This window comes from Phaeovulum sp. W22_SRMD_FR3, from assembly GCF_052113705.1.
GTDB lineage: Bacteria > Pseudomonadota > Alphaproteobacteria > Rhodobacterales > Rhodobacteraceae > JBGQOG01.
The window spans coordinates 1-44,697 of sequence record NZ_JBGQOG010000027.1 but is presented as its reverse complement, the minus strand read 5'-3'; the positions used below and the strand labels follow the sequence as shown (position 1 = coordinate 44,697).

Genomic DNA, 44,697 nt, shown 5'->3' with positions numbered 1-44,697 from the left:
CCTCAGCCCGATGGAGTTCGAGGCCCGCGATATGCTAGCTTAACCTGCTGTCCACGAAACCGGCAGCAGCTCAGCTCGGCGCTCTGGGCGGCCAGGCCGACCATGATCCGGGCGAAGACCCCGTGTTCGTGGTTGCACTCAGACCAATGGCGTTTGCCACTTACCTCCAGCGCTTCCGACGGTTGTAGAGGGTCTTGGCCAGGCCATATTCCTTCGGCGCATCGCACCACCGCAACACATTGCGATTGATGAAGATTATGCCGCTCAGCACGCGACGATCATCGACGCGGGGCTCGCCCATCCTCAGGAAAACAGTCCCCCGGACTGTTTTCCGACCTTCGGATACTCGTGGGAAAGAACGGCTTGAGGCGCTCCATCTGCGCCTCGCTCAGCCAGTAAAGATTGCTCATCGATCAGATCTCCTTGCGGAGCCTGAATCACGCCAGAAGCCTGAAATCAATGGGTCTGGAGCCTAGATCAGCGGTGTCATGTGGCGATTTATTTCATCCAAACTTCGTCGGACGTTCCCTTGTGCATCGAAATTCTTATCGGCAAGGCATGCCGTGAGCGCGGCCTTTATGCCCGGCCATTCGATGTCGAGCAGTGAGAAAATCAACGTGTCGCGGTTGTGATCCTTCACCATCATATGTTGCCGCAAGTGCCCCTCCTGCCGGAACCCCAAACGCAGGGCAGCACGTTCTGACTTCACGTTCCGGCTATCGCAGCGCCACGCATACCGTCGAAGTTTCATCGTCTCGAACGCATGGCGCATCAACAGGAACAGGGATTCCGTTCCCCCTCGTGTCCGCTGCAAGGCGGGAAGAAAGAGGACATAGCCGGAGAATTGATCGGAAGCGCAGAGGCGAGCAAGGTGTTCCTGATGGGCCTGCCCGTTGGCGAATGGCCCATCTCTTAGAAATTGCCACAGTGCGTCTTTCTCCGCGCCATGCGAGGCAAGGTGGAATGCTTCGGCATGACGGCAAGGATCGAGTACGACCAGCTCGACGGATCGACCGGCGAGAGCATCCATCATTGCATGGCCTGCACTGCGAGGATGGCGAGCGGGATGGCGACCACGGCTAGCACCGTTTGAACCGAAATGATTGCCGCCATAGCAACGCGAGCCCCCGCTTGTATTCAGACCGGAAGTTCACTCGTGTCTTTGATTTTCTGCATGGGTATATCGGACTTGATATCCCTGATGCTCTTGATCCGCCCGAGTTGCTCGACCCGGAACCGCCGGTAGGCATCGAGGTCGGCGGCGACGATCTTCAGCAGGAAGTCGCAATCGCCCGACAGCATGTGACACTCGATGATCTCGGGCAGTTTCATGATGGCCTCGACGAAAGACGCGATTGTCTCCTCATCCGGCCCTTTTACCCAGACACGCGCGAACACGGTGAGGCCCATCCCAACTTTCGCCGCGTTGAGTTGCGCGGCGTAGCGCTCGATGACACCCGCTTCTTCGAGCAGGCGGACGCGACGCAGACAGGGCGATGGAGACAGGCCCACGCGCTCGGCCAGTTCGATGTTTTGAATCTTCGCCTCACGTTGCAGCGTGCGCAGTATGGCGCGATCTATCGAGTCCATTGCCTGTGGCATCTGATTGCGCTCATGTGATGGAAATCTTCCTCGGATGCCAGTATAGCATAAAATAAGCTCTGACAACGCAACCCATTCATTCTGTTCGTGGTGTATATGAATTGTCATCAATGCAAATGGCGCGGCGGCATCATCTGGATACCATCATTTGCCGCCCGCCCCCCGAGTTCAGAGGTCGACGAACATGACATTTCTATCTCAGCGCAGCGCGGTTGAGCCGTTTCGCGCCATGGACGTGATGGCCGAGGCATTCCGGCTTCGGCGTGAAGGGCGCTCGATCATCCATCTTGCCGTCGGCGAGCCGGGCGCTCCAACGCCGAAGCTCGCCCGTGCCGCAGCATCGGCTGCCCTTGAGCACGGCCGTATCGGCTATACCGAAGCCCTCGGCACTCCCGTCTTGCGTGCGCGCATTTCCCGATATTATGCCGACACCCATGGTCTGGATGTTCCTGCTGAACGGATTGTCGTCACCACCGGGTCCTCGGCTGCGTTCAACTTGGCCTTCCTGTCGTTGTTCGATGTGGGTGATCGGGTCGGACTGCCAACGCCCGGATATCCGGCCTATCGCAATATCCTGATAGCGCTCGGGCTTGAGGTGGTGGAGATTCCCACGACCGAGGACACCCGCTGGACCATCACCCCGGAGATGCTGGCGAAGGTGCAGGCTGACAAACCCCTCAAGGGATTAATCGTTGCCAGCCCGAACAACCCCAACGGCACTATGATCTCGCCCGAGGATCTGGGTGCGCTCGTGGGTGCCTGCGGCGATCTCGGCATCCGCCTCGTCATGGACGAAATCTATCACGGCCTCGTCTATGGCTTCCCGACGCAAAGCGCCCTGGCCTTCTCGGACGATGTGATCGTCATCAACAGCTTCTCGAAATACTATTGCATGACTGGCTGGCGCATTGGCTGGATGGTGGTTCCTGCCGCAATGACGCGCACGGTCGAATGTCTGGCGCAGAACATCGCGCTCAGCGTCAATGCCCTGTCCCAGATCGCCGCGACCGCCGCGCTCGATGCGACCGAAGAGCTGGAGGCGATCAAGCTCGGCTATGCCGCTAACCGCGACCTGCTGCTGAAGCGCCTGCCGGAAATCGGCCTTGGCAAGTCCCACCCTGCCGATGGCGCTTTCTACATCTATACCGATTTGAGCCATCTGACGGATGATAGCATGAGCTTCGCCTACAGGTTGCTCGCAGAGGCCGGCGTTTCTGTCGCACCCGGTGTGGATTTCGACAGCCTGCGCGGCAAAAACCATATACGCATCTCCTTCGCCGGAACGAAGGAGGACGTTTCGGAAGGCGTTGACCGGATCGCAGACTGGTTGAGCAAGGGCTGAACTCGGCGAAAGGATCAGATCATGTCAAAGCAGTCCAAAAGCAGCCGCATCACCGTCCCGCAAATCCGTGCCCGCAAGGGCGGGGAAAAGATCGTCTGCCTGACAGCCTATACAACGCCGGTTGCCGAACTGCTGGACCCGCATTGCGATCTGCTGCTCATCGGGGATTCGGTCGGCATGGTGCTGCACGGATTGCCTGGCCCTGTCGGCGTCACGCTGGACATGATGATCCTGCACGCTCAGGCCGTGATGCGCGGCAGCGAACATGCGCTGGTCGTGGTCGATCTGCCGTTTGGCAGCTATGAGCGCGGGCCGGATCAGGCATTCAAATCCGCCTCGAAGATTCTGCGCAAAACCGGATGTCCGGCCGTCAAGGTCGAAGCCTCGGAAGGTGTGGCGGAAAGCATCGCCTTTCTGGTGTCGCGCGGCATCCCGGTCATGGGCCATATCGGTTTGCGTCCGCAGGCGATGAACGTCGAGGGCGGGTTCAAGGCCAAGGGGCGCACGGCGGATGAGCGCGGGCGCATCCTTGCCGAAGCCCGCGCCGTCGATGCGGCCGGAGCTTTCGCCATACTGGTCGAAGGCGTGACGCCCGATCTGGCGGCCGAGATCACGGCTTCGGTCAGCGTGCCCACCATCGGGATCGGTGCGTCCAATGTTTGCGACGGTCAGATCCTCGTCACCGACGACATGCTGGGCCTGTTCTACTGGACCCCGAAATTCGTGCGCCGCTATGGCGACATGCGCGGCCTGATCGAGAAGGCCGTCACCCAATATGCAGATGATGTCCGCTCGGGCGCATTCCCCGACGAGCGCGAAACCTACAAGCTCGGGCCGAAGCCCGGCCCCTGAAAAGCCCGTCCTCTACCGACAGGCAGAAGGACGGCGACTGTCGATATTAGGAGATTTTGATGACGCGGATGGCTGAGCCTGCCGCAGATGGCCATCGCTGGCCGTCCGGCTTGTGGTTTCCGATCCTGGCAGGCGGTCTTATCATGGGCATGGCGCTTGGCGTTCGCCATGTGCAGGGCCTGTTCCTTTTGCCTGTCTCCATGGATCGCGGATGGTCGCGCGATACGTTCGCGCTGGCGATGGCGGTGCAGAACCTGACATGGGGGATCGCGCAACCCTTCGCCGGGATGGTCGCGGATCGGTTCGGCTCGACCAAGGTGATCATCGCCGGGCTTTTGCTCTATGCCATCGGTCTTCTTGGGATGATGCAGGCGACGACTGTGCCGCTCTTCGTGATGAGCGCGGGCATCTGCATCGGCATCGCGCAGGCGGGCACGACCTTTGGTGTGGTCTATGGGGCGATCAACCGCCTCATGCCCCCGCAGCGCCGAAGCTGGGCGCTCGGCCTTGCAAGCGCAATTGGCGGGCTGGGCCAGTTCGCTTTGGTGCCGATGACACAAAATCTGATCGGCACATGGGGATGGATGAACGCCCTTCTGATCCTTGCTGTCGTCATGCCCTTCCTGCTGCTGCTTGTGTTCCCGCTGCGGGACCGGGCGGCTAAGGCGCAGCCTGTTGGGGAATCTGTGTCGCCCATGCCGATGTCAGCCGCCATTGCGGAGGCGTTTTCGCATCGCGGGTTCTGGCTCCTGAACATCGGCTTCCTCGCCTGTGGTTTCCAGCTCACCTTCGCGGCGACCTACCTCCCGTCCTACCTGACTGACAACGGTATGAGCGCCTCGGATGGGGTCACAGCGCTGGCCCTGATCGCCCTGATGAACGTGATCGGCAGCTATCTCTTCGGCTTCTGGGGCGGAAGGATGAGCCGGAAGCACCTTCTTGCCGCCATCTACCTGGCTAGAAGCATCGCCATCGCATTGTTCATCACCGTGCCGCTGAGCCCCCCGAGTGTCTTTGTGTTCTCGGTCGTCCTCGGGTTCCTGTTCCTCGGCCCGGTGCCTCTGACCAATGGGCTGACCGCACAGATTTTCGGGGTGCGCTACATCGCTACCCTGTTCGGCTTCCTGTTCTTCAGCCATCAGCTTGGGTCGTTCTTCGGTGTTTGGGCCGGAGGCTATGTGTTCGAGGCCACAGGCTCTTATCAGGCAGGCTGGATCATCTCGATCCTGCTTGGCGTTCTCGCCGCCATTGTTCATCTGCCGATCAACGACCGCCCAATCGTTCGCGGTCCCCTGACAGCCGCCGCACCATGACCGGGCGTCCGAATAAACGAGAGGTCTGGCTACCGCTTATGGTCTTGCTCTCGCTCTGCCTGCCGGTTCTGCTGGTGTGGCGAGCGTCGGAACTGGAACTTGTATTGGCGATGTTGTCAGCGTTCTGCGGGTAGGTGTCCAACAGGCCGCCCCATCTGTTGGACCTGCACTTTGAGCTGCTGCCGCCTCACGAAAGGCCGGACATATTGCGGCGGGATGAGGCGGACCTCGTGGCCCAGTTTGCCAATCTCGCGGCCCCAGAAATGCGCGCCACCGCAGGCTTCCATTGCGACAACGCAGCTCGGCTGCCGGCTGAAGAAAGCCAGCACCTGATCCCGTCTCAGCTTCTTGCGCAAAACACCAAGCCCCGAAGCGTCAGCGCCATGCACCTGAAACACATTCTTCGCCAAGTCGAGCCCGACCGTGATTACCTCCGACATGACCGCCCTCCTTTGTGGATCGTCGCAGACCAACCTTGGCACATCGATGCCGTCGGGGGGCGGTTACATCATCAACGCCCCCTGCATGTCATCGACCAGGACATGGCGGATGAAACCCGCTCCACCCGGTCCCTGTCCAGCGGGGAGCGCTTCCTAATCTCGCTCTCCCTTGCCCTGGCCCTCTCCGGTCTTGGCGGCCGGGGCGCGCTGTCGGAGACGCTGTTCATCGACGAGGGCTTCGGCTCCCTGGATGCGGCCAGCTTGGACATGGCCATCGATGCGCTGGAGGCGCTGCAGGGGCAGGGCCGCACGATCGGGATCATCAGCCATGTAGGCGCGATGAAGGACCGGATCCCGAACCAGATCCGGGTTCGCCCGGCCGGTCCGGGACGCAGCGAGTGTAATGACCCGTTGAAACTCAGCTCATGCTACAAAGGAGAACGTGGCAATGGGCCGCAAGAGTGGCGCTGCGGTTGCGGTCAGGCCGAAATCAGCCCCCGCATCTTTTTCATGCCCGCTTGCAAGAACGGGTCGGAGTGGATGTAGAGGAACTGGCCGCCCTTGTCGGTCCAATGCGCGATATCGACTTCGCGGACCAAGGTGCCGGTGGCCAGACCCGCGGCGCGGACCTTGTCAAAGACATGTTCGATCGCTTCGACCACCTCGGCCGGGCGTGGCTCGCTCGCGGGTAGCGCCGGGGAATAGCCCATGTTCTGCGACAGATCCGACGGCCCGACGAAGAAGACATCGACGCCCTCGACCTTCAGCATCTCATCGAGATTGGCGATCGCCTCCGGGGTCTCGATCATGCAGATCACCAGCCGGTCCTCGTAGGAATGCGGCAATGCATAGCGCACGGCCTCGACGATGGCGGTGGTTTCCTCGGCGGTATTGACCATCGGCACCATCAGCCCGTCCGCCCCGGCATTCAGATAGCGGATCATCACCGGGCGTTCATGCGAATGCGGCCGCACGATCCCGGCGCCTCCGACCGAGCGGGCGGCCTGGGCATGACTGCGAATGTCGTCATGGCTCCACATGCCGTGTTCGCAATCGAGAAACACCGCATCGGCGCCCACTTCGATCATCCGCTGGGCCAGCCCCGAGGAGACGTGATGGGTGTTCAGCATGGTCAGCACTTCACCGGCCTTCAGCCGGGCGCGCAGCTTGTTTCCGATCATTTCGCGGCTCCTTTGAATGCGTCGGGCAGGTCCGGCAGGTCGGCCGGGGCACCTTGCCAGCGGGCGATTTCGAGATCGGTCGAAATATCGCGCTGGAAGGTCGGGCAGATGTGCAGCTCGGGCACGGTGGCACGGCCGGGCAGCGTGGCGCAGAGCATCACTGCCGCCGCCACATCCTCGGGCGCCAGCATCCGCGCGCGTTCTTCGGGCAGCGGCGGGCGGGCGCGGTTGTTGAGGATCGGCGTGTCCGCCTCTCCGGGCAGGATGCAGATCGAGCGCAGACCCAAGTGCCGATAGGTATTGTGCATGTAGCCCATGAAATTGCGCACCCCGGCCTTGGCCGCGCCATAGGCAGCACCGCCGAGAAGGTTGGGGTTCACTGCCGCCAGCGAGGAGACGGTGATGATCGTGCCCGCGCCGCGCGCCAGCATTGCCGGCAGAACCGCCTGCGAGAAGGTGAAGACGGCGGTCAGGTTGACGTTCACGGTCGAGAGGAACTCGGCCTCGGACAGCCAGCGCGCGTTCAGCACCTTGCTGGCGGAGCCCGCGTTGTTGATCAAGAGATCGACGCCGCCATAGCGCGCATCCAGTTCGGCCACCAGCGCGCGGATTGCGGCGCTGTCGGTGATGTCGAGCGGTGCGGTGATCGCGGTGCCGCCCGTGGTCTCGATCTCGGCCGCCAGCGCATCGAGCGGGCCTGCACGCCGCCCGCAAAGCACGACACGGGCCCCGGCCGCAGCCAGGGACAGGGCGATTTCGCGCCCCATCCCGGAACCCGCGCCGGTGATCACTGCTGTCTTGCCGGTGAGGATTGCGGCCATTCTATGCTTCCTTATGCTGATAGCCGTAGATGTCGGCCGCAGCGGCAGGCGTGACAAGCCCCAGACGCAGATCTTCGGCGATCAGATCGCGCGGACGCTCGGCTGCATTGCCCCAGCCGCCGCCGCCCGGGGTTTCCAGCGTCAGGCGATCGCCAGTGGCCAGGCTGATCTTGCCCTTCGGGAAATGCGGCGCGCCGTTCTTCAGGACCTTGCCGATCCGGCCGTCCTGCCCGCCGACCACGCCAAAGCACGGCACCTGGGTACGCTCCGAGGCCAGGTAGACCGACATCGGCGTGGCGCCCAGATTGCGCAGCACCGCGCGCTGCCCCAGACCGCCGCGGAATTTGCCGGCGCCGCCGCTGTCCGGGATCAGCTCCTTGCATTCGATCAGCACAGGCACCACCAGTTCGTACATCTCGATCGCGGTGACCTTGCAGTTCGAGGGGAAGCTGAGCGTATCAAGCCCGTCGCTGTCCGAACGGCCGCCTTGACCGCCGTGGAAGTTCTGTACCGAGCCGTATTGCGTGCCGTCGCCGCGCTGGCCGACACAGTTGGCGGCCCAGATCGGCGCGCCGCCGCTATCGCCGATCACCTCTTGCGGGGCGACGGTTTCCAGCGCCTTGAAGATCATCGAGGGGATGACATGGCCGATCAGGTTGCGCGAATTGCCCGCGGTCCAGGGTTCGGGATTGAGGATCGAGCCCAGCGGCGCCGAATCCGTGAAGGGCATGATGCAGCCTTCGTTGTTCGGCGTTTCGGGATCGAGCAGGCATTTCAGCGCATAGGCGGTATGGGCATAGCGGTAGTTGGTGCGGCAGTTGATCGAGTTCAGCACCTGATCCGAAGAGCCTGCGTAATCGACGTGGATATGGTCATCCTCCACGGTCACCGCGGCTTTCAGCACTACCGGCGGGAAATAGCCGTCCAGCGTCACTTCGCTGTTGTAGGTGCCGTTCGGCCAGTTGCGGATCGCAGCGCGGGTCTGGCGCTCGGACAGGCCATGGATCACGTCGGCGAGGCTGTCGACCTCATCCAGGTCGTATTCCTCGAGGAAACGCAGCAGCTCGCGCCCCATGACGTTGTTGGCGGCAACCATCGAGTCGAGGTCGCCCTGCACTTCGATCGGCAACCGCACTGAGGCCGCGATCATGTCGAGCACGTCCTGGTTCGGCACGCCCTTCTTATGGATCTTGACGATCGGGAAGCGGATGCCCTCTTCAAAGATGTCGCTGGCCTCGGAATGTAGGGGGCGGCCGCCGATATCGGGCAGGTGGGCGATGGAACCGGCATAGGCGATGATCTTGCCGTTCTTGTAGATCGGCGTGATCATCGTCACGTCGGGCAGGTGGCCGGTGCCGATCTCGGGGTCGTTGGTGGCCAGAACGTCGCCTTCATCCAGCATCTCGGGTTTGAATTTCGGCAAGAAGTGGTTCTGGGCCGCCGCGGGCAGCGACGAGATGAAGACCGGGATCGACCAGGTACATTGCGCCAGCGCCCGGCCGCGGCTGTCCAAGAGCACGGTCACATAGTCGTGGTTTTCCCGGACGATCGGCGAAAAGGCGGTGCGCCCCAGCACGTTGTCGGCTTGGTCGGCGATGAAGATCAGGCGGTTCCACATCACCTGAAGGGTAATCGGATCGGTCAGATCGGCTTTGAGTTTCCGCATCTTGCTTACTCCTGGATATCGATGATGAGGTTGCCTTTGGCATCGACATGCGCGGTGCCTTCCGGGCCCATCACGATGCTCGACTCGCGCTGTTCGATGATGGCGGGCCCGGAGATCGGTAGGTCGACGGGCAGCGCATAGTGATCATAGATCGGGGTCTCGACCGCAGCACCGAGGCTGTCGAAATAGACGCTGCGGTGGCCTTTCAGCGGCTGCGGGCCGACGACTTCGGCGACCGGGCGGCGGGCTTGCGCCTTCTGGCCGCTGGCACGCATCCGCCAAGTGATGATTTCGAGGCTCGAGTTTTCGACCTTACGGCCGAAGAGTTCGATGTAATGCGCGTAGAAGCGCGCCTCGAGTTCAGCCAGGAACTCGGCTTCGGGCAGGTCGAGGTCAGGCAGGGTGACGCTGATCTCATGGCCCTGACCGACATGGCGCATGTCGACGGTGTAGCGATAGTCGATGGTGTCGGCGGCAACGCCAGCAGCGGTGACAACTTCGGCACCTTGTTGCGCCAGATCAGCCAGCATCGGTTGGACGACGGCGGCATCCCAAGCGGCCAGGGTCATCGGCCGCGAGGCCGACACATCGACCGCGACCGGGGCGATCATCAGGCCCAGAGCTGAGGTCACGCCCGCGCCGGTCGGGCAGATGATCCGGGTGATGCCGAGCTTGCGGGCGATGCCATAGGCATGGACCGGACCGGCGCCGCCAAAAGCCACCATCGGCAGCTGCCGCGGATCGACGCCAAGGTCGGTCGCATGCATCGCGGCGGCTTTCGACATCGCTTCGTTCACCAGGTCATGGATGCCCCAGGCGCAGCGTTCGCGGCTGACGCCCAATTCTGCCGCCAGCTTGTCGATGGCGGCAATCGCCGCGTCTTTCGACACTTTAAACGAACCACCGACGAAGTTTTCGGTGCCCATATAGCCCAGAACGATGTCGGCATCGGTCACGGTCGGCTCGGTGCCGCCGCGCTGATAGGCCGCCGGACCCGGCAGCGCCCCGGCCGAGCGCGGGCCGACATTCAGCAGGCCGAGCGGGTTCTTGGCCGCGATCGAGCCGCCGCCTGCGCCGATCTCGATCATGTGGATCGACTGGATCTTCAGCGGGAAGCCCGAACCTTTTCGGAAGCGGTGGTAATGCGCCACTTCAAGCTCGGAACCGATGGTCGGCTCGCCATTCGGGATTAGGCATAGCTTGGCGGTGGTGCCGCCCATGTCGAAAGACAGCACGCTGGTTTCACCGGCGATGCGGCCGAATTCGGCGGCAGCCACCGCGCCCGCGGCGGGGCCGGATTCGATCAGCCGAACCGGCAGTTTCGCGGCGCGCGGGCTCGGCACCAGGCCTCCCGACGAGGTCATCCACAGCATGTCGCGATCAATGCCGCGTTCGGCAAAAGCGCGGCCCAGCTCGTCCACATGCTTTTCCATCAGCGGCCGGGTATAGGCATTGGCCACCGTGGTCGAGGCGCGGTCGAACTCGCGGACCTCGGGGCAGACATCCGACGAGATGGTGACAAAGACATCTGGCGCGGTTTCTGCGAGCACTGCGCGGACGCGGCGTTCGTGGTCGGGGTATTTATAGGCATGCAGCAGGCAGACGGCGACCGATTTGATGCCGCGGGCCACCAGTTCGCGGCCCAGTTCGCGGATCTTTTCTTCGTCAAGCTCGGTGATCACCACGCCTTCGGCGGTCAGGCGTTCGACCGCGCCGAAGGTCTCGGCCCGGCTGACCAGCGGTGCCGGATACTGGATCTTCAGATCATAAAGGTCATAGCGGCCTTCGTTGCGGATGCGCAGGATGTCCTGGAAGCCGTCGGTGGTGATCAGGCCGGTTTCGGCGCCGCGACGTTCGAGGACGGCATTGGTAACGACGGTGGTGGCGCCCAGAACCTGCAGGGTATCGCGGCTGACCGTGTCTTTGTAGCGGGCCAGCAGTTCGCTGACGCCCTGGATCACCGCATCGGCGGGGTTGAGCGGGGTGGAGAGCACCTTGTGCAGGTGCAGATCGCCTGCATCGTCAAGAAGCGCGAAGTCGGTGAAGGTACCGCCGGTATCGAAAGCAAGTTTCGCCATGGAAGGGATCCTAAGGTTCGTTGGCAAACGGAGGCCCTGCCGCGGAAAGTCCGCGGATGCATCCGTGAGGAAGAGAGAGGATGGGGGCTCGCGCCGATGATGCCCCCAGTCTAGCGGGGCGTGCCCGGCGCGGGCCAACAGGGGCTTTGTCTACGGCAATAGCGTTTCCGTATGGCCAGCGGTTTCGCTGCGCATCTTGCCGGTCAGGAACAGCTCGCCCAGTTCGTCATGCGAAATCTCGGCGGGTTTGCCGTCCCAGATCACTTCGCCGAGGCGTAGGATCACCGCGCGATCGGCGACCTCCATCGCCTTGCGGGTGTTTTGCTCGACCAGCAGGATGGTCAAGCCGGTATCGCGCAACCGCAGCAGCTCGTCGAAGACGATGCCGACCGCCGCGGGCGAAAGCCCGACCGAGGGTTCATCGACCAGCAGCATTTTCGGACGTTGCAGCACCGCCATTGCCACTTCGAGCAATTGCTGTTCGCCGCCCGACAAATTGCCCGCCAGCGTGCCGCGGCGCTTTTTCAGCGAGGGGAACAGCTCGTAGACATAATCGCGGTCGGTCTTCACCTTGTCATCGCGGATCGTGTAGGCCGCCATTTCAAGGTTTTCCTGCACCGTCATCAGCGGGAAGTTGCAGCGTCCCTGCGGCACATAGGAAATGCCGCTGCCTAGGATGCTGCGGGTCGAGGCGCCTCCGATGTCGCGGCCCTGCCAGGTGATCGCGCCGCCCTTGAAGGTGGTCATGCCAAAGATCGTCTTCAGCAAGGTGGATTTCCCGGCGCCGTTCGGTCCCATCAGGGCGACGAACTGGCCCTGCGGCACATCGAGCGTGACGCCGTTCAGAATGTCGAGCGTGGCATAGCCCGCGCGCAGGTCGCGAAGCGACAGGGTGATGTTGTCAGCCACCAAGATAGGCCTCCCGCACATGTTTGTTGGCGATCACCTCGGCCGGGGTGCCCTCGCAGAGCTTACGGCCCTGGTCGAGCACGATGGCGCGCGAGCACAGGCTCGTAACGACATCGATGTTGTGCTCGATGATTAGGAAGCTGACGCCCATTTCGCGGTTGGCGTAGCGGATCGTATCCACCACCCGCTCGATCAGCTTGGGGTTGATCCCCGCCATCGGCTCATCCAGCATGATCAGCCGCGGATCGGGCATCAGCATCGAAGCGAACTGGATCAGCTTTTGCTGGCCGCCCGAGAGATTGCCCGCCGCCATATGCGCGACATGGCCAAGGCCGGTCAGCTCGATCAGTTCGCGGGCGTGTTTGCGCAGACCCTCTACCCGGTTGCGGGTGCCGCGGCCGATGCCAAAGGTCGAGAGCACGTTCGGAAAGGTGAACATCTGCCCGGCGATCACCAGGTTTTCCTCGATGTTCAGCTTTTTGAACACCACGGTCTTCTGGAAGCTGCGGAGCATCCGGCCTTCGCGAGCGATGCGGTTCAGCGACCAGTTGGTGATGTCCAGACCTTCGAGCGTGACCGTGCCGCTGTCGGGGGTGGAAAGGCCAGTGGCGCAATCGAAGAAGGTCGACTTGCCCGAGCCGTTCGGGCCGATCAGGCCCAGGATCTCGCCGTGGTCGATGTGCAGATCTACCGCATCCACCGCTTTCACCGCGCCATAGCTCTTGGTCAGGCCGCGGATATCAAGAACGGAAACCTTGCCGCTCATGCGCTGCCCTCCTTTTTCTTCTGGCCACCGGCCCAGTCCCAGGCCTTTTGCAGATAGGGGGCAAAGCCCTGCGGGAAGCGGAAGACGAGGATCAGGAGGCAGAGCCCATAGGCAATCATCCGCAGTTCCGGCGCGACGCGCAGCCCTTCGGAAAGTGCCACGAACAGGATGGCGCCGAAGATCACGCCCGAGATCGAGCCCGCACCGCCGCCCAGCACGATGATCAGCATGGTGGTGGTATAGAGCGTCTGGAACATCAGCGGGCTGGCGACCGAGATGTAGTGCACATAGAGGCTGCCCCCGGCCCCGGCAAAACCGGCGGCTATGACAAAGGCGGCCAGACGGTATTTCCAGGTCGGCACGCCCAGCGATTCCGCCAGAATTTCATTTTCGCGGATCGCGATGAAATTGCGGCCAGCGGGCGAGCGCACGATCAGCCAGAAGATCCAGGTGGCGAGCGCGGCAAGGCCCAGAGCGAGGTAATAGGTCTCGACCGGGTTGTTCGCGGTCCAGCTGTAGCCGCCAAGGCTCAGCACGGGTTTCGCGACATTCGACAGGCCCATGTCGCCGCGGGTGACGCTGATCCAGTTCTTCGACACCGCCTGGCTGATGATAACGAAGCCCAGGGTACACATCACGAAAGAGGTTGTGCGCAGCCGCAGTGCCGGGATGCCGACCGGGATGGCGATGATCCCGGCGGCGACCGTGGCCACCACGATGTTGACCGGGAACGAGGTGCCCAGATGCAGCGACATCAGGGCCGAGACATAGGCGCCCAGCCCGAAGAAGGCAGCCTGGGCCAGTGACAGCATGCCGGTGTAACCGACAAGAAGGTTCAGCCCATGCGCGGGCAGCAGGAAGATCATGGCGATCACCAGCGCATGGACGGCATAGGTGCCCAGCACCATCGGTGCAGCGAGCGCCACCACCGCCAGGCCGATCGCGATCGGCAGCCGCAGCGCGCGCCCGGGGGCGGCAGCCGTGGCAGGGGAAAGGGGGGAATTCGTCATCAGGTGTCTCTCTGGGAATGGAGGGCGGCGCCGGGGAAGGAAGGGGACGGCGCCGCCGTCTGATGGGGGCCGGTCAGAACCGCGCCTTCGACGAGAAGAGCCCATGCGGACGCCACAGGAGCATCAGGATGAGGGTGATGAAGCCGACCGAGTCGCGGTATTGAAGGCCGAAGTAGCCCGCCACCACGGTCTCGGCGATGCCCAGGATCAGCGCCGCGACCAGCGTGCCGCGCACATTGCCCAGGCCGCCCATCACGATGATCGGCAGGGTCTTGAAGGTGATGATCTCACCCATGCCGCCATAGACCGAGACGTTGACCGGCGCGGTCAGCACGCCCGAAAAGGCGGCTAGGCCGGTGCCGAGGACAAAGGTCGACAGCACGACCTTTTTCACGTCGATCCCCACAACTTCGCAGGCTTCGATGTTTTGCGACACGGCGCGCATCGCCTTGCCGATCCGGCTGAAACCGACCAGCAATTCGAGCCCGAGGAAGACCAGCGCACAGACCAGGATGATCAGGAGCCGCTGCTGGGCAATGCCGATATCGCCGAAGAAAACCGGCTCGATATAGCCTGCCGAGAAGAACTTGTAGCTGCCGCCGAAGATCAGGATCACGCTGTTTTGCAGCACGAGCGAGACCCCGAGCGTGGCCACCACGCTCGCCTCGACCGGCACGCCGATCATCCGTTCCATGACCAGCTTGCCGATGCCATAGGCGATCAGCATGGTCACCGCCACCCCGACAAGGATGGCGGCAGGGTAAGGCAGGCCAAGCGCGCTGGTCGCATACCATCCCCCGAAGGTGCCGAGCATGTAATATTCGCCATGCGCGAAGTTGATCGCCCGCAGGACGCCAAAGATCATGGTCATGCCGACCGCGACAATGGCGTAGACCGCGCCGGTCGACACACCATTCAGGATCTGTTCAATCAGGATATACATCGCGTTACCGCCTTACCCTCAAGTTCTCAGTTCGCGGTGTAATCGACGACACCCGCGACCGAGCCGGTCACCACCGGAGCGCTGTCCTTGATTTCCAGCAGCAGCATCGGGCGGATCGCCTGGTGGTGATCGTCAAAGGTGATCTCGCCCATCGGGCCTTCGAATTTCACCTTTTCCAGCGCGGCCACCACGGCATCGCTGTCGGTGCTGTCGGCCTCGTCGATCGCCTGGGCCAGCAGATGCACGGTTTCCCAATGGCCATAGGCGTGGTTGTTCGGCTCTTCGCCGTCATAGGCGGCCTCATAGGTGCTCACGAAAGCTTTCGAGCCTTCGCTGTCATAGGCGGGCAGCCAAGCGGCGGCTTCGATGGCATTTTCCATCGCCTTCGGCGCGGCTTCGATGGTGGCCGCGGCCGAGAATTCACCGTTGCCGATCAGTGGCAGCTTGCCCGCAAGGCCGGTCTCGATCATCTGCCGCGCGACGATCGGGGTGGTATCGGCCAGACCATACATCAAGATCGCATCGGCACCCGAGGTGCGGATCTTGGTCAGCACGGCGCGGAAATCTACCTCGCCCTCTTTGTAATAATCTTCCGAGACCAGTTCGACGCCGAGATCGGCGATGTATTTCTTGGTGAAATCGATGGCGCCGCGGCCATAGTCGCTATCCACCGAGAGCACGGCGAATTTCTTCAGGCCCTTTTCGGTGGCATATTTCGCCACCGACAGCGCGCGAATCTCGTCGGTCGGGTAGTTGCGGAACGAATATTTGTAGCCGCCGACACCCGCCTTGTAGGTGATCTGCGGGTTCGAGGAGGCGGCATTGACCAGCACGACCTTGGCTTCTTCGACCAGCGGCTGCATCGCCAGCGTGACCGAGGAGCAGATGTCGCCGATGATGAAGTCGACCTTGTCCTGATTCAGCAGGCGTTGCGTCGCCGAGACGCCCTCGACCGGGGTGCAGACGCTGTCGGCGGGGATGATTTCGACTTTGCGGCCGTCAATACCGCCGGCATCATTGATTTCCTTGGCGGCCAGTTCGGCGCCGCGCTGTGCGAAGGTACCATAACGGGCATTGGCGCCGGAATTGGGCGAGACGAGGCCGATCTTGATCGGCGCTTCCTCGGCGAAAGCCGGGAGGGCGAGGGCGGCACAGATCGCCAGGACACTGGCGCGCGCCATGTGGCGATAAGCAAAAGTGGTATTCATTATTCTTCCCCGTTGTTCAGTGAAGGATTCGGCGGATATGCCGATGGCGCGATGGTCGTTGTCATCAGATTGCCACATGCCCACGGTGACGCAGGCACGCGGCTTTTCCCAAAACATAGCCCATCTAGGCGTATTCGATTTTCTTATGGCGGGCGCGTTGGTCTGTGATCGATCAGATGGCGCTCAGCCCGGCATGGGTCTGTTCCATCAGCTCGGCCACGACTTTCAGTAGCACTGCCTTCACTGCCAGGGCTGGTTCGCTCATTGGCGTGGGGTCGGGGGTGCAGAGCGAGACATTGGCCTGAATCGCCGGTTTCACCAGCTGATGGATCCGCGCGCCTTCCAGACCCGCGGTGCCACTGGCCACCGACATAGGCAGAATCGACGCCCCGATACCTGACCGCACCGCCGCCGCCAGCGCCGCCACGGATTCGATCTCGGCGACAACTTCCGGGGTGATCCGGGCGCGGCCAAAGGCCTCGTCGATCAGCTTGCGCAGGAAATGGCCGCGGCCGGGCAGGACCAACGGCACCTCGGCCAGGTGCCGCAACTCGACCGGGCCGGGGCCGAAGTGATCGGCGGGAAATGCCGGGCCGGTGACCAGAAACAGTTCCTCGGAGAACAGGGGTTGCAGATGGGTGCCCTTGATCGGCTGACTGGCATAGATCACCGCCATATCCATCCGGCCGCTCATCACCAACTCGCTGAGGATCTGGCCGAAGCTGTCGTTGATATGGATGGTAATGCCCGGATGCAGGCGGCGGACCTCCTGAATGATCGGCAGCGACAGCGTCGAGGTGGTAGAATAGGTGGCCAGACCGATCGAGACATGGCCGGCCAGCGCCTCGGAGGCGCGGCTCACGTCAAGTGTCACCTGCTCCAGATGCTTCAGCATGAATTGCGCATGGCGATAGAGTACCAGCCCGGCCTGCGTTGCCGAAACGCCGCTGTTCGAGCGGATCAGCAGTTGCTGGCCGAAGTGCTGTTCGAGCGCCGCGATCTGCTGGCTGAGCGCCGGTTGCGCGGTGTTCAATAGCCCCGCCGCGCGCGAGATGCTGCCCGCGTCGACGATTTTGACAAAGCTCTGCAGCTTGCGGAAATCAATGATCACTCTGGTTCCTCAATTCGGGCGGGACGCCGGGGGGCATCATAGCGCGCCATATCGAAAACCAATAGTCATCCAAAAGGCCGGGTGTGGGGCCACCGGCATCGCCGTAACCGGCCCGGGCCCAAATCGGCACGGGGCACGCAGATGAACCGCGCGCCCCGGCGGGCCAACTCAATGGGGAGGGGATCAGGCCAGCGCGCGGCAGGCGGCATCGATCCGGTCACAGGCAGCATCGATGATCTCGACAGAGGTGGCGGTCGAGATGCGGAAATAGGGCTCCAGCCCATAGGCCGCGCCATGCACCGCGGCAACGCCCGCTTCGTCGAGCAGGTAGAGAACGAAGTCGAGGTCGTTGGCGATCACCTTGCCAGCCGGGGTGGTCTTGCCGATGGCGCCGGCGCAGCTGGCGTAAAGGTAGAAGGCGCCCTCGGGCTGGCGGCAGGACAGGCCGGGGATCGCATTGATCCGGGCCACGGCGCGATCACGGCGGTGACGATAGGCGGCGACCTGCTCGGCCACGCTGCCCTGGTCGCCGGTCAGCGCCACCGCGGCGGCGGCCTGGCTCATCGAGGCAGGGCAAGAGGCCATCTGCGATTGCAACTTGTTGATCGCATTGATCAATGGCAGCGGGCCTACGCCATAGCCGATGCGCCAGCCGGTCATCGCATGGGATTTCGACACGCCATTGACCATCAGCGCGCGCTCGGCCAGTTTCGGGCAGGCAGAGACGATGCTGGTGGCGGCGAAATCTGCAAACCAGATCCGGTCATAGATTTCATCACAGAGCACCCAGACATGCGGGTGGCGCGCCAGAACCGCACCGAGCGCTTGCAGTTCCGGCGGGGTATAGGCGACGCCGGTCGGGTTCGACGGCGAGTTCATTATGAACCAGCGGGTGTTCGGCGTGATCGCTGCTTCCAGTTGTTCCGGGGTGATCTTGAAGTCCTGCGTCTCGGGGCAGGTCACGATCACCGGGGTGCCGCCATTGGCAACGACCATATCGGGGTAGGACACCCAATAGGGCGCGGGGATGATCACCTCGCCGCCGTTCTCGACTGAGGCCATCAGCGCCACGAACAGGATCTGCTTGGCGCCGCCGCCCACACAGATCTGGTCCAGCCCGCAGGTGATACCCAGTCGGCCGGAGAAATCGTGCTGGATCGCCTTGCGCAGCGCGACGGTGCCATTGACCGAGGTATATTTGGTGTCACCCGCCTGAATCGCCGCGATGGCGGCATCCTTGATCGAGGTCGGGGTGTCGAAATCGGGCTCGCCGATGGTCAGGTTCAGGATGTCGCGTCCGGCGGCCTGCAACTCGCGCACCTTTTGCGCCGCGGCGGTGGTGGGCGAGATCTTGATGTCTGAAACGCGCTTGGCGGGGTGGAACGGGGTCATCATGCCTCCACTGGATCAGGGCGCCGGTTGCGGCGCTTTGATCCAGATTAGGCCGGTCTCTCCCGGCTGCCTTGGGGCAAAGCCGGTCTGGGGGTATAAGATTTTCCGATAGCGGGGCCGATGAGCAGAGTTCGCGGCTTTGTTGCCGATATCGGTGACGATGCTTCACTGTAATGACAATGCTGATGAAATGGCGATCGGGGCGCTGCAGGCGACCAAATCCTCGGGCATGGATCTCGACAAGGTGGTGATCGCTGGCATCGATGGTGGTCGCGATGCGCTGGCGGCGATTCAGGTGTCAATCGGCAGGCAATCTTGGCTCTGACTCAATTTCTGTGGCGCGGTCATGCCGAATGCTGAAGGCGCGCCAGAAGAAGGTCGATACCTGCAGCGCCATACATCTGCCGTTTCAACATCTTCAGCCTGTTGATCTGGCCTTCTGTCTGGCCGTTGGACCAAGGCTCGCGCAGCGCCGCCGCAACCGCGTCCAGATCGGCGGAGAGTCCGCGCGCAAAGGCTGCCAGTCCGGACGTCTTTGCTTGATCCAACCAAGCTGCCAGCCCGCTCTCCTCGCCATTGCGGATCATGGAGGTAAAGGCGTCAAGGAGCCGACGGTCCTGCGCCAGTTGCGGCAAAGCATGTTCGATCTGCGCGACGCATATGCTGTCCGTCAACGAGAGGTGGTGCCGACCAGAGGTCATCATGCGGGCGATCTTGCGGCTCGGAGGACTTTTGCCTGAGCCGTGCGGGATGGCAGCCTCGGCTCGGCGCTGGCGCGTGGCCCATTCGCCGACCACGCGGAGACTTCCTTTGAATCCGTGCGCTCGCAGCCGGCGCCAGAGTTCGGCGCCATTGCGACATCCGTCCTGCCAATGCTGTTCGAGCAGCGGGAACCAAGGTGTCAGGCTGCTTTGGCGCAGCCGGAAAACGTCTTCCCGTTCGCCGCGCAGGACGCGCCGAACCAAGCCCCGGCTCAGACCAGTGACCCGGACGATCCGCTTGATGGGCACGCCTTCGGCCCCCATCCGCTGGATCAGCACGTTGGTTTTCTGACGCCGCTGAAAGCCTTCGAATTGCAGGCGTTCCGCTGCCGTCAGAGTGCCGGGATCCAGTTCAGCGCTGCAGACCGTTCTTCTTATGATGGGCATGGCTCGACGGACGGCGGCCAGAAACACATCGCTCGCGTTCTGCAGGAGATGCCAACGGTCGGCAACTTGGGTCGCATCAGGAAGCGCTTCGGAAATCGCCTGCCTGTATCCGCCGTTCCGGTCTCGCGCGACGACCTCGATCTGCGGATGCTGACGCAGCCAGGCAGCGACGGTCGCTGGCTCGCGATCCGGCAGCAGGTCGATGACGGCCCGCCGTTCGAGATCTCAGATCAGCGTTCCATAGCGCTGTCCCTTGCGCCAGGCCCAGTCATCGATCCCGATGGCGCGTGGTTCAGAGCCCATGGTCCGCGCACCTGACGCAGCCCCGCGGAGGAAGGTATCCTTGCTCACACCGAACCGCAGTCGGCGTCCAAGTGCCTGGGCTGGCCGACCGCCCATCGCGCGGCCGAGGTAGGCGACGAGGTCCTGAAATCGCCCGGTCCGACGACCATGACGGCACGCAAGGCAATCCGGGACTTTCTCGCTGAAAGTCGTGATGGAACAGTGCGACGCGACACAGCGGAACCGTCGCACCGATAAGCGCACCTGAACGGCGCGACCATGCGCTGGAAAATCCATCAGGTGCCGGACATAACGTCCATGCCGACGGGAGGACCGCTGCCCGCAGCCCGGACAAATTACTTCCGCCTCCATAATTTCTGCGTCAATCGCGAGGGTCGCGCCGTCCACGCTGTATCCGGTGGCGCGAAGCCCTTCAGGCAACAACTTGGTGTCGAAACGCCGTGTCATGATGATCATCCCCTTCAGCATCTGCGCCAAATGTAGGAGTGGAGCTGTCAAACATCACACAATGTGCGCCAGAGCCAAAATTGCACGCCTGTTCACACCTTTCTCCACCCATGTCCGCCACAATAGATGCGGTTTGGTCGGAAGGCAGTGCATCCCATTGGCTCAGTCAACGAGACAGCATTACCTCGCGCGCTTGCGTTGACCAAGTCCAGGCGATTGGCGATTTTCGTTTCAGCGCGCCGCCGAGGTGACGCCTCATGAAATAGGATGCCTCAGCGATCTCTCCACGCTCCAGCAGCGACAGGATCTCCAAATGCTCGCCGCATTGTTCCAGCAGTCGTTCTCGGTTGATCTTGGCGCGATATTCCATCAGCCGCCGCATTCGGTTGACCCGTTGCAGTGCGCTAAAGAAGAAGGGATTGTTGGACATCCGAATGAGTTCTTCGTGAAAATCGGAGCCGTTTGATAGCAGGCGTTCCTGCGGCATCGAGGCTACCCCCCCCTCGATCATCCGCTCTTGCGTGCGGCGCAATTCCGCGATGGCTGTTCGGTTAATCTCAAATGAGGGTTCAAGCATCGCCGCGGGTTCGATGGCCATGCGAAACCGATAGATTTCGTCAAAGGCTTCGGCGGTTTTCGCGACGGGCAGAAGATGCCAGCCGTATCCTTCGCGGCGCTCTGCCCATCCTTCGCGGGTGGCGCGAGCCAGTATCTCAAGCACGCCCGCTTTGGTCAGGCTATAGCGCTGTCTGAGCGCTTGCTCGGTGACGACATCCGGCAACCTGTCCGTTAGCCAATCCTCGGCGAAGTTTTGGTAAATGTCTCGCTCCTGTGTCGCTTGAGCGACCAATTCATCCACCGCCTCACTAGGGATCGTTTCCGCAACGAAGTAGCCCCGATTGGGATGATGAACCAGAAAACCCATCTGTTCCAACAAGATCAGCGCTTCGCGCACCGGCGTTCGCGACACATTATAGCGATTTGCAACCTGTTGAGTGCGGATATGTGCCCCCAAAGCAATGTCTCCCGCCACGATGTCCTGCGCCAGCCTGGTCGAAATTTTGCCGGAGAGCTCGTTCGAAAGCACCTTTTCGTCTCCTAGTTTAGCGGGTTCACATTGCGCGAGCCCCTTCAGGGTCGCCGTCGATGACCTTGTGGCGAGCCCGTTGGAAAATGCAAGTGGATTGTATGCGATGTTTATTATCGTTGAAAAATCCACGACCCGGACGAAAGATCGGCGATGGCGGCGTCGCGGGGTTCTTTGAGTAATCGTATGAAAATAGATACTTATGCGCAATACTCGGCGGCAGATCTGGATGGATGAGTAGCTGCTTAGTCATGGGCTCGAATTCATATTGGCTTTTGGTGTTTTTATATGCAATATGGTTTCGGGCGGATTCGCGCCCCTAAAACACTCTGGGAGGAGACACCGTGATCAAGAAAATCGCCCCAGTGGGCTTCGTGCTGGCCCTGATCGGTGGCGGCATCGCCGCGCCGGCCGTCGCAGCCGATTTCAAGCCCGAAAACCCGGAATGTATCGCGCCTTCTGCGCCTGGTGGCGGCTGGGATTTCATCTGTCGCACGACTGCGAAATATCTCTTTGATCTCAAAGAACTCGACGGGATGATGCAGGTCACCAACATGACCGGCGGTGGCGGCGGTGTGGCCTTTGCCTATATCACGGGCGAGCATAACGCAGATGACAACGTGATCGTCGCGGCGTCGAACTCGACCAGCGCGCGGATCGCGCAGGGTGAATTCCAGGGCGCCGCGCCGGATCAGGTGCATTGGCTGGCCACCTTCGGGACCGAATATGGCGCCATCGCGGTTGCCAAGGACTCGAAATACCAGACGCTGAATGAACTGATGGATGCGGTGCTGAATGACCCGCGCTCGGTTTCCTTCGCGGGTGGTTCGGCGATGGGCGGCTATGACCACCTCAAGCCGCTGATGCTGGGCAAGGCGGCGGGCGTCGAGGACGTCAAGGCCATGAAATACATCGCCTTCTCGGGCGGGGGTGAGGCGATGACCGGCCTGCTGTCGGGCTCGGTCGATGCGGTTTCGGGCGATTTCTCGGAAATCCGCGGCTTCATGGAATCGGGCGATGTACGGGTGCTGGCGGTCATGTCGCCGGAGCGTCTGCCGGATATCCCGGATGTGCCGACCGCCAAGGAACAGGGCTATGACGTGATCGGCGCCAACTGGCGCGGCCTTTACATGCCGAAAGATGCCTCGGATGACGCCAAGGCGTTCTGGTCGGATGCGATCAAGAAGATGACCGAGGATCCGGCGTTCCAGGATACGCTGAAGGCGGCCTCGATCGTCCCCTTCAACAATTTCGGCGCTGACATGGACAAGTTCATTGCCGAGAATATCGCCCAGATCACCGAGATCTCGCGCGAAATCGGCATCATCCAGTGATCGCCACGGGGGGCGGTGCGCTGCATCGCCTCCCGTTCCCGTTCTTTCACACATGAGGACGCTATGAGCGACCGCATCTTCGGCGGCGTCGGGCTTTTGCTTGCTGCCTTCTATATCTGGGCCGCCTCGATCATCCCGACCAGTTTCATGGACGACGCCATCGGCTCGCGGACTTTCCCCTATATCATCGGCACCGCGCTGGCGCTGTGTTCGCTGGTGTTCATCCTGCGCCCGGATGATGAACCGCATTGGCCGAACTTCGCCAATTTTGCCGAGATCCTTTTCGCGGCGGCAGTGATGTTCCTTTACGCCAAGTTACTGCCAGTTCTGGGTTTCATCATCGCCACCTTCGGTGCCACCACCTATCTGGGCTGGCGGCTCGGCTCGCGGCCACTGGGCGCGGTCATGACCGGCGTTGGCGCGTCGATCGGCATCTATGTCGTCTTCCACCTTGTTCTTGGTCTGTCGCTGGCCAAGGGCCCCTTCGGTTTTTGAGGCGCCATCATGGACACTCTTCATTCCCTTGCCGACGGATTTGCAGTCGCGATGACCTGGCAGAACCTGGCGCTGGCGCTGATCGGCAGTTTCCTTGGTACGCTGATGGGCGCGCTGCCGGGGCTCGGACCGGCCAATGGCGTGGCCATCCTGATCCCCATCGCCTTTTCGCTGGGTCTGGGGCCGACGCCCGCACTGATCCTGCTGACCTCGGTTTATTACGGTTGCATGTATGGCGGGCGGATCAGCTCGATCCTCCTGAACATTCCGGGCGATGAGCCGGCGATGATGACCTGTCTCGACGGCTATCCAATGGCCCAGCAGGGCAAGGCCGGGCAGGCGCTATCGATCTCGGGCATTGCCTCTTTCGTCGGCAGCTTCTTTGCAACCTGGGGCCTGGTGTTTCTGGCGCCGCAGCTGGTTAAGATCGCGCTCCTGTTCGGCCCAGCGGAATACTTCGCGCTGTTCACCTTGGCTTTCGCGACTCTGGGCGGGCTGTCCTCGACGAACCAGGCCAAGGCAGCCTTTGCCGCGGCCTTCGGCCTTGCCATCGCTATGATCGGCATTGACGAACAGACCGGCGTGCCGCGTTTCACGTTTGGCGAGATGCATCTTTATGACGGCATCGACTTTCTTGTAGCTATCGTTGGTTTGTTTGCGCTGTCGGAGGTGTTCGTCTTCCTTGAAGAGCATCGTGGCGGTGGAGCGAGTGGTACAAAAGTCACGCAGATCGGTCGGCTGTTGCCAGATTTCGGGTTGCTGCGCCGCTCGATCCCGACGATGGCCCGCTCGACTGTAATCGGCTTTTTGGCTGGTGTGCTGCCCGGGGCGGGGGCCTCGCTGGGTTCTTTCCTGTCCTATTCGGTCGAGAAAATGGTTAGCGATCCGAAAGGCGAGACCTTTGGCAAGGGTGACCCGCGTGGTGTGATCGCGCCGGAGGTCGGCAACAATGCAGCTGCCGGCGGGGCGTTGGTGCCGATGCTGTCCCTCGGTGTGCCTGGGTCCGGAACCACGGCGGTTCTATTGGCGGTGCTATTGTCGCTGAACATCACCCCAGGGCCGCTTCTGTTCACACGTAACCCGGAAGTGGTTTGGGGCTTGATTGCGGCGCTGTTCATCGGCAATGCCATGCTCTTGATCCTGAATATCCCGATGGTTGGACTGTTCTCGCGAGTGCTCATGATCCCGTCGCGGATTCTGATGCCGGTGGTGGCGATGATTTCCTTCGTCGGGATCTACGGCATTTCGCGTTCGAGCTTCGATCTGATGATGATGGTGGGCTTTGGCCTGCTCGGCTGGGTGCTGCGCAAACTGCAGGTGCCGTTGGTGCCGATCATCTTGGGCATCCTGCTCGGCAACGAGATGGAAGTGAACCTGCGCCGCGCCATGGCGATCTCGGATGGTGATTGGTCGATCCTGCTGGGTAGCCCGCTGGCGATCGTGCTCTGGATCATCGTCGTGGTTGGCTTTGTCCTGCCGATTATCCTCGGCCGTCGCCTGAAGTCGAAGATCTCTGCAAACCGTCCGGCTGCCGAAGTGGCCGAAGGCGACTGATCGTTCCCCGACCGGCAGGTCCGGTCGGGTCCCCCTTCCTCCCCCAATCTGACACGGAGAATACCATGCGTATCATGACGCTGCCCTGTGACGGCATCGGTCCCGAAATCATGGCCGCCACCCTCGAAGTGGTCGAGGCCGCGAACCAGAAATTCGATCTGGGCCTGACCTTCTACGAAGAGGAATCCGGCTTTACCTCGCTGAAAAAGCACGGCATCACCCTGCGCGAAGAGGTGCTGGACCGCGCCCGCACCGAATTCGACGGCGTGATCCTCGGCACCCAATCGCATATGGATTATCCGCCGGTGGCCGAAGGCGGCCGCAATGTCTCGGCCGGGTTCCGCATCGGACTTGACCTCTACGCCAATGTGCGCCCCGCCCGGTCCCGCGACTTTCTGCCGAACAAGGCACCGGGTATGGATCTGGTGATCATGCGCGAGGCGACCGAGGGCTTTTATCCCGACCGCAACATGTTCCGCGGCGTGGGCGAGATGATGCCCGACCGTGACATGGCGCTGTCGGTGCGCAAGATCACCCGCCACGGCTCGATGCGGATCTGCCGAGAGGCGTTCAAGCTTGCCATGCAGCGGACAAAGAAAGTGGTGGCGATCCATAAGGCCAACTCTTTCCTGATGACCGATGGCCTGTTCCTGGAATGCTTCCGCGAAGTCGCGAAGGACTTCCCTGAGGTCGAGGCCGACGACAAGATCGTTGACGCTTTCGCCGCGCTGCTGGTGCGTCAGCCCGAGAAATATGACGTGGTCGTCACCACCAATTTCTACGGCGACATCCTGTCCGACCTCGCTTCGGAACTCTCCGGCTCGCTGGGTCTGGCCGGGTCGATCAACGCCAATGCCGAAACCGGCCTGTGCTGCGCCCAGGCCCAGCACGGTTCGGCCCCCGATATCGCGGGCAAGAACGTGGCCAACCCGACCTCGCTGATCCTGTCGGCGGCGATGATGCTCAGCTGGCTGGGTGAACAGCGCGGTATCGACAAGCTGATGCAGGCTGGTGCCGCCATCGCGCAAGCGGTGGATGCGGTGCTGGACGATCCGGCCAAACGCACCCGCGACACCGGCGGCAGCGTGAACACCGATGCTTTTGGCCGTTTTGTCGCTGAAGCGGTTCGGGCTGCCTGATCGGTCGACAAGACTTGCGGGGGGTGGAACGCGCCGCCCCTCGCCTCCTTCCCTTGCTGCCAATTTGGGGTCTTTCATGACCGACAGCCCATCCATTGCGCCGCGCATCGCGCTGATCCATGCCACGCGGGTCGCGATCGAACCGATCGAGACCGCGCTGAAACGGAACTGGCCCGAGGCGCAGGTGATCTCGATCCTTGAGGAAAGCCTGTCGCTTGACCGGGCGTCCGGCGCGGCGTCGCTCGCCGAGCTGGATGGCCGGATCGGCCAGCTTTGCCGCTATGCCGAAGGCCTGTCGGTCGATGGCATCCTTTTCACCTGCTCCTCCTTTGGCGTGGGCATCGAAGCGGCGGCGGCGCAAAGCCCGGTGCCGGTCTTGAAGCCGAATGAGGCGATGTATGAGGCGGCACTGGCGGCGGGGCGTGACATCGTCTTGCTTTACACCTTCCCGCCCGCCGAGGCGGGGATGACCCGCGAATTCGAAGAAGAAGCCGCGCGCCGCGGCTCGACGGCCCGGTTGCGGGCCGAGTTCGTGCCCGACGCGCTGGCGGCTTTGCAGGCGGGTGATCTCGCGCGCCATGACGCGCTGATCGCCCTGGCGGCCGCCGCAGTCGTGGGGGCGGATGCGATTATGCTGGCGCAATTTTCCATGGCGTCGGCCGGGCCCGCCGCTGCCACCGCCACCGAAATTCCCCTTTTGACCAGCCCCGACGCCGCTGTCGCCAAGCTGAAGGCGTGCCTGCAGGGCTCCAGACTAACAGGTTCCCCATGCTGATTGGCGTAATTGCAGATGATTTCACCGGCGCGAGCGATATTGCCAATACGCTGGCGCGCGGCACCCTGCCCGAAGGCGGGCTGCGCACCGCGCAATTCTCCGGCGTGCCTTCCGGCCCGGCCCCGGCGGGCATCGAGGCGGGGGTGATCGCGCTGAAGTCGCGCTCGGCCCCGGTTGAGGAAGCGGTGGCGCAATCAGTCGCGGCGTTGCATTGGCTGAAAGCCCAGGGCTGCCAGCAGATCATCTTCAAATATTGCTCGACCTTCGATTCCACGCCTGCGGGCAATATCGGCCCGGTCGGCGAAGCGCTGGCCGCGGCGCTGGGGGCGACGGGGGTGGTGGCCTGCCCGGCCTTTCCGGCGGTGGGCCGGACCATCTACCAGGGCCATCTTTTCGTGCAGGACCGGCTGCTGAGCGAAAGCGGTATGCAGAACCATCCGCTGACGCCGATGACCGACCCGGATCTGCGGCGCTTCCTGGCGCGGCAATGTCTCGGGCCGGTGGGCCACGTGCCGCTGCCGGTGGTGGCGCGTGGCGCGGCGGCTGTTGCTGCCGCTTTGGCGGCCGCGGGCGGCGCGGGGCAGGTGCTGTGCATCGTTGATGCGGTCTCTGATGCTGATCTCTTGACCATTGGCGCCGCGCTCGACGGGGTACCCCTTGTCACTGGCGGTTCCGGTATCGCGCTGGGATTGCCGCGGAATTTCATCCGTGCCGGGGCCGCGCAGGGCGGAACCGGCGCCTTCACGCCCGCCGCGGGCGCGGCGGCGATCCTCGCGGGGTCCTGCTCCGGAGCGACGCGCGGCCAGATCGATCACTATGCCCGCACCCATCCGGTCTATGCGATCGATGTGCCGCAGGTGATGGCGGGCACCGTCACTGCCGAAACCCTGCTGGCCTTCATCGCGCGTCACCAGGAGACCGCGCCGCTTTGCTATTCCTCGGGGGCGCCCGAGGTCGTGCGGCAGATCCAGGACCGCTTTGGTCGCGAAACGGTGGCGGCGCGGCTCGATGCGCTGTTTGCCGATACCGCGCGGGCGCTTCTGGAGCGGGGCTATCGGCGCCTGGTGATCGCCGGGGGCGAAACCTCGGGCGCGGTGGCGCAGGCGGTCTGCGCGGCGCAGGGTGCCGAGGCGATGGCGCTTGGGCCCGAAATCGATCCGGGCGTGCCGGTGCTATCGGTCGGCTCTGCGGATGCGCCGGTGGCGATGGCGCTGAAATCGGGGAATTTTGGCGCGCCGGATTTCTTTGAAAAGGCGCTGCGCGTCATGGCAGGTGCGGCATGAGCGGCGCGATCTCTCCGGCCGAGGGCGCCGCCCGCGCCGAAATGGCGCGGCTCTGCCGGTCGCTGTTCGAACGCGGCTTTTCGGTCGGCACTGCCGGCAATGTCTCGGTGCGTCTTGAGGACGGCATCTTGATGAGCCCGACCAATGTCCGGCTGGGCGACCTGATCCCCGAGCGGATCTCGAAACTCGATTTCGAGGGGCGTCATGTCGCGGGCGACAAGCCGACCAAGGAAACCTTTCTGCATCAGGCGTTCTATGACACCCGGCCTGAGGCGGGGGCGGTGGTGCATCTGCATTCGACCTGGGCCACCGCGCTGTCCTGTCTGGCCGATACCGACCCCGAGGACTGCGTGCCGCCGCTGACCCCCTATGTGGTGATGCGCGTGGGCACGGTGAAACTGCTGCCCTATACCCGGCCCGGCGATCCTGCGACCGGCACGCTGATCCGCGCGTTGCAGGGCCGTTATGCCGCGGTGCTCTTGGCCAATCACGGGCCGGTGGTCAGCGGTCGCACGCTGTTCTCTGCTGTCGCGGCCGCCGAAGAGCTGGAGGAAACCGCGCGCTTGCTGGTTGCCCTGCGCGGCCATCCAACCCGTCTGCTCACCGAGGCTCAGGTCGCCGATCTGAAGGCCACCTTTGGCACGATATGAGGTCCATGATGAAAACTGCCGATTTATACGACGCGCATGGCGCGAAGCTGACCCTGGTTGATCTGCCCTGGCAGAAATTCGGCGCGAAACCGTTTTGTGCCGGGCCGGTGCAGACGGTGAAATGCTTCGAGGACAATACCCTGGTCCGGGCCGAGCTGGAAAAGCCCGGCGCGGGGCGGATCCTTGTGGTCGATGGCGGGGCATCAAGCCGCATGGCCCTGCTGGGCGATGTGCTGGCCGAGCTGTCGATCGCGAATGGCTGGGCCGGGATCGCGGTCAACGGGGCGATCCGGGACCGGGTCGAGATCGACGGCATGGCGCAATGTGTCTTTGCGCTTGGCACCACCCCGGTCAAGAGCGTGAAGCGCGATTGGGGGATCGTCGGCACCGAGGTCGCCTTTGGTGGCGTGCGTTTCGCGCCGGGGGGCTGGCTTTATGCCGATGCCGATGGGCTGCTCTACAGTCCGGTGCCGCTGGCATGAGCCGGGCACCCGCCTGGGTTCGGGCCTTGATCACGCTGGCGCTGGCGACAGCGGCGGGCGCGGTTCTGGCCGAGCTGCGGGTGCCGCTTGGTTGGCTGATCGGCGCGATGCTGGTCATGATCGGGGCTTCGGCCGCGCGGCTGCCGGCGATTCAGCCGGTGGTGCTGGTGCCCTGGATCAAGGCCTCGGTCGGGACCTTGCTGGGCGCCTCGATCACCCTGCCGGTGATCCTGTCGATCCCGGAATGGTGGGTCACGATCCTGGCGATGTTTGCGGTGATGGCGGTGGCGGGGGCGGTGAACTACCGGCTCTTGTGCCGGGCCTTCGGCTTCACGCCGGTCGATGCGGCGCTCTGTTCGGTGCCGGGTGGCATTGCCGAGATGATCTTGCTGGGCGAACGCGCGGGGGCCGATCAAAGCCGGGTCGCGGTGGTCCATGCCATCCGGATCGCGCTGTCGATCCTGATCATTCCGCCGCTGATCGCCCTGTTCTATGGCATTACCATCACCCGTGGCGGTGCGGCAGCGCCGGTGGCGATGTCGGGGCTGGACTGGGGCTATTTTGCGCTGTGCATCGTCGCGGGCGCGGCGGCAGACCGTTTCACCCGGATCCCGGCGCCGTTCATCGTGGTGCCCGCCGGCGTCTGTGCCGCGCTGCATCTGAGCGGGCTTACGCATTTCGCGGTGCCGGGCACGGTCAGCCAGATTATGCAGGTGGTGATCGGCCTGAATGTCGGCGCAAGGTTCCAGAACCTGTCGCTGGGGGCGCTGGTCCGGGTGTTTGGCGCCGCTTTGGCGGTGGTGGGCACCCAGATCGCACTGGCGCTACTGGCAGCACTTCTGCTGTCGCGTAGCACCGGGTTCGACCCGCTGGCGGTCACCCTGGCCTATGCACCCGGCGGTCTGGCGGAAATGTCGCTGATTGCCATCGCCATGCACCGCGACGTTGCCTTTGTCGGCCTGCATCACCTGTTGCGGGTTCTGTTTTCCCTGGGGCTCGCCCCCGCCCTTATCCATCGACTGCAAAGGAGCGCGTCATGACGCTCGATACTCCGCCGCTCTGGCGCCACACCGATCTGACCGCAGCCCTCGGGGACCGGCTGCCCCGGCTGCCGCATGTGCTGCGATTGCTGGCCGAAAACCATCTCCGGGAAACCGGAGCGGCCGGGCCGTTGGTCGCGGCGCTGGATGCCTGGCTTGCGGGGCGCAATACGGATTTCGAATTCGTCTTTCGCCCGAACCGGATCTTGATGCATGATACCACCTGCACCCCGGCGCTGGCCGATATTGCCGGGCTGCGCGATGCGCTGGCCGAGGCGGGGCAGGATCCGGCGCGCCTGACCCCGCAGCTGCCGGTCGAGGTTTCGGTCGACCATTCGCTGGCGGTGGACATCTACGCCCGCCCTGGCGCCGCCGAGGCCAACGCCCGAACCGAGATCGGCCGTAATGCTGAACGCTATGGCTTCATGAAATGGGCCTCGGCCAATATGGCCGGGGTGCATGTGAACCCGCCCGGCACCGGGATCATGCATACGATCAACCTTGAACAGTTGGCGACGGTGCTGGTGCTGAACCCGGATGGCAGCGCGCATCCCGATATGCTCTTGGGTACCGACAGTCACACGCCGATGATCAACGGTATCGGCGTCATGGGCTGGGGCATCGGCGGGCTCGAGGCGGAAAGCGTGATGTTCGGCCAGGCGGCCTCACTGGCGATGCCCGAGGTGGTCGGGGTGCGGCTGACCGGCGCGCTGCCCGCAGGAGCGACCGCGACGGACCTCGCGCTCGAGGTCACGCATCATCTGCGCGCGCTGGGGGTTACCGGCAGCTTTGTGGAGTTTTTCGGTTCCGGTGTGGCCACGCTCAGCGCCGATGCGCGCTCGGTCGTGGCCAACATGGCGCCGGAATATGGCGCCTCGACCGGGTTCTTCCCGGTGGATGCAGAGGTGGTGGCCTATCTGACCCGCACCGCCCGACCTGCGTCCCTGACGGCGGCGGTGGAGCCGGTATTCCGCGCGCTGGGGCTCTGGTTCGATCCTGCCGCGCATCCGCATTTTGACCGTGAAATCGCGATTGATCTCACGCGTCTTGGGCCCTGTCTTGCCGGGCCGCGGCGGCCGCAGGACCGGATTGCCCCGGCCGACGCGCGGGCCGGGGTCGAGGCGGCGATGGGCCGCGCGCTGACGCCTGACGCCCCGGCGGCGGTCCCGGATGGCGCCGTCGGCGTGGCGGCGATCACCAGCTGCACCAATACCTCGGATCCGCGGCTCCTGATCGCGGCGGGGCTTTTGGCGCGGAAGGCACGGGCCGCCGGGCTGAGTGCCGCGCCCTGGGTCAAGACCTCCTTGGCGCCGGGATCGCCGTCGGCGCGCGACTATCTTGCCCGGGCCGGTCTGGCCGAGGATCTGGCGGCGCTTGGCTTTGATATCGTCGGCTTTGGCTGCACCACCTGCATCGGCAATTCGGGGCCGCTGCCCGCGCCGGTCGAGGCCGCTCTGGCCGAGGGCAAGGCGATTGCCGCGGTGCTGTCGGGCAACCGCAATTTCCCCGGTCGGGTGCATCCGAAACTGGATCTGGGCTATCTTGCCTCGCCGCCGCTGGTCATCGCCTATGCGATCCGTGGCACGATCTGCGGTGATATCCTGACCGAACCTTTGGGGCAGCGGGCCGACGGGCTGCCGGTGCGGCTTGCCGATCTTTGGCCCAGCGAAGCCGAGATTTCCGAAGCGCTCGCGCAGGGCTTCCGCGCGGCGGATGTGCCCGCGGCTTTCGCCGAGGCGGCAAGCAATCCGGCCTGGGCGGCGATTGCTTGCCCCGAAACCCCGCGCTTCCCCTGGGATCCGGCCTCGCGCGACCTGCGGCGCCCGCGTTTCACCATGGTGCCGCAGGCATGCCGGCTCGGGCGCTATCAGGCGGTGCCGCTGATGGTGCTGGGCGATGACATGACCACCGACCATATCTCGCCTGCGGGCTGGATCGATCCGAACAGCGCGGCAGGCGCCTGGCTGATCGAACGCGGTGGCGATCCGGCGGATCTGAACGTCTACGCCTCGTATCGCGGCAATTGGGAGGTGATGCTGCGCGGCTTGTTCACCAACCGGCTGGCGCGGAACCATCTGGCGGCGGATCTGCCGCCCGCCTGGACCGAACTGGCCGATGGCCGCCGTCTGCCGGTCTTTGAGGCTGCGGCAGAGCTTGAGGTGGCGGGGGCGCCGGTGGTGCTGCTTGCGGGCGAACGCTACGGCATGGGATCGAGCCGGGACTGGGCGGCCAAGGGGGTGGCGCTGCTGGGCGCGCGGGCGGTGATCGCCAATTCCTTTGAACGGATCCACCGTACCAACCTGATCGGCATGGGGATCCTGCCGGTCGAGATCACCGGCGACTTCCGACCCGCCTCGGCCGGGATCGGCGCCGGCGATCGGGTCGAGATCGACGTCCAGGCCGCGCGCCTCGTGCCGCGTCAGGCCCTGACCTTGACCTTGGTTCGCGCCGATGGTCGCCGGGATGCCATCGCCGCCCGCGTCGCGGTCGAGACCCTGCAAGAGGTCGATCTGCTGCGTCAGGGCGGTGTGCTTTCTGCCATCCTCGCAAGGAGCAAGGGCCAGCGCTGAGCCCGGATGGCAGCCGGGGCACCCCTGATTGGGGCGCCCCGACCCTATTTTTCAGAGATGGCCGTTGACCTTGCCCGGCAAGACCAGACATATTCCGAAATGATGAAACATTTGGCCCGATAGCGGCTCAGCGGATACGATGTCTGTTCAACAGGAAATCTACAGCACCCTGATCGAGCGTTTGCGTGGCGGCGCGATCAGTACCGGGCAGCGGCTTCCCACCGAAAAGGAGCTTGCCGCGGAATTTGCGGTCAGCCGCTCCACCGTGCAGGCGGTGATGTCGCGGCTGGTGCATGAAGGCATGGTGCGCCGCTACGCCGGGCGTGGCACCTATGCCTGCCGGGTCGAGGAAGACATGCGGATCCGCGTCAATCTCGACATCCATAACATCCAATCATTTGAGAATGAGATGGCGGTGAAGGGCGACCGGGTCACCTACCGTCTGGTGTCGTTTTCCAAAGTGCCCGCGCCGCCGCGCGCGGCTGAAAAGCTGGGGCTGGCGATTGGCACCCCGGTTCTGGCCCTTTATCGGCTGCGCTTTGTCGAAGACGCCTGTATCGGCTCGGAAATTCGCTATTTTTCGCCCGATGTGGTGCTGAGTGTGCCGGTCAGCGACCTAGAGACGCAGGGCGCGCATGATCTGGTCGAACGCGGGCTGGGGATCGAGATTGGCCGGATCGAGGCGGTGTTGCGCGCGGTGGTGGCCAGCGAGCGGCAGGCCGGTGACCTTGGGGTCGAACCCGGCGCGCCGCTGCTGGTCCGCTCGCACACGCTTTACGACAGCGCAGAGCAGGTGATCCTGCATGGGGAATCGCATTATGTGGAGCCGTTCTCGTTCCGCTACACGGCGACCCTGCGCAATTCGGTCAAAAACTGAACAGGGCCGAGGGCGTGTCCTGCAGGATCGCCCGCAACTGCGCGGCGTCCCCGGCCCAGCGGCGCAGATCGGCCAGCCCGGCCCGGTCATCGATCGGTAGGAACGGCTCGATCTCGGTCACCGGCCTTTGCTTGCGCGCGGCGGATTTGCCGGTATGCGGCCAGTCGCTGCCCCAGATCACTCGCCCGGGGGCCGCCGCAAAAAGCCGCGGCGCGATGGGATCCAACGCGCGGCAATCCGCGGCATAATCGGTTGCGCGACAGGCGCCCGAGGCTTTCAGCACGATGTTGGGGAGTGCCAGCAGATCTTCGAGCGCGGCCAGATCTTCGGCCAAGGTCGGGGCGCTGGTCTTCAGCCCGGCGAAATGATCGAGGATCACCGGGCGGCCGAGATCGGCCAGGATCGGCCGCAGCGCGCAGAGTGACGCTAGCGGCAGGAACACCTCGATCAGCATATCGCTGCCCGCCAATATCCGCCCAAGCGCCCGCAGATAGGCCGCGCAGGCGGTCAGGTCGCCGACGCCATCGGTCTTGAGATTGGCACGCATCCCCACCACGCCCTGCGCCGCCAGGTCGCGGATGTCGTCAGCCGTGGCAGCGAACGGATCGATCACTGCAATCGCCCTTGCATCTGGCCCAAGTGCCGCCACCGCGGCAAGCGTCGCCGCATTGTCGGTGCCATAGGGGCTCGGCTGCACGATCACCAGTTTGGATGCGCCGATTCGGGCGCGATGCGCGGCCAGATCCGCCAGATCCGCCCGTCCGGGCGTGTAGCTGCGGTTGGGGATGAAGCCATGCGTTTCCGTAAGGAAAACATGAACATGGCTATCGATGAGTCCTGAATGACTAATCATTTTTTGCTTTCCACAAACATTATCGTTGCTTTGCGGCAAAGTTTGGCTTTATTAATTTACAAATGCAATAACGAGAGGTCGCCATGTTCTTCGCACCGCCCCCCGAACTGACGGCCGAAGTTTTTGCGGAAATCCCCGAGGAATTGCGCCCCGAGGCGGGCTCGGATTGGGCTGCGGTGCAGCATCCGGGCAAGAAGTTTCGGGCGTTTCTGGAGGGGCCGTCATTCGATCGGGACGGGAATCTCTATTGTGTAGACATTTGCCATGGCCGGATCCTGAAATGCGACCCGGCGGGGCAATTCTCGGTCGTCACTCAATATGACGGCGAGCCCAACGGGCTGAAGATTCACAAGGATGGCCGGATCTTCATCGCCGATCACGCGCATGGGATCATGGTGATGGATCCGGTGACCGGCAAGGTGGAGCCCTTCCTGACCCGGCCGGGGCTGGAACGGTTCCATGGCGTGAACGATCTGCATTTCGCCTCGAACGGCGATCTCTATTTCACTGATCAAGGCCAGAGCGGCCTGCACGCGCCCTACGGCCGGCTTTACCGGCTGTCGGCGGCGGGGCAGCTCAATTGCCTGATCGACAATATCCCCAGCCCGAACGGTCTTGTGCTGAACGAGACCGAAAGCCAGCTTTACCTCGCCGTGACGCGCATGAATGCGGTCTGGCGGGTCCGCTTCCTCCCCGGTGGCCAGACCGTCGCGAAGAGCGGCACCTTCATCCAGCTTTCGGGCGGGTTGGCGGGGCCGGACGGTCTGGCGCTGGGGGAGGGCGGCGAACTGGTCATCGGCCATATGGGATTGGGCACGGTCTGGGTGATGTCGCGACTGGGAGAGCCGATGTTCCGCATCCGCTCGCCGCGCGGCATCCTGACCGCCAACTGCGCCTTTGGCGGCCCCGAGGGGCGCGACCTTTATATCACCGAGGCGGAAACATCCTCGATTCTGCGGGTTCGGCTGCCGTTCCGAGGCGCCCGGATGTTCGCGCATCAGGACTGATCCCCCCGGTACATGCGGCAAGGAGGAGGACGCATGATCATCATTCAACGGCTCGACAGGATCCTGTCGGGCATCGAGACGGCGCTGATTGTCGGTCTGACGCTCAGCGCGCTGGGGCTCGCCTTCCTGCAGGTGGTGCTGCGCTATGTGTTCAACACCGGCCTGCATTGGCTCGAAGCGGCGCTGGTGATCGCCCTGGTCTGGGCGATGCTGATCGGCGCTGTGCGGGCGGTGCGTGACGGCATGCATCCGCGGGTCGAGCTGCTGGCGCAGATCCTGCCGGCGCGGCCGCGGGCCGTGCTGAATGTCCTGGCGCTGGCGGCGGCCTTTGGTCTGTCGATCTATGTGCTGAAAGACGCGGTATTCTACGCGGGCTTCCTGCGGATGGTGCAATCCATCCATCCAGAACTTGGCATTCCCGACATCTATCCGTTCCTGATCATCCCGATTGCCACCGGCCTGATGGCCCTGCGGCAAGCCCTGGTGGCCTGGGCGCTCTGGTCCGACCCGGCCGCGCTCGAACCTGACCGGGTCTTTGCCGAGCGCATGGATGGCCGCACGCATCACGAGAGGAGCCAGGCATGACCGCCGTTGCCCTGATTTCCGCCTTCTTCCTGCTGGTCCTGATCGGCGCACCGATTGCGGTGGCGTTGGGGGGCTCGGCGGTGCTGACCTCGATCTTCTTCTCGCCCATTGCCCAAGGCATCGTCGGGCAGAAAATCTTCGGCAATCTCAATCACTTCACCCTGATGGCGATTCCGTTCTTCTTTCTGGCCGCCGGGCTGATGGAGCGGGGCGGGCTGGTACAGCGGCTGGTCGGGTTGGCACAGGCCTGCGTCGGGCATCTGCGTGCCGGGCTCGGCATGACCACGGTGCTGACCTGCATCTTTTTCGCGGCGATCTCGGGGTCGAGCCCTGCCACCGTCGCCGCCGTCGGCAACATCCTCTACCCGTCGCTGCTGAAGGAAGGCTATTCGCCGCGCTACGCCATCGGCGCGCTGGCCACCTCGGGCTCGATCGGCATTCTGATCCCGCCGTCGATCCCGCTGCTGCTCTATGGCTTCGTGACCGAAACCTCGATCCCGGCGCTGTTCATGGCGGGCGTGGTGCCGGGGCTGGTCTATGGTGGGCTGTTGATGCTGACCGCGCGGTTTCTGGCCGGTCGCGAAGGGGTCGCGGTGCGGCCGCGGGTCAGCGCCGCCGAAATGGGCCGCGCGCTGAAAACCAGCCTGCCCGCGCTGTCGCTGCCGCTGTTCATCGTGGTCGGCATCTATGGCTTCCCGGATTTCACCTTCTTTGGCCATGCCGTGAAGGGCGGGGCGATCTTTACCCCGACCGAGGCCGCGGCGGTATCAGTGGTGCTGGCGATCCTGATCGGCGGGTTCATCTACCGCGAACTGAAGTTCCGCGATGTGATCCGTGTCACCGCCGAAACCGGCCCGCGGGTGGGCATGATCTTCTGGATCACCGCCAATGCGCTGCTCTTTGGCTACTTCCTGACCAAGGTCGGCGTGCCGGCGCAGATGGCGCAACTGGTGCTGCACCTGCAGCTGTCGCCCACTACCTTCCTGATCTCGGTCAACCTCTTGCTGGTCGTGGTTGGCTTTTTCCTGGAGGGCGTGCCGACGATCCTGATTTTTGCGCCGCTCCTGATGCCCGCCGCCCACAGTTTGGGCATCGATCCGGTGCATTTCGCCATCATCATGGTGGTGAACATCGAGCTGGGCCTGATCACGCCGCCGGTGGGGATCAACCTCTTCGTCGCCTCGTCGATCTCGGGTCTGCCGGTGATCGAGGTGTTCAAGGCAACCATTCCCTGGATGATCGCCACGGTGGTCACCCTGATGCTCGTCACCTTCGTGCCAGAGCTGTCGCTGACGCTGCCGGGCCTGATGCGCTGATCGGCCCGACTGCCCCGAAAAAAGTAAACAAGGAGGAGAACCATGATGATCAAGACATTGCGCGCGGCAGGGATGAGCCTTGCCCTGGCATTGGCGGCCCAAGCTGCCGCCGCTGCCGAAGTGACCGCGATCCTGTCCAACGACAACAATGAAAAGGGGCTGAAGGGTCAGACCTTCGAACATCTGATCACCGAGCTGAAAAGCCGCCTTGGTGACCGCATCGATGTCGAAATGCATCATTCCGGCACGCTTTTCGATCAGCAAAGCCAGGTGCAGGGCGTGCAGCTGGGCGCGGCCAGCCTGATCGCACCGACCGCCGGGGTCTATTCGTCGATCGCGCCGGAAGTGGCGGCGCTGGAACTGCCGTTCATGCTCGATACCCCCGCCAAGGTGATGGCGGCGGCCTCGGATCCGGTGGTGCGCGACGCGATCTTCCCGAAGCTTGCCGAAAAGAACATCGAGATCGTAGCGGTCTGGATGAACGGTCCGCGCGACCTCGGCTACAAGGGTGACAAGCCGGTGCTGCTGCCGACCGATGTTGCCGGAATGAAGGTGCGGGTGCAATCGGCGCCGATCTATGTTGAACCGTGGGAAGCGGTCGGGGCGAACCCGGTCGGGATCAACTGGTCCGAAGCGCCCACCGCCCTGCAACAGGGGGTGATCGATGCGGCCGAGGTGACGCCGAATTCGTGGCGCGGTTCCTCGACCTATCAATTCATTGACCAGCTGACGCTGACCGATCACCAGTATTCCTTCTATCTTGTCGGCGCCAACAAGCAGTGGTGGGATGGCATGCCCGAAGACCTGCGCGACGAGTTCAAGGCGGCCCTGCAGGCGGCAACAGACTGGAACGTTGCCGAGGCGGTGAAGATCAATCAGGGCGATCTGGAGTTTATGGCGTCCGAAGGCACCAAGCTTAACAAGCTCAGCCCCGAAGATCGGGCCGTCTGGGTCGAGGCGATGAAGCCGGTCTGGAAGGATCTTGGAACCGATCTGGTCGGTGATGCCGTCATGGTGCGGTTGCAAGAAATTTCCGCCAGCGAGTAAATCGCAATTGAACCGAATGATCGGGGGCGCTGCGGCGCCCCCTTTTGCCGTTTGGCGCCGATGAGACAGGAGGATGCGATGAAGATTGCGGTGTTGGATGACTGGGCGGGCGCGGCTCGCGAAGCTGCTGATTGGAGTAGCCTTTGCGCCGAGGTGACGGTATTTCGTGACCCGATCCCCGCAGCGGATCTCGTCACTGTGCTCGCGCCTTTTACCGTGCTCTGTGTGATGCGTGAGCGAATGCCGCTGTCGGCCGCGCTGCTTAATGCACTGCCCGCGCTGCGGCTGGTGGTGACAACCGGCGCGCGCAATCTGGCGATTGATCTTGCGGCGGCCGAGGCGCGGGGCATCGTGGTTTGCGGCACGCAATCGCGCAAGACGACGACCGCCGAGCTGACCCTGGCGTTGATCTTGGCGCAGAACCGGGCGCTTGGCGTCAATGCGGCGCATCTGGCGACGGGCGGGTTTCAGGCGGCACTTGGCCGCGACATGGCCGGGTTGCGGATCGGCTTGTTGGCCTCGGGCAGGTTGGGGGGCAGGTGGCGCGTCTGGCGCAGGCCTTTGGCGCCGAGGTCGCGGCCTGGTCGCCGAACTTGACCTCGGAACGCGCGGCAGAAATCGGGGTGCGCTGCGCGCCGAGCCTGACCGAGCTGGCGGCGGAAACGGACGTGCTGTCACTGCATATGGTGCTGTCGGACCGCAGCGTCGGTCTGATCGATGCGGCGGTCTTTTCCGCGTTGCCGCCGAATGCACTGTTCGTTAATACCTCGCGGGCCGGTTTGGTCGACCGCGCCGCGTTGTTTGACTGGCTCGCGCAGCATCCAGAGGCGCAGGCTGCGATTGACGTGTTCGAGGAGGAACCTATACCTGTGGCGGATCCTTGGCGGGCAGCGGCAGCTGAATTTGGTCCCCGGCTGCTGTTGACCCCGCATCTGGGCTATGTGAGCGCCACGACTTGGGCCCTGTTCTATCGGCAAACCGTCGAGGCGATCGCGGCCTGGCAGGCTGGGGCACCGATCCGGCGTCTGACACTTTGATCGGCGCAGCGCTTCAGGGGAGGGCGCCCGTAGTGGCGCCGCCCCGGGCATCAGGCTGGGGTCAGGGCGCAGCTGCGGTCCACCCCATGCGCCTCGAGAATATCGCCGGTGACGCCGCGTCGCGCCAGATCCGCCAGAAATGCCGCCAGCGCCGCAGAAGCCTCGGGGCGCCCTTGCGGCATCGCCATTGCCTGCCGGATTTCCATGAAAGCCGGCTCCAGCACGCGGGTCCCGGGGCGCAGGACCGCCTCTTTCTCCATCACGGCGCGGATCCCGGCGATGGCCGCGACCTGTCCCCGGTCCAGCGAGTCGAGTGCCGCGAAAATATCCGGATAAAGCACCAGATGGTCGGCGCCGGGCAGGCGTTGCAGGGTCAGCGTATAGGCGCTGCCGACCACGCTGCCTACCGGCAACCCGGCGGCGATCAGTTCCACCGCATCGCCCGCGGGACAATCGGCGCCCGCCAGATAGCTGCCCTCGATTTTCACATAGGGGTCGGTAAAGGCAATGGTACGCGCCCGTTCCGGGTCGACAGCCAGAAAGCAGACATCCCAGGCGTCTTCGGTGGCGCTGGCCGAGACATCGACCGCGCGCTCATAATGCTGAAATGCCAGCGGCAGGTCCAAATGGGCTGCAAGCGCTTGGGCGAGATCTACGCTGATTCCTTGCGCTCTGCCCTCCCTATCGCGGCTGACAAGGATTCGATTGCCGTGGTTCAGCGCGATGCGGAGCAGGCCATGCGGGGCAAAATGCTGTGCAAGTGGGGTCATTCGGGTTCACTCTAGCGTTGGGGCATTTTGTTCTTATATATCTAAAAGTTCAATTTGCAACAAGTTGCGCCCTCTTCGTCCGAGCACGCTCAATCTTGTGAACTCGCCCCGAATTCCTGAACTTTGAAGTTCAAACTTGACGGATTATTGGATATATCTTTACTCTTTTTTGTGTGTCGCCCGGGTCGGCGACCGGTGGACAGGACTGCACTTCAATTTTGAACCGGTTCTCGGCTATCGGAATGGCCGCAAGCATTCAGCTTGACATTTTGACTTTATAAACTCTAAAAACCAATATCTTTTAGGGGAGAATGACGTTGAACACTGAAACCCTGCGCGAGGTTCTCGTAAGGCGTTGCGTCGCCGAACCTGCGATTGTTCCCGTGGTTGAGGCCCTTTCGCAAGCTTGCCTGACTGTTGCTGACGCTTTGCGCCGCAGCGCCTTTCGTCGCCATATGTCACCATCGGGTAGTGCCAACGCCAATGGCGACTTGCAGAAGCCGCTGGACCTACTGGCTGACGCGATCTTCGAGAATCATCTCGAGGCCTTCCCGGGCATCGCCGCGCTGGTTTCCGAGGAACGCGACAAAGCGCATTGGCTAAAGCCCCCGCGAGGGGGAGACTTGGTGGTTTGCTTTGACCCGCTGGATGGGTCGTCCAACATCGAAGTAGGCATGGTCGTAGGCTCGATTTTTTCCATTTTCCGCCTGCCGGAAGGCATCGAGCCTGATACCCTTCCCGCCGCCCTCACCGGTATGAACCAGTTAATCGCTGGCTATGCCCTTTACGGCCCAGTGACCGAGTTGGTGCTAGGTATGACCGATTGGGTCGACGGCTTCTGCCTCGAACCCGATACCAGTCAGTTTCGTTGCACACACTCGGACCTGCGTATCGCTCACAAGGCGCGCGAAATCGCCGTAAACGCTTCCCGCCACAGCAATTGGCCTGCGCCCGTCGCGCGTTTCGTTTCCGACGCCTTCACTGCGGTTGAGGCCGGTGGTCAGGGCTGCAATCTGCGCTGGACTGCCTCCATGGTTGCCGATATCCACCGTGTGCTGCTGCGTGGGGGGGTGTTTCTATATCCTGCAGACAATCATGGGCATGGGCGCCTGCGGCTCGTGTATGAGGCAAATCCCATTGCCTTCCTGATGCGCGCCGCTGGAGCCGCTGCTACGGACGGTCGCCACGACCTTTTATCCCTCCCAGTGACCGATCTCCACCAAAAGGTGGGTGTGGTGCTAGGCGCGCGTGACAGTGTCGAAACCCTCCGCTCCCTATTTTCGGAAAGCTGACAGATGCCCCTCGTTTCCCTGCGCGAACTTCTCGACCATGCGGCCGAGCATACCTATGCCATTCCCGCCTTCAACGTGAACAATATGGAGCAAATGCAAGCAATCATGCAGGCCGCGGACGCGGTAGAGGCGCCTGTGATCCTGCAGGCCAGCCGGGGCGCGCGGGCGTACGCGGGCGATGTGGTGTTGGCCCATCTGATCCGCGCCGCGACCGAGGTCTATCCTCGCGTGCCTGTCTGCATGCATCAGGATCATGGGAATTCCGTAGCCACATGCGTCTCTGCAATCCGCCACGGCTTCACCTCGGTGATGATGGACGGCACGCTGCGCGAGGACGGCAAGACCCTCGGCGATTATTCGTATAACGCAGCGGTCACCCGCGAGACGGTACGCATAGCGCATATGGTCGGCGCCTCGGTGGAAGGCGAGATCGGGCATCTGGGATCTTTGGAAACCGGCCACGGCGAGGCTGAGGACGGTCATGGATTCGAGGGCCTGCTCACCCGTGATCATCTGCTGACCAAGCCCGATGAGGCCGCATCCTTCGTGGCCGATACCGGAGTCGACGCTCTCGCTATCGCCATCGGTACATCGCACGGAGCGTACAAGTTCAGCCGCAAGCCCGATGGCGAAACTTTGGCCGTTGCCCGTCTGGCTGAGATCCATGCCCGCTTGCCGCACATGCATTTGGTGTTGCATGGGGCGTCGTCAGTGCCCGACGATCTGCAGGAAATCATCAATGCGAACGGTGGTGCATTGCGGCCGACCTTCGGCGTGCCACTGGAGGAGATTGAGGCCTGCATTCAGCTGGGTGTTCGCAAGGTGAATATCGATACTGACTTACGGTTAGCGTTGACCGGCGCTATCCGGCGCGTCCTATTGCGCGATCCGGCCGAATTCGACCCACGTCGATATCTGGGCGAGGGTCGTTCGGCGATGGCCGTCCTGTGCCGCGACCGGTTCGAGCGGTTTGGCGCGGCTGGAAGGGCGCCCGGGGTTGCTTGCCTGCCGCTCGACGAGATGGCCCGCCGGTACCGCGCCGCCCCGGGCGCCTGAGCTTGGCTGCAGCCTCCTACAGGATCCGGGGCGGTCGCGTGGAAAGGGTCAATCTGCTGAATCATTCGGGCCAATTGATCAAGATCGTCGTCCATACGCGGCCCATCCGGTCCCTATACCCCATGATCGCGTTGTGAGATGACTGGGCCGTTGGCCTCTCCAGCGGCATTCTCAGTTCAAGGGTTACGCCGGATGATCTGGCGTCGGGCCTCAGGAAGGGGGGAGATAACACGTGCAGGATCGCAGGTTCATCGGGCTGGTTGTCCACAAGGCGGCGTTAACGGTTGCGGTCTCACAGTGATAGCGTGGCGGTGAGGGGCGCCACTGAGGCATGATCGCGCACCGCCCGGATCACATCCGAAAGCTTGTTGAGAAGCTGTCCGCTGGTGGCCGTCGCTAGCATTTCTCCTATGAAGAGGGGCCTTGCGGCTACTGTCTCAATCGTCAACTTGTTGAGATGGGACATAATTGCATCATGGTCGCGACCTCGCTCAACCCGGTGAACGCGGGCGATCGGGTGAAGAACAACCGCTGTGACGCGTTGATGCTGGCGAACCTGCTCCGGCAGGTGAACAGACTGCGATCTGGGTGCCGGATGCGGCCTATGAGGCGATGTCGATGCGGGCTTCATCCCCCCGGGAATGCAAGATAGGGTAGGTGGCAATCTCTTCGAGTGGCCATCTACCCATGAATGACCTGCACCGCAGCCTGTCCGAACGCATCCTGCGTCACATCAGGACCTCCAACCTTGCAGAAGGCACCCATCTGACTGAAGTCGGTCTTCAAGCGTTGTTCGGCACTTCGCGAAAGCCGATCAGGTCTGCGCTGGCGCATCTCGAGACGCAGGGCGTACTGAAGCGCATACCGCGGCGAGGGTATTTTCTCGCGGACCCGCGCAACGCCGCTTGCGTGGCGCTGCCGAGCGCCGAGGGAATGACCGACGAGGCGCTTTACCTGGGGATCGCGGCGCAGAAGATGGACGGGGCGCTGTCTGACCGAGTGAGCGAAGACGCGCTGATGCGCCGCTTCGCGGTGAGCCGACCGCAGCTGCGCCGGGTGCTGACCCGCATCGCGACCGAGGGATGGATCGAACGCAACGACGGACGTGGCTGGAGCTTCGCCGCACTCATCGATTCCGTTGAGGCTTACCGCGAGAGCTATGAATTCCGCCAGAGGATCGAGGCCGACGGGCTGCGTCATCCGAATTTCCGCTTCGACCGCGAGGTTCTCGCGGAGCTGCGGCGGCGGCAGGAGTTCGTGCGAGACGAGGGGTGGAGTTCGCTGGGACGCCTCGATCTCTTCGAGGCGAACTCGGAGTTTCACGAAACGCTCGCTGGCCTGTCGGGCAACCGCTTCCTACTGCCGACGGTGCGCAAGCTGAACCAGCTGCGTCGGCTGGTCGAGTACCGGCTCGCCGAGAGGACCGACCAGGCGCTTGGCAGGAACCGGGAGCATCTGGCCATTCTCGATGCGCTCGACGACAGGGACGGCGAGTCGGCGGCGCGTCTCATGGACGCGCATCTCGGGCGGGCCCGCGATCGCAAGGCCCTGCCCGGTGTCTTCTGATCAGACCGTTTGGGCCGTGTGCACGACCTCGGGCGGCTCGCTGAGGAACGGCCCCGCCAGCTCGCGCCAGCGCTGGAAGCCTTCCGAGGCGCGGAAGGTGAGCATATGCGCCTCAACCGAGGTCCAGCCTACGACCAGCAGGTAGGTCCCAGGCTCCTCGATCACTCGGTCGAGCCGGAACGAAGTGCAGTCCGGGGTCGCCAGGAAGAGCGGGCGTGCCTCGTTTACGGCCTGCTCGAAGGCATCGGCCTTTTCAGGCGCGATCCGAAGGGTTGAGCTGCTGCCGGTTTCGTGGACAGCAGGTTAAGCTAGCATAGCGCGGGCCTCGAACTCCATCGGGCTGAGGTAGC

General features: G+C 63.3%; 42 protein-coding genes and 3 pseudogenes. 25 read left to right on the top strand and 20 right to left on the bottom strand.

Features of this window, described 5'->3' with window-relative positions:
- Positions 1-74: 74 nt before the first annotated feature.
- The 3 genes and pseudogenes from ACEN2S_RS21275 to ACEN2S_RS21265 form a co-directional block, all read right to left on the bottom strand.
- Positions 75-410 (bottom strand): annotated as a pseudogene (locus ACEN2S_RS21275) (transposase); the annotation flags it as partial.
- Between the two features lie 62 nt (positions 411-472).
- Positions 473-1,033 (bottom strand): GNAT family N-acetyltransferase, encoded by a 561-nt coding sequence (locus ACEN2S_RS21270; protein WP_441870272.1) that lies wholly within the window; start codon positions 1,031-1,033, stop codon positions 473-475.
- 104 nt (positions 1,034-1,137) lie between these two features.
- Positions 1,138-1,602: an Lrp/AsnC family transcriptional regulator gene (locus tag ACEN2S_RS21265; RefSeq protein ID WP_441870270.1), complete on the bottom strand. Its 465-nt coding sequence runs from the start codon at positions 1,600-1,602 to the stop codon at positions 1,138-1,140.
- A 184-nt stretch (positions 1,603-1,786) separates the two neighbouring features.
- On the opposite strand from ACEN2S_RS21265, the gene ACEN2S_RS21260 reads away from it, so the two are divergent.
- Genes ACEN2S_RS21260 through ACEN2S_RS21250 form a run of 3 tightly spaced genes read left to right on the top strand, consistent with a single transcriptional unit; the run spans position 1,787 to position 5,109 of the window.
- A complete protein-coding gene (locus ACEN2S_RS21260) occupies positions 1,787-2,944 on the top strand; it encodes a pyridoxal phosphate-dependent aminotransferase (protein ID WP_441870268.1) in 1,158 nt (385 codons plus the stop codon).
- A 21-nt stretch (positions 2,945-2,965) separates the two neighbouring features.
- Complete coding sequence (gene panB, locus ACEN2S_RS21255) at positions 2,966-3,796, top strand: 3-methyl-2-oxobutanoate hydroxymethyltransferase (protein ID WP_441870266.1); 831 nt, start codon at positions 2,966-2,968, stop codon at positions 3,794-3,796.
- 59 nt (positions 3,797-3,855) lie between these two features.
- Positions 3,856-5,109, top strand: a complete 1,254-nt coding sequence (locus ACEN2S_RS21250) for an MFS transporter (protein ID WP_441870264.1) — start codon at positions 3,856-3,858, stop codon at positions 5,107-5,109.
- A gap of 176 nt (positions 5,110-5,285) precedes the next feature.
- Here ACEN2S_RS21250 and ACEN2S_RS21245 read toward each other — a convergent pair.
- A pseudogene (locus ACEN2S_RS21245) lies at positions 5,286-5,549 on the bottom strand (IS110 family transposase); the annotation flags it as partial.
- On the opposite strand from ACEN2S_RS21245, the gene ACEN2S_RS21240 reads away from it, so the two are divergent.
- Positions 5,493-6,095: an SbcC/MukB-like Walker B domain-containing protein gene (locus tag ACEN2S_RS21240; RefSeq protein ID WP_441870262.1), complete on the top strand. Its 603-nt coding sequence runs from the start codon at positions 5,493-5,495 to the stop codon at positions 6,093-6,095. The pseudogene ACEN2S_RS21245 and the gene ACEN2S_RS21240 sit on opposite strands and share 57 nt — an antisense overlap.
- Here ACEN2S_RS21240 and ACEN2S_RS21235 read toward each other — a convergent pair.
- The 11 genes from ACEN2S_RS21235 to ACEN2S_RS21185 all read right to left on the bottom strand — a co-directional run bounded on the left by ACEN2S_RS21235 (position 6,029) and on the right by ACEN2S_RS21185 (position 18,634).
- On the bottom strand, positions 6,029-6,730 hold the full coding sequence (locus ACEN2S_RS21235; protein ID WP_441870260.1) for an HpcH/HpaI aldolase family protein: 702 nt from the start codon (positions 6,728-6,730) through the stop codon (positions 6,029-6,031). The two genes, ACEN2S_RS21240 and ACEN2S_RS21235, sit on opposite strands and share 67 nt — an antisense overlap.
- A complete protein-coding gene (locus ACEN2S_RS21230; protein WP_441870258.1) occupies positions 6,727-7,551 on the bottom strand; it encodes an SDR family oxidoreductase in 825 nt (274 codons plus the stop codon). Before ACEN2S_RS21230 ends, ACEN2S_RS21235 begins: the two co-directional genes overlap by 4 nt.
- Before the next feature lies 1 nt (position 7,552).
- Positions 7,553-9,217, bottom strand: coding sequence for a hydantoinase B/oxoprolinase family protein (locus ACEN2S_RS21225; RefSeq protein ID WP_441870256.1), 1,665 nt, complete (start codon positions 9,215-9,217; stop codon positions 7,553-7,555).
- A gap of 5 nt (positions 9,218-9,222) precedes the next feature.
- Positions 9,223-11,295 carry a hydantoinase/oxoprolinase family protein gene (locus ACEN2S_RS21220; RefSeq protein ID WP_441870254.1) on the bottom strand — a complete coding sequence of 691 codons (2,073 nt, stop codon included), beginning with the start codon at positions 11,293-11,295 and terminating at the stop codon, positions 9,223-9,225.
- A gap of 150 nt (positions 11,296-11,445) precedes the next feature.
- Positions 11,446-12,204: a branched-chain amino acid ABC transporter ATP-binding protein gene (locus ACEN2S_RS21215; protein ID WP_441870252.1), complete on the bottom strand. Its 759-nt coding sequence runs from the start codon at positions 12,202-12,204 to the stop codon at positions 11,446-11,448.
- Complete coding sequence (locus ACEN2S_RS21210) at positions 12,197-12,970, bottom strand: ABC transporter ATP-binding protein (RefSeq protein WP_441870250.1); 774 nt, start codon at positions 12,968-12,970, stop codon at positions 12,197-12,199. The genes ACEN2S_RS21215 and ACEN2S_RS21210 overlap by 8 nt, the downstream gene beginning before the upstream one ends.
- Positions 12,967-13,980, bottom strand: a complete 1,014-nt coding sequence (locus ACEN2S_RS21205; RefSeq protein WP_441870248.1) for a branched-chain amino acid ABC transporter permease — start codon at positions 13,978-13,980, stop codon at positions 12,967-12,969. The genes ACEN2S_RS21210 and ACEN2S_RS21205 overlap by 4 nt, the downstream gene beginning before the upstream one ends.
- A gap of 73 nt (positions 13,981-14,053) precedes the next feature.
- Positions 14,054-14,923: a branched-chain amino acid ABC transporter permease gene (locus ACEN2S_RS21200; protein WP_441870246.1), complete on the bottom strand. Its 870-nt coding sequence runs from the start codon at positions 14,921-14,923 to the stop codon at positions 14,054-14,056.
- Between the two features lie 26 nt (positions 14,924-14,949).
- On the bottom strand, positions 14,950-16,131 hold the full coding sequence (locus ACEN2S_RS21195; RefSeq protein ID WP_441870244.1) for an ABC transporter substrate-binding protein: 1,182 nt from the start codon (positions 16,129-16,131) through the stop codon (positions 14,950-14,952).
- Positions 16,132-16,303: 172 nt separating this feature from the next.
- The gene (gene nac / locus ACEN2S_RS21190; protein WP_441870242.1) at positions 16,304-17,242 is read right to left on the bottom strand and encodes a nitrogen assimilation transcriptional regulator NAC; all 939 of its coding nucleotides are present in this window, start codon (positions 17,240-17,242) and stop codon (positions 16,304-16,306) included.
- 183 nt (positions 17,243-17,425) lie between these two features.
- On the bottom strand, positions 17,426-18,634 hold the full coding sequence (locus ACEN2S_RS21185; protein WP_441870240.1) for an aspartate transaminase: 1,209 nt from the start codon (positions 18,632-18,634) through the stop codon (positions 17,426-17,428).
- 154 nt (positions 18,635-18,788) lie between these two features.
- On the opposite strand from ACEN2S_RS21185, the gene ACEN2S_RS21180 reads away from it, so the two are divergent.
- Complete coding sequence (locus ACEN2S_RS21180) at positions 18,789-18,959, top strand: hypothetical protein (RefSeq protein WP_441870238.1); 171 nt, start codon at positions 18,789-18,791, stop codon at positions 18,957-18,959.
- A 19-nt stretch (positions 18,960-18,978) separates the two neighbouring features.
- On the opposite strand, the pseudogene ACEN2S_RS21175 reads toward ACEN2S_RS21180, so the two are convergent.
- Together ACEN2S_RS21175 and ACEN2S_RS21170 are read right to left on the bottom strand one after the other, a co-directional pair.
- Positions 18,979-20,532, bottom strand: a pseudogene (locus ACEN2S_RS21175) (ISL3 family transposase).
- 166 nt (positions 20,533-20,698) lie between these two features.
- Positions 20,699-21,619 carry a GntR family transcriptional regulator gene (locus ACEN2S_RS21170; RefSeq protein WP_441870236.1) on the bottom strand — a complete coding sequence of 307 codons (921 nt, stop codon included), beginning with the start codon at positions 21,617-21,619 and terminating at the stop codon, positions 20,699-20,701.
- A gap of 344 nt (positions 21,620-21,963) precedes the next feature.
- Between ACEN2S_RS21170 and ACEN2S_RS21165 the strand changes: the two genes are divergently transcribed.
- From ACEN2S_RS21165 to ACEN2S_RS21115, 11 genes are all read left to right on the top strand, one after another.
- Positions 21,964-22,953, top strand: coding sequence for a Bug family tripartite tricarboxylate transporter substrate binding protein (locus tag ACEN2S_RS21165; protein WP_441870234.1), 990 nt, complete (start codon positions 21,964-21,966; stop codon positions 22,951-22,953).
- Positions 22,954-23,016: 63 nt separating this feature from the next.
- Positions 23,017-23,448 carry a tripartite tricarboxylate transporter TctB family protein gene (locus tag ACEN2S_RS21160; protein WP_441870232.1) on the top strand — a complete coding sequence of 144 codons (432 nt, stop codon included), beginning with the start codon at positions 23,017-23,019 and terminating at the stop codon, positions 23,446-23,448.
- 9 nt (positions 23,449-23,457) lie between these two features.
- Entirely contained in the window at positions 23,458-25,002 is a 1,545-nt protein-coding gene (locus ACEN2S_RS21155) for a tripartite tricarboxylate transporter permease (RefSeq protein WP_441870230.1), read from the top strand.
- Positions 25,003-25,067: 65 nt separating this feature from the next.
- The gene (locus ACEN2S_RS21150) at positions 25,068-26,141 is read left to right on the top strand and encodes an isocitrate/isopropylmalate dehydrogenase family protein (protein WP_441870228.1); all 1,074 of its coding nucleotides are present in this window, start codon (positions 25,068-25,070) and stop codon (positions 26,139-26,141) included.
- Positions 26,142-26,217: 76 nt separating this feature from the next.
- Positions 26,218-26,916: an aspartate/glutamate racemase family protein gene (locus ACEN2S_RS21145; protein WP_441870226.1), complete on the top strand. Its 699-nt coding sequence runs from the start codon at positions 26,218-26,220 to the stop codon at positions 26,914-26,916.
- Entirely contained in the window at positions 26,910-28,199 is a 1,290-nt protein-coding gene (otnK, locus tag ACEN2S_RS21140; protein WP_441870224.1) for a 3-oxo-tetronate kinase, read from the top strand. Before ACEN2S_RS21145 ends, otnK begins: the two co-directional genes overlap by 7 nt.
- Positions 28,196-28,849, top strand: coding sequence for a 3-oxo-tetronate 4-phosphate decarboxylase (gene otnC, locus ACEN2S_RS21135; protein WP_441870222.1), 654 nt, complete (start codon positions 28,196-28,198; stop codon positions 28,847-28,849). Before otnK ends, otnC begins: the two co-directional genes overlap by 4 nt.
- An 8-nt stretch (positions 28,850-28,857) precedes the next feature.
- The gene (gene rraA, locus ACEN2S_RS21130; protein WP_441870220.1) at positions 28,858-29,331 is read left to right on the top strand and encodes a ribonuclease E activity regulator RraA; all 474 of its coding nucleotides are present in this window, start codon (positions 28,858-28,860) and stop codon (positions 29,329-29,331) included.
- Positions 29,328-30,371 carry an AbrB family transcriptional regulator gene (locus ACEN2S_RS21125; protein WP_441870218.1) on the top strand — a complete coding sequence of 348 codons (1,044 nt, stop codon included), beginning with the start codon at positions 29,328-29,330 and terminating at the stop codon, positions 30,369-30,371. The genes rraA and ACEN2S_RS21125 overlap by 4 nt, the downstream gene beginning before the upstream one ends.
- Positions 30,368-32,941, top strand: a complete 2,574-nt coding sequence (acnA, locus tag ACEN2S_RS21120) for an aconitate hydratase AcnA (RefSeq protein ID WP_441870216.1) — start codon at positions 30,368-30,370, stop codon at positions 32,939-32,941. The genes ACEN2S_RS21125 and acnA overlap by 4 nt, the downstream gene beginning before the upstream one ends.
- 139 nt (positions 32,942-33,080) lie before the next feature.
- Complete coding sequence (locus tag ACEN2S_RS21115; RefSeq protein WP_441870214.1) at positions 33,081-33,818, top strand: GntR family transcriptional regulator; 738 nt, start codon at positions 33,081-33,083, stop codon at positions 33,816-33,818.
- Here ACEN2S_RS21115 and ACEN2S_RS21110 read toward each other — a convergent pair.
- Positions 33,808-34,671, bottom strand: a complete 864-nt coding sequence (locus tag ACEN2S_RS21110) for an amidohydrolase family protein (protein ID WP_441870212.1) — start codon at positions 34,669-34,671, stop codon at positions 33,808-33,810. The genes ACEN2S_RS21115 and ACEN2S_RS21110 overlap by 11 nt on opposite strands.
- Positions 34,672-34,754: 83 nt before the next feature.
- Here ACEN2S_RS21110 and ACEN2S_RS21105 point away from each other — a divergent pair, with 83 nt between their 5' ends.
- The 6 genes from ACEN2S_RS21105 to ACEN2S_RS21080 all read left to right on the top strand — a co-directional run bounded on the left by ACEN2S_RS21105 (position 34,755) and on the right by ACEN2S_RS21080 (position 39,663).
- Positions 34,755-35,678, top strand: coding sequence for an SMP-30/gluconolactonase/LRE family protein (locus tag ACEN2S_RS21105; RefSeq protein WP_441870210.1), 924 nt, complete (start codon positions 34,755-34,757; stop codon positions 35,676-35,678).
- Between the two features lie 33 nt (positions 35,679-35,711).
- Entirely contained in the window at positions 35,712-36,263 is a 552-nt protein-coding gene (locus ACEN2S_RS21100; protein WP_441870208.1) for a TRAP transporter small permease, read from the top strand.
- Entirely contained in the window at positions 36,260-37,579 is a 1,320-nt protein-coding gene (locus ACEN2S_RS21095) for a TRAP transporter large permease (protein WP_441870206.1), read from the top strand. Before ACEN2S_RS21100 ends, ACEN2S_RS21095 begins: the two co-directional genes overlap by 4 nt.
- A gap of 42 nt (positions 37,580-37,621) precedes the next feature.
- A complete protein-coding gene (locus ACEN2S_RS21090) occupies positions 37,622-38,626 on the top strand; it encodes a TRAP transporter substrate-binding protein (RefSeq protein WP_441870204.1) in 1,005 nt (334 codons plus the stop codon).
- A 78-nt stretch (positions 38,627-38,704) separates the two neighbouring features.
- On the top strand, positions 38,705-39,223 hold the full coding sequence (locus tag ACEN2S_RS21085; protein ID WP_441870202.1) for a hypothetical protein: 519 nt from the start codon (positions 38,705-38,707) through the stop codon (positions 39,221-39,223).
- A complete protein-coding gene (locus ACEN2S_RS21080) occupies positions 39,166-39,663 on the top strand; it encodes an NAD(P)-dependent oxidoreductase (protein ID WP_441870200.1) in 498 nt (165 codons plus the stop codon). The genes ACEN2S_RS21085 and ACEN2S_RS21080 overlap by 58 nt, the downstream gene beginning before the upstream one ends.
- A 50-nt stretch (positions 39,664-39,713) precedes the next feature.
- Here the strand turns inward: ACEN2S_RS21080 and ACEN2S_RS21075 are convergent, their stop codons facing one another.
- The gene (locus ACEN2S_RS21075) at positions 39,714-40,433 is read right to left on the bottom strand and encodes a transporter substrate-binding domain-containing protein (protein WP_441870198.1); all 720 of its coding nucleotides are present in this window, start codon (positions 40,431-40,433) and stop codon (positions 39,714-39,716) included.
- A 317-nt stretch (positions 40,434-40,750) separates the two neighbouring features.
- Between ACEN2S_RS21075 and ACEN2S_RS21070 the strand changes: the two genes are divergently transcribed.
- The 3 genes from ACEN2S_RS21070 to ACEN2S_RS21060 all read left to right on the top strand — a co-directional run bounded on the left by ACEN2S_RS21070 (position 40,751) and on the right by ACEN2S_RS21060 (position 44,347).
- Positions 40,751-41,725 (top strand): class 1 fructose-bisphosphatase, encoded by a 975-nt coding sequence (locus ACEN2S_RS21070; protein WP_441870196.1) that lies wholly within the window; start codon positions 40,751-40,753, stop codon positions 41,723-41,725.
- A 3-nt stretch (positions 41,726-41,728) separates the two neighbouring features.
- Positions 41,729-42,781 (top strand): class II fructose-bisphosphate aldolase, encoded by a 1,053-nt coding sequence (gene fba, locus ACEN2S_RS21065; RefSeq protein ID WP_441870194.1) that lies wholly within the window; start codon positions 41,729-41,731, stop codon positions 42,779-42,781.
- Between the two features lie 687 nt (positions 42,782-43,468).
- The gene (locus ACEN2S_RS21060) at positions 43,469-44,347 is read left to right on the top strand and encodes a GntR family transcriptional regulator (RefSeq protein ID WP_441870192.1); all 879 of its coding nucleotides are present in this window, start codon (positions 43,469-43,471) and stop codon (positions 44,345-44,347) included.
- Here the strand turns inward: ACEN2S_RS21060 and ACEN2S_RS21055 are convergent, their stop codons facing one another.
- Positions 44,348-44,611, bottom strand: coding sequence for a putative quinol monooxygenase (locus ACEN2S_RS21055; RefSeq protein WP_441870274.1), 264 nt, complete (start codon positions 44,609-44,611; stop codon positions 44,348-44,350). It abuts the gene before it with no gap.
- Positions 44,612-44,697: the final 86 nt, after the last annotated feature.

Excerpts from the sequence above, each read along its gene's own strand:
- ACEN2S_RS21235 (WP_441870260.1), bottom strand. The coding sequence starts at position 6,730 with ATGATCGGAAACAAGCTGCGCGCCCGGCTGAAGGCCGGTGAAGTGCTG.
- ACEN2S_RS21090 (WP_441870204.1), top strand. The coding sequence starts at position 37,622 with ATGATGATCAAGACATTGCGCGCGGCAGGGATGAGCCTTGCCCTGGCA.
- otnK (WP_441870224.1), top strand. The coding sequence starts at position 26,910 with ATGCTGATTGGCGTAATTGCAGATGATTTCACCGGCGCGAGCGATATT.
- ACEN2S_RS21115 (WP_441870214.1), top strand. The coding sequence starts at position 33,081 with ATGTCTGTTCAACAGGAAATCTACAGCACCCTGATCGAGCGTTTGCGT.
- fba (WP_441870194.1), top strand. The coding sequence starts at position 41,729 with ATGCCCCTCGTTTCCCTGCGCGAACTTCTCGACCATGCGGCCGAGCAT.
- ACEN2S_RS21150 (WP_441870228.1), top strand. The coding sequence starts at position 25,068 with ATGCGTATCATGACGCTGCCCTGTGACGGCATCGGTCCCGAAATCATG.
- otnC (WP_441870222.1), top strand. The coding sequence starts at position 28,196 with ATGAGCGGCGCGATCTCTCCGGCCGAGGGCGCCGCCCGCGCCGAAATG.
- ACEN2S_RS21240 (WP_441870262.1), top strand. The coding sequence starts at position 5,493 with ATGCACCTGAAACACATTCTTCGCCAAGTCGAGCCCGACCGTGATTAC.
- ACEN2S_RS21200 (WP_441870246.1), bottom strand. The coding sequence starts at position 14,923 with ATGTATATCCTGATTGAACAGATCCTGAATGGTGTGTCGACCGGCGCG.
- ACEN2S_RS21260 (WP_441870268.1), top strand. The coding sequence starts at position 1,787 with ATGACATTTCTATCTCAGCGCAGCGCGGTTGAGCCGTTTCGCGCCATG.
- ACEN2S_RS21185 (WP_441870240.1), bottom strand. The coding sequence starts at position 18,634 with ATGACCCCGTTCCACCCCGCCAAGCGCGTTTCAGACATCAAGATCTCG.
- ACEN2S_RS21210 (WP_441870250.1), bottom strand. The coding sequence starts at position 12,970 with ATGAGCGGCAAGGTTTCCGTTCTTGATATCCGCGGCCTGACCAAGAGC.
- ACEN2S_RS21110 (WP_441870212.1), bottom strand. The coding sequence starts at position 34,671 with ATGATTAGTCATTCAGGACTCATCGATAGCCATGTTCATGTTTTCCTT.
- ACEN2S_RS21105 (WP_441870210.1), top strand. The coding sequence starts at position 34,755 with ATGTTCTTCGCACCGCCCCCCGAACTGACGGCCGAAGTTTTTGCGGAA.
- ACEN2S_RS21230 (WP_441870258.1), bottom strand. The coding sequence starts at position 7,551 with ATGGCCGCAATCCTCACCGGCAAGACAGCAGTGATCACCGGCGCGGGT.
- ACEN2S_RS21265 (WP_441870270.1), bottom strand. The coding sequence starts at position 1,602 with ATGCCACAGGCAATGGACTCGATAGATCGCGCCATACTGCGCACGCTG.
- ACEN2S_RS21095 (WP_441870206.1), top strand. The coding sequence starts at position 36,260 with ATGACCGCCGTTGCCCTGATTTCCGCCTTCTTCCTGCTGGTCCTGATC.
- ACEN2S_RS21160 (WP_441870232.1), top strand. The coding sequence starts at position 23,017 with ATGAGCGACCGCATCTTCGGCGGCGTCGGGCTTTTGCTTGCTGCCTTC.
- ACEN2S_RS21205 (WP_441870248.1), bottom strand. The coding sequence starts at position 13,980 with ATGACGAATTCCCCCCTTTCCCCTGCCACGGCTGCCGCCCCCGGGCGC.
- ACEN2S_RS21250 (WP_441870264.1), top strand. The coding sequence starts at position 3,856 with ATGACGCGGATGGCTGAGCCTGCCGCAGATGGCCATCGCTGGCCGTCC.
- panB (WP_441870266.1), top strand. The coding sequence starts at position 2,966 with ATGTCAAAGCAGTCCAAAAGCAGCCGCATCACCGTCCCGCAAATCCGT.
- ACEN2S_RS21145 (WP_441870226.1), top strand. The coding sequence starts at position 26,218 with ATGACCGACAGCCCATCCATTGCGCCGCGCATCGCGCTGATCCATGCC.
- ACEN2S_RS21155 (WP_441870230.1), top strand. The coding sequence starts at position 23,458 with ATGGACACTCTTCATTCCCTTGCCGACGGATTTGCAGTCGCGATGACC.
- ACEN2S_RS21195 (WP_441870244.1), bottom strand. The coding sequence starts at position 16,131 with ATGAATACCACTTTTGCTTATCGCCACATGGCGCGCGCCAGTGTCCTG.
- ACEN2S_RS21100 (WP_441870208.1), top strand. The coding sequence starts at position 35,712 with ATGATCATCATTCAACGGCTCGACAGGATCCTGTCGGGCATCGAGACG.
- acnA (WP_441870216.1), top strand. The coding sequence starts at position 30,368 with ATGACGCTCGATACTCCGCCGCTCTGGCGCCACACCGATCTGACCGCA.
- ACEN2S_RS21225 (WP_441870256.1), bottom strand. The coding sequence starts at position 9,217 with ATGCGGAAACTCAAAGCCGATCTGACCGATCCGATTACCCTTCAGGTG.
- ACEN2S_RS21060 (WP_441870192.1), top strand. The coding sequence starts at position 43,469 with ATGAATGACCTGCACCGCAGCCTGTCCGAACGCATCCTGCGTCACATC.
- ACEN2S_RS21125 (WP_441870218.1), top strand. The coding sequence starts at position 29,328 with ATGAGCCGGGCACCCGCCTGGGTTCGGGCCTTGATCACGCTGGCGCTG.
- ACEN2S_RS21085 (WP_441870202.1), top strand. The coding sequence starts at position 38,705 with ATGAAGATTGCGGTGTTGGATGACTGGGCGGGCGCGGCTCGCGAAGCT.
- ACEN2S_RS21075 (WP_441870198.1), bottom strand. The coding sequence starts at position 40,433 with ATGACCCCACTTGCACAGCATTTTGCCCCGCATGGCCTGCTCCGCATC.
- ACEN2S_RS21220 (WP_441870254.1), bottom strand. The coding sequence starts at position 11,295 with ATGGCGAAACTTGCTTTCGATACCGGCGGTACCTTCACCGACTTCGCG.
- ACEN2S_RS21270 (WP_441870272.1), bottom strand. The coding sequence starts at position 1,033 with ATGATGGATGCTCTCGCCGGTCGATCCGTCGAGCTGGTCGTACTCGAT.
- rraA (WP_441870220.1), top strand. The coding sequence starts at position 28,858 with ATGAAAACTGCCGATTTATACGACGCGCATGGCGCGAAGCTGACCCTG.